This is a genomic window from Brucella sp. HL-2 (genome assembly GCF_025846885.2).
In the GTDB taxonomy this organism is placed as follows: domain Bacteria; phylum Pseudomonadota; class Alphaproteobacteria; order Rhizobiales; family Rhizobiaceae; genus Brucella; species Brucella quorumnocens.
The window spans coordinates 1-57,671 of the sequence record NZ_JAOYTK010000021.1; the positions used below are offsets into that span (position 1 = coordinate 1).

The following is a 57,671-nucleotide window of genomic DNA, read 5'->3' on the forward strand; positions in this document are numbered from 1 at the left end:
TGGAGGAGGGTCGCGACACGATATGACAAGCTCATGCTGAACTTTACAGCCACATGCTATATCGCTGCCATCGTCACATGGTGGCTCAATTGAGTCTGGACCCTAGAGCGCCGTGCGCCCTCTTGGGCGCACAAAGGTCGCTCTAACACTCTATATTTACAGCATAATTTTACGTTAAACTGATTCAAGTTGAAGGAATTATGCTGTAGTGGCCTCGTAATTCAAAACTCTCAAAAAGAAAACGCCGCTTCCGGAAACCGGAAACGGCGTTTTTGAAATCCATCTTTCAGCTGCAATGCAGCTTCAGACTTTATTCCTTAGCTTCGAGGACCTGACGGCCGCGATACATACCGCTCTTAAGATCGATATGATGCGGACGACGAAGTTCGCCCGAGTTCTTGTCCTCGACGTAAGTCGGGGCCTTGAGAGCGTCTGCCGAACGGCGCATGCCGCGCTTCGACGGAGACGTTTTGCGTTTTGGTACTGCCATGGATCCAGCTCCACTGATCGATAAACAAACGTCCGGCACGGCCCCGAGGAGCCTGTCACATCGGACAAAATTCCGGAAAGTCACGTGCCTATACACGCTCTTGCGGCATTTGACCAGTCGGAGTCTTATCTTTTTTCCGGTCCAGGCGTTTATCGCACACACGTCACATAAGGACCAGCTCGTGAAGCGCGACCGGCAACAATGCGCGAGATGCGCTGCATGTTTCGGGTGGGTTTAGTCGGATTGCGAAGAGCAGGATTGGGAAGCGTTACGGCAAGCAGTGCTGCTTGCTGAGGTGTGAGGCGAGATGCGGGGCGCTTGAAATAATGTTGAGCTGCAGCCTCGATTCCATAGATACCCGGCCCCCATTCGGCGATATTCAAATAAATCTCCATGATACGCCGTTTCGAAAGCACCGCATCGGCAGCAATTGCCAGAGGAAATTCAAGCCCTTTACGCACATAGGAACGCCCGTTCCAGAGAAACAGGTTCTTCACCGTCTGCATGGTGATGGTAGAGGCCCCACGGCTCGGGCCACCCTCGCCCGAGTTATCAAGCACCAGACTGAGCTGATGCCAATCCACGCCACCATGGCTGCAGAACTGTCCGTCCTCTGCCATCATGACTGAATTCACCAGAACGGGTGCCACATCTTCTATGCTAACCCACTGCCGGTCGACATCCCGTAAGAGGACATAATCCTTGACCATCAAAGTCGAAATCGGGCGCACAAAGGGAACCGAATAGATCAGGATCAGAAAAAGCGGAAGAATAGCAAGTGCCACCAAAATCTTGAGCATAAGGGCAATTCTGCCACCCCAAACGGGATCAGCCAAGTAATTGCGCCCATCTTTGCTCTTGAGAATGATTTTTGCCACTTCCACCGCCCGTTAATCCCTTTCAAGCGACATAAACTATTCCTTAACAATAATGAACCCGATTCCATAAGCCGGTGGCGGTATTCGAACACCAAATTCAACCAGTCCTTGCTACAAACTTGCCGTTTGATGACCGCTTGATGAAAAAGCCTGTGCTGATCGTTGTGCCCAGTTGACCAATTCAGCGCTTTCGTCCATCCCCTTCTGCATGGAAAACGTGTCTGTCGATTTTGCTCAATCCCTGAACCTGCGTGCGCTCGAAGTCGAGACAATGCTGGTCGGGCTTCTGGATCTTCGTTTGCGCACTGGAGAAGTGGCTCGCCCGGAGCGACTGCTTGCAGCCATGCGCCACGGCGTGCTGAACGGCGGAAAAAGGCTGCGCCCTTTCCTCGTCGTCGAGAGTGCGGCCCTGTTCGGCAAACACGGCGATGCGGTCCTGCGCGTTGCATCGGCGCTTGAATGCATTCACTGCTATTCGCTTGTCCATGATGATCTCCCGGCGATGGATGATGACGACATTCGGCGCGGCCAGCCAACCGTACACAAAGCTTATGATGAAGCTGCAGCCATACTCGCGGGCGATAGCCTGCTGACCTATGCGTTCGACATTGTGGCTTCAGACGAAACCGATCTGCCTGCCGATATTCGCATCCAGCTTGTATCGGCGCTCGCACGTGCATCCGGCGTTGGTGGCATGGCTGGCGGTCAGGCGCTTGATCTGATGGCGGAAGATAACAAGCCAGATGAAGCAGGCATTATAACCCTGCAGGCGATGAAAACCGGAGCACTGATCCGCTTTGCCTGTGAAGCGGGCGCAATCATTGCAGGCGCATCACGCGAGGACCGTGAGCGTATGGCCGAATTCGGCTCGGCAATCGGCCTTGCTTTCCAACTCGCCGACGATCTTCTCGACGTGACCGCAGATGCGGCGGCTATGGGCAAGGCAACCGGCAAAGACGCCGCCGCTGGCAAAGCCACACTCGTGGCGCTTCATGGCATTGACTGGACCCGCAAGCAGCTATCCGGCCTTGTCGCTCAGGCCGAGAGCCTACTCGAGCCTTTTGCCGACGACGCGACTATTCTCAAGCAGGCTGCCCGCTTCATCGCAGAACGCCAGAGCTAAACCATCTCGCGCTCAAATGGCGTCATTTAGCGGTCGCGAACATGCGTTAGTTAAAAGAAACTAGAGCGCATCCCGAAAAGTGGGAACCAGTTTTCGGACAAGATGCGTGTCAAAAACAAAGTTTTATATGTCCTCTTCGCGCACCTTGATGATGGCAACGTCATCGACCGAGAGCGGGCGACCATCAAGTGCGCGAACTTGCAGCTGCGCGACACCTTTACCATTTGCCGTATCGACCAGCTTTGAATGCGGCTCATCAGGCGAGAAAAGATAGTTCTCTCCCCATTGCCGCAAGGCGACGACGACTGGCAACAGATCACGCCCCTTGGCTGTGAGCCTGTATTCCTGATGCGCGCCACCTTTGGGATCGGGCACTGATTCCAGAATCCCTTCACCGGTCAGTTTACGTAGCCGCTCGGCGAGTATGTTGCGCGCTATACCCAAGTTCTTCTGGAAAGCGCTGAAGCGCGTTACGCCGTCAAATGCTTCACGTACGATCAGCAGCGACCACCAATCCCCGATCACATCAAGCGCGCGCGCACTTGGGCAATAGTCACCTTTCAGGCTCTTCTTGCGAACCATGTTTACTCCATGCATTGCAACTTGGTTGCAATATAAAACCAATCGAGCTAAAAGCAAAATGGTTTCATTTTAAAACCATTTATAGGAGCCAATCATGACGTCCTCCGTTGACGCAGCAGCACCGTCTGCTGTGAATGACCTCGCACGCCCTGCGCTTTCTAAAGCGACACTTTTGCTATTCGCCATCGCCAGCGGCCTAGCAGTGGCCAATGTTTATTTCGCGCATCCGCTTCTTGATGTGATGGCAGATGATATGGGACTGAAGCGTTCGACCGCAGGCCTAATCGTCGCCGCCAGCCAGATTGGCTATGCAATCGGCCTCATTTTTTTAGTGCCTCTTGGCGATCTTTTCGACCGACGCAAGCTGATTATCGCTCATTTCCTGCTATCAGCTTTATCGCTGCTCGCCATTGGCTTCGCAGGAAGTGCGGGCATACTTCTCCTGGCAATGGCCGTGACGGGCCTTCTGGCTGTCGTTACTCAGGCGCTTGTAGCCTATGCGGCAAGTCTCGCAGATCCCGCACGGCGTGGTCATGTGGTGGGTATTGTCACAAGCGGCATCGTGCTCGGTATACTGCTGGCGCGCGCCATAGCCGGAGCGCTTACCGACATTGGCGGCTGGCGCAGCGTCTATCTCAGTTCTGCAGCACTGACCTTGCTGATCTCGCTTCTTCTCTGGCGCAGCCTGCCGCAACAGCATCGCCAGGCGGCGAGCGTCTCCTACCCAACCCTTATCCTTTCACTGATAACGCTCTTCCGAGCAGAGCCAGTACTGCGCATTCGTGCAATCATCGCGATGCTGATCTTTGCGGACATCACCACGCTGCTTGCACCACTTGTCATGCCCCTGAGCGCGCCGCCATTCGAACTGAGCCATGCGCAAATCGGCTTGTTTGGTCTTGCAGGGGCTGCAGGCGCGCTTGCTGCTTCACGTGCAGGAAGCGCCGCCGACCGCGGGCACGGCCAACGTATGACTGGCGTAGCGCTTACACTCATGCTGGTTTCATGGCTGCCGATTGCTCTGCTTGGGCATTCGTTACTCTGGCTGATTATAGGCGTACTGGTAATTGATTTCGGGCTTCAGGCCGTACATGTCACCAATCAGGCAATGATCTATCGCGTGCGTCCAGACGCGCAAAATCGACTGACTGCTGCCTATATGGTTTTTTATTCCATCGGCAGCGCCAGTGGTTCGGCAATTTCAACTTGGATCTATGCCTATGCAGGCTGGAACGGCGTTTCTCTGCTTGGTGCAAGCATCAGCCTATTCACGCTCATATTCTGGGCAGCAACCCGCAAATCAATGCCGGAGGTCGCAACGCGCCCAGTATCAAACTGAAATCAGTTCTGACCAGCAGCGATCTTCCGATCAAGCCCAAAACGGTTTTCGATATATTCGGCAACCATCTTCTGGAAATCAGCGGCAATCTCAGGTCCGCGTAGCGTCGTAACCTTCTTGCCATCGACAAAGACCGGTGCGGACGGCGTTTCGCCCGTTCCGGGAAGCGAAATGCCGATATCGGCATGTTTCGATTCGCCCGGACCATTGACAATGCAGCCCATGACGGCCACCGAAAGCGATTCCACACCCGGATATTTCTCGCGCCAGACAGGCATACTGCGACGAATATCGTCCTGAATATTCTGCGCCAGTTCCTGAAACACGGTTGAGGTCGTGCGTCCGCAACCCGGACACGCGGCAACAATCGGAATGAACTGACGGAAGCCCATGGTCTGCAGCAGTTCCTGTGCCACCTGCACTTCACGCGTGCGGTCGCCGCCCGGCTCTGGCGTCAGCGAGATACGGATCGTATCGCCAATGCCCTGCTGAAGCAGAATACCCATGGCAGCAGACGATGCGACGACCCCCTTGGTACCCATGCCCGCTTCGGTGAGACCGAGATGCAGTGCATGATCGGAGCGCTGTGCAAGCATTGTGTAAACGGCGATCAGATCCTGCACTTGACTGACCTTGGCCGACAGGATGATCTTGTCGCGGCTAAGACCGATTTCTTCTGCAAGATTTGCCGAAATCAGTGCCGACTGAACAATGGCTTCACGCATGACTTCCTGCGCGCTCAAAGGCGCACCCTCAGCCTGATTGCGATCCATCAGCGTGGTCAGCAATTCCTGATCAAGCGAACCCCAGTTAACGCCGATACGGACAGGCTTGTCGTAGCGGATTGCCATTTCGACGATATCGGCGAACTGCTTGTCCTTCTTGTCCTTGAAGCCGACATTGCCCGGATTGATGCGATATTTTGCGAGCGCTTCCGCACAGGCCGGATGATCGGCGAGTAGCTTGTGGCCGATATAATGGAAGTCTCCGACCAGCGGCACATTCATGCCGAGGCGTTCAAGACGTTCACGAATTTTTGGAACGGCAGCAGCGGATTCATCACGATCCACCGTGATGCGCACAATCTCGGAACCCGCGCGATGCAAGGCTGCAACCTGCGCTACTGTGCCATCGATATCAGCCGTATCGGTATTGGTCATCGACTGGACAACAACCGGTTCGCTGCCGCCAACGATAACTCCGCCAACGCTCACGCCAACGGATTGGCGACGGGGAAATGGATGCGAAAAATAGCTGACGGTCTCGGAAGACATTGTGCTCTGTTCTTTTGTCCTGCCGCAATTGCCGATGGAAACCATATTTCACGCATCGGGAACTGCTCTTGGTACGGGCCTGCTTTCAGGTGGCGTAGCAAGGCGCAATTGTCAACGCCTGACCGCCTCGCTTTGTTGTTATATAATCACTTGCCGACGCCTTGTCGCCTCCTCATTATACGAAGAATTCAAAGTGCATCCTGAAAAGTGTAAAGCGGTTTTCGGATGAGTTGCACGTCAAATGGGAGGAATTGAAACATGCCAAATGCGAATGCCCGCAAAACCGCGATTATCACCGGTTCCAATTCAGGCATCGGGCTTGGCATTGCCCACGCGCTCGCAGGCTCTGGGCACAATGTTGTGATCAACTCGTTCACGGACCGCAGCGAAGACCACGATTTAGCAAGAACAATCGCCGCAGAACATGGCGTAAGCGTGATCTATGTCAGCGCCGACATGTCCAAAGCTGATGACTGCCGCACGCTGATTGAAAAGAGCGTGGAAGCCTTGGGCAGTGCCGATATCCTCGTCAACAATGCCGGCATCCAGCATGTGGCACCGGTCGAAGAGTTTCCGACCGAGCAATGGGACCGGATCATTGCGATCAACCTGACCTCGGCGTTCCACACGTCAGCGGCTGCAATTCCTCATATGAAGAAAGCTGGCTGGGGCCGGATCATCAACATCGCATCGGCCCATGGACTTGTCGCCTCGCCATTCAAGTCGGCCTATGTGGCAGCAAAGCACGGCATTGTCGGCTTCACAAAAACGCTGGCACTTGAGCTTGCCCTTGACAGAATCACGGCCAATTCCATCTGCCCCGGCTATGTGCTGACCCCGCTTGTCGAAGCGCAAATCCCCGATCAGATGAAAGCCCATAACATGGATCGGGAAACAGTAATCCGCGAAGTCATGCTGGATAAACAGCCGACGAAGGAATTTGTGACCACCGCCCAGATCGGCGCGCTTGCAGCCTTCCTTGCAACGGACGCAGCAGCACAGATCAACGGTGCCGCCCTGCCAGTCGAGGGCGGCTGGACCGCTGAATAACATCGAGCAATAACCGCTCGATGCATTTTTTCCATCGCATTATCCTGCGTAAAACCGCTTCGCACTTTTGTGGGAAATGCTTTTAGTGTGAACTATCCGCATACTTCGCCAGTCCTGAAAACGCGAGAACGACCAGCAACAGAACAGGCAGTGCCAAAAACACAATACTGAAACCGCTATGCTTGGCGACAAAGCCGATCAGCGAAGGCGCAACCAGCATACCGGAATAGCCCATGGTGGTGGCAATCGACAGGCCAACACTTGGATTGATGCCCGGCAGATTGCCGCCAATCGAGAAGGCTATCGGCACCATGTTGGAAATGCCGATACCGCAAATGGCAAAGCCAAAGATCACCGCGTAAGGGTGGCTCGACAGTCCGACGATCACCATGCCGACAATCGCAATCGAGGTGCAGAAGCGTAGCGTGTTGATCGCGCCGAAACGGTCACGGACGATATCGCCTGCAAAGCGCATGATCGCCATAGTCATGGAGAAGGCTGCGAAGCCGAAACCAGCGACCGTCACTGACGCACCCATTTCATCGCGCAGATAATATGCACCCCAATCAAGTATCGCGCCCTCCGGGATCATCGAGAACAAAGCGATAATGCCGACCAGCCATGGCAGCGCATTGCGTGGCAGCACCAGCTTCTGCTTCTCGCCGCTTGGATGATGAAACTTGTCCGCGACAATCGAAGACCATGCAAAAATCAGCAATCCTGCTGCCACAACGGTCGCAATCAGCGCATGAATAGTCGAGCCGACATGCGCGATGAGAAAGCCGCCCGTTGCTGCCCCAATCAGACCACCAAGACTCCAGAATGCATGGCAGGACGACATGATGGCCCGGCGCATGTTCTTCTCAACGGCGACTGCATTGGCGTTCATTGCGACATCCATCGCACCGATCATGCCGCCAAAATAGAACATGACAATCACAGCTGTGACGATATTCGGCACAAGCGCAATAATCAGCAAAGCGGGGATAAGTCCGATTGCAAATAGCTTGACGACCGCGCCCGAACCGCGATGCGCAGACAGTGCACCGGCCACCGGCATCATCGACAGAGAGCCAACACCGAAGACGAGAATCATCAATCCCATACCACTGGTATCGAGCCCGAGACGCCCTGCAAATTCGGGAATTTTCGGTGCCCAGCCGCCAAAGATATAGCCATTCATCAAAAAGAGCAGCGCCACAGCGATACGCTCTCTGGTCACGATAGGCGCACGGTCATTCAGCACATCATTTCGTCCGGCAGTCTGTTCCATTTGGTCCTCAGTTACGGCCCTGTGCCGCGCATACTATGTTCAGGCCTAACGCCGTATAAGGCGCAAGCACATCTTCATCCACATCGTCTTCGACAACCATGACACTCACATCATCAAGTGAGACGACATCGTGAGCAGCAACCGTACCAAGCTTTTCTGTCGTGATAGCGAGGGCAACTTTACGGCTGCGACCTGCAATCACCCGCTTGAATTCTGCATCTTCGAGATGAAGCGCCGTTACACCTATTTCTGCAGCGATACCGCAGGCACCCAGCACGCAAAGATCAGGCCGCACCAGTTCTGCATCGCGCAGAGCACGGGCGCCAACAGCTGCACTGACGCGGCGATCGATAGAACCGCCTATCATGACCACATCAATGTTTTCTGATTGCAGAAGGATAGCAGCGATGGACGGCGTGTTGGTGACAATAGTCAGCGGATCGCCGCGATCCACCAGCAAACGGGCGAGGGCAAGGTTGGCTGACGACGAATCCAGAAACACTGTTGTATCCGGTTCGATCAATCCGGCCAAAGCCGTAGCAAGCGCTGCTTTCGCCTCTGGCCTTTCGCCATCGCGCTCAACAAGCGGCGCGTAAGAAGGTGCTGCCTTCAGCGCACCACCATAAACACGCTTGCAAAGACCTGCAGCCGCCATCTCGCGCAGATCGCGGCGGATCGTGTCTTCCGATACGCCAAAAGACTCAGCCAACTCACTCGCCAGCACACGCCCTGACTGGTCGAGCAGCGCCTGAATGTGCGCCTGTCTTTCATGCAATAAAAGCTCGGTCATAATCGCCTTCCTATTAACATGCATAAACACGCATGAATCGGTACAAACGTGCATACCAGATTTTTGTGATGACGCAAACCAAAACCAAAACGCCGCGCCCTTTGCAGGACGCGGCGTTGTTCGATCAGTAAAATAAGCGAGCTTAGTCGTTATAAACGATGAGCAAATCCTTCGCATCAATCTGCTCACCGGGGCGGACCAGAACTTCGGCAATTGCACCATCGCGTTCGGCACGAAGAGCCGTTTCCATCTTCATGGCTTCAATAGAAAGCAGCACATCGCCTGCCTTCACACTCTGCCCTTGCGAGATAGCAACAGTAGACACAACACCCGGCATCGGCGCGCCGACCTGTTTGTCATTGCCCAGTTCTGCCTTGCGCTTGACGCCACCTGACGCACCCTTGGCGCGGTTTGGCACCTTTACGCGGCGCGGCTGACCATTGAGCTCGAAGAACACGGTCACCATGCCCTTCTCATCCGTCTCGCTCATCGCCTGATTGACGATAACAAGCGTCTTGCCACGTTCCAGATCAACGAAGACTTCTTCTTCTGGCTTCAGGCCATAGAAGTAAACCGGCGTTGGCAGAACACTGGTCGGGCCATAATTTTCCTGTGCCGCAGCATAGTCCGTGAAGACCTTTGGGTACATCAGCGCGGAAGCAAATTCCTGATCGCTGATTTCACGGCCAACAGTCTCTTCAACCGACTTGCGTTCTGCATCAAGATCAGCAACCGGAAGCAGCGAGCCCGGGCGCACAGTGAACGGCTTTTCGTCTTTCAGGATCTTCTTCTGAAGTGCCTTTGGCCAACCCGAAGGCGGCTGACCGAGATCACCGCGCATCATCGAAACAACCGAATCCGGGAAAGCAATGTCCTTGTCCGGGTTTTCGACATCTGCCGTGGTCAAGTCCTGAGAGACCATCATCAGCGCCATGTCTCCCACCACCTTGGAGGATGGTGTGACCTTGACGATATCGCCAAACATGCGGTTCACATTGGCGTAGGCCTGGGCCACTTCATGCCAGCGGGTTTCAAGGCCAAGCGAACGCGCCTGTTCTTTGAGGTTGGTGAACTGACCACCCGGCATTTCATGAAGATAAACTTCCGAAGCAGGTCCCTTGAGATCACTTTCAAAGGCCGCATACTGATTGCGCACTGCTTCCCAATAAAATGAAATGCGGCGGATCGTTTCCGTATCAAGACCCGGATCACGCTCCGTTCCATGCAGTGCTTCAACAATTGATCCCAAGCACGGCTGTGAGGTATTGCCGGAGAAGGCATCCATCGCCGCATCAACTGCATCGACACCTGCATCAACCGCTGCAAGCACCGTTGCCGCCGAAATACCCGACGTATCATGGGTGTGGAAATGGATCGGCAGATCGGTTTCTTCACGCAGCGCCTTGAAAAGCACACGTGCAGCCGCGGGCTTCAACAACCCCGCCATATCCTTCAGTGCAATGATATGCGCGCCGGCCTTTTCAACCTGCTTGGCCAGATCGACGTAATATTTAAGATCGTATTTGGCGCGGTCCGGATTGAGAATATCGCCTGTATAGCAGATGGCTGCTTCGCAGAGCTTATCCTCTTCCAGAATAGCATCCATCGACACGCGCATGTTTTCAACCCAGTTGAGGCTGTCGAACACGCGGAAGATATCCATGCCGCCACGTGCAGCTTCACGCACGAAATACTTCACCACATTGTCCGGGTAAGACTTGTAGCCAACGCCATTGGCGCCGCGCAGCAGCATTTGCAGCAAGATATTCGGCGCACCTTCGCGCACCATTGCCAGACGCTCCCACGGATCTTCCGTCAAGAAGCGCATCGACACGTCAAAGGTCGCACCACCCCAGCACTCAAGCGAGAAGAGGTTCGGCAGTGCTTGTGCATAGGCATTTGCCACACGCGCAATGTCATAGGTACGCACGCGGGTAGCTAGCAAAGACTGATGGCCATCACGCATCGTCGTGTCGGTCATGAGAACGCGCTTTTCATTACGCATCCATTCGGCAAACTTTTTCGGCCCAAGCTTGTCGAGCAACTGCTTGGTGCCATCCACTACCGGACGATCACCAAACCACGGCAATACCGGCGTTGCGGCATCTTTCGACGGCTCGGCGCGACCCTTGGTTTCCGGGTGACCATTGACGGTCACATCAGCCACATAGGTCAAAAGCTTGGTCGCACGATCCTGACGCTTCATATGGGTGAAAAGTTCAGGCGTCGTGTCGATAAAGCGCGTTGTATAGTCATTCGCCAGGAAGCTTGGGTGATTGATAATCGCTTCCACGAAAGTAAGGTTCGTCGCAACGCCGCGAATGCGGAACTCGCGCAGCGCGCGATCCATACGGCGGATCGCTTCAAGCGGTGTCGAACCAGAAGCTGTCACCTTCACCAGCAGCGGATCATAATAGCGGGTAATGACCGCACCCGAATAAGCCGTGCCGCCGTCAAGGCGAATGCCGAAACCCGATGCCGAGCGATAGGCCTGAATGCGACCATAGTCAGGAATGAAGTTGTGCTCAGGGTCTTCAGTCGTAATACGGCACTGCAGCGCATGACCGTTGAGACGAATATCTTTCTGCTCAGGCACACCCGATTCTGGCGTACCAATCGCAAAACCTTCCAGAATATGGATCTGCGCCTTGACGATATCGATGCCCGTCACTTCTTCCGTAACGGTATGTTCGACCTGAATACGCGGGTTCACTTCGATGAAGTAGAACTTGCCCGTATCGGCATCCATCAGGAATTCGACCGTGCCAGCACCGATGTAATCGGTTGCGTGCGCAATCTTGAGCGCATGTCCGGCCAGTTCCTGACGCTGCGCATCGTTGAGATAAGGCGCAGGCGCACGCTCCACCACTTTCTGATTACGGCGCTGGATCGAACAATCACGCTCATAAAGATGAACCGCATTGCCATGCGTATCACCCAAAATCTGCACTTCGACGTGACGCGCACGTTCGACGAGCTTTTCGAGATAGACTTCATCCTTGCCGAACGCTGCCTTGGCTTCGCGCTTGGCTTCCGTCACTTCACGCGCCAGATCTTCCTCGGCACGGATCGCACGCATACCGCGACCACCACCGCCCCATGACGCTTTCAGCATCAAAGGATAACCGATCTTGGCCGCAAGCTTCTTTACTTCTGCTATATCGTCTGGCAGCGGATCAGTTGCAGGTACAACCGGAACGCCAATCTCGATCGCGAGATTGCGCGCGGCCACCTTGTTGCCAAGACGACGCATGGTTTCAGGCTTCGGGCCAATGAAGATAATACCGTTTTCAGCACAAGCATCGGCAAACTCAGGGCTTTCCGACAACAAGCCATAGCCCGGATGAATGGCATCCGCGCCCGAAATCTTGGCTACGCGGATCACTTCATCAATCGACAGATAGCTTTCGATTGGCCCAAGATCGCGCTCCAGATGCGGTCCGCGACCGACCTGATAGCTCTCATCCGCTTTAAAACGATGCAGCGAAAGTTTGTCTTCCTCAGCCCATATCGCAACCGTTTTTATGCCAAGCTCGTTGGCTGCACGGAACACGCGGATGGCAATCTCTGAACGATTGGCGACCAGTATTTTACGTATGGACAAGGCAGGTCTCCCAGGCTGCAATGAAAAATGTGCCTTTGCTTAACCCGCAAAATGGGCCAGCGCAAACAAACTGTGCAATCAGGAGATAAAAACAAAATGCCCGACCAAAAGTCGGGCAATCTGCTGAAATTTGAAGCAAAATATGCTAATATATGAGGCAATCTGCACAATGTTACTGAATAAATAATACATTCAGCAAGCTGAACACTGTTCAGCACCCCATTGGCAGTTGAGTCTGCCTCAATCAGCCTTATTTCTTCTGGAAGTAATTATACTTGCCGTCATCTCCCTTGCGCCACTCAAACATGACATAAGGAGAAAGGCTTGGATCACCCTTTGCATCATAGGATACATCGCCCAGCACGGTCTTGAACGGACCTTTGCTCTTCATGGCTTCGGCAACTGACTGCGGGTCATTGTTTCCGGCCGCATTGGCCGCATCCACCAGCGATTGAACACCCGCATATGCATAGAAGGTGTAGGCCTCAGGCTCAAACCCCTTGTCGCGGAACGCCTTGATCAGATCGGCATTCGCTGCGTCGTCACGCGGATCTGGACCAAATGTGTTCAGAACACCCGACACTGCATCACCAGCGATAGAGGCCAGTTCGTTCGACACGATGCCATCACCCGAAATGAACTGAGCCTTCAGGCCCTGATCGGCCATCTGGCGGATAATCAGGCCTGCTTCCGGATGCATGCCGCCCCAATAAACGGCAGTGATGCCTGAGGCCTTCATCTTGGAGATCAGAGCCGAGAAATCCTTGTCACCCTGATTGATGCCTTCGTAGAGCGTCTCTTCCTTGCCATTGGCATTAAGTGACTTCTTCGTTTCATCGGCAAGACCCTGACCATAAGGCGTCTTGTCGTGCAGAATTGCGACTTTGCCGTCCTTGTAATTGTCGGCAATGTACTTGCCCGCAACGATGCCCTGCTGGTCGTCGCGACGGCAGGTGCGGAAAGTGTTCCACAATTCCCGCTCGGTGAAGGTCGGATTGGTGGTGCCTGGCGCAATCATCAGTACGCCGTTTTCAGCATAAATATCCGATGTCGGAATGCTGACACCAGAATTAAAATGACCAATTACGAATTGCACGCCATCGCCGACGAACTTATTTGCAACCGAAATACCCTGACGTGGGTCGGCAGCATCGTCGCCATAAACGATGGTGATCTGCTCTCCATTCATGCCGCCCTTAGCATTTGCTTCTGCGACAGCCGCTTCAACGCCACGCTTGATCTGGTCGCCGTAGGCAGCCTGACCGCCGGTCAAGGGCGCACCAACGCCCAGCTGCACATCAGCGAAAGACGCTCCGCCCATCGCAACAAGAGCAGAAAAGCACACGCCACAGAATAAGGACTTCTTCATTTCAATTACTCCCATTAGAGCGCCCCCGAAAACAGTGAAACGGCTTTCGGAAAAGATGCGCGTAAACTCAAAATGTCAGAGCGTTGCGCTGTCTTAATCAGATCGCGACATGCCCTCACCCCTCCTCCAGGGAACAAATTGCTCACCGTGATTTACACCGAACAATATCGTTGTGATAGGTAGAATGGCTTATGTTGCGCTTGTCTACCCACATTATTATCTAATTATGATGCTTTTTTCGCATGACTTCATGCGACTATAGATTTTATGAAATAAAAATGCCCGGCACATGTCCGGGCATTCTTTAGCTTAACGCAACAATTCTGAATGAATATTACTGCTGGATGTAATTATATTTCCCGTCAGCACCCTTTTCCCACTTATACATTACGTAACCTGGGAGTTTGGGATCACCCTTCTCATCATAAGCAAGATCGCCCAGAACGGTTGGGAATGGACCCTTTTCTCGCAGAGCCTTGGCAATTTCCTGTGGGTCATTGCTGCCAGCAGCCTTAGCTGCGCCTGCCAGAGATTGCACCGCTGCATAGGAGTAGAGCGTATAGGCTTCTGGTTCAAAGCCAGCATCGCGGAACTTCTTGACGAGTTCAGCATTGGCTGGGGCGTTACGTGGGTCCGGACCAAACGTGTTCAGCGTACCTTCAACAGCAGGACCTGCGATCGAAGCCAGTTCGTTCGACACGATACCGTCGCCCGAGATGAACTGGGCTTTCAGACCCTGATCAGCGAGCTGGCGGATGATGAGACCAGCTTCTGGGTGGAGACCACCCCAGTAAACAACCGTCACACCAGCCTGCTTCATCTTGGCGATAAGAGCGGAGAAGTCTTTTTCACCGACGTTTACGCCTTCATAAAGTGCTTCTTTTGCGCCAAGTTCGTTAAGCTTCTTCTTGGTTTCGTCGGCAAGACCCTGACCATAAGGTGTCTTGTCATGGATCACAGCAATCTTGGCATCTTTGAAGTTGTCGAAGATATACTGACCGGCAACGATGCCCTGCTGATCGTCACGGCCGCAGGTACGGAACGTGTTCCACAGACCGCGTTCTGTATAGACCGGGTTGGTTGCTGCCGGTGAAATTTCGAGAATGCCGTTTTCAGCATAGACTTCAGATGCCGGAATCGAAACACCGGAGTTGAAGTGGCCGATAACGTATTTTACGCCGTCAGCAGCGAACTTGTTGGCAACCGAAATGCCCTGCTTCGGATCCGAAACGTCATCACCGAGCGAGATCGCGATCTTTTCGCCATTGATGCCGCCGGCATCGTTGATTTCCTTGACTGCCGCTTCAGCACCCTTTTGAATCTGAGCACCATAAACAGCATTTGGACCGGTCAGCGGTGCGCCGATGCCCAACAGTACATCTGCCCAAGCCGAGCCACTGAAAGCCATCACCGCTGCAAGAGCAACGCCTGAGAAAAGCGATTTCTTCATTACTTGAACTCCCGATTATAGTTACCCCGAAACGATGTTTTTGCATCGCCTTATTATCTTGCTGATTAGCCAGCAATATCTACGCTGAACCTGTTTTTCAGCGTGATCTTTTTAAAAAAGCTCCGCCGCGTAACGGCGAAGCTTTGAATTATTTTGCCTTCCAGCTGAGAGGCGAAGCTTTTTCATAAAGCCAGTTATACTGGCGCACCATTTGCTTGGTGCGGGTATAACGAAACCCGACCGTGCCGATGATCATCAGCACAATCACATCAACCAGATAATAGTGCAGCGAAAGCAGCGTGCCTTCAAACAAGGCATAATGGATGAACCGGACCGCTGCACCCAAAGGGATGAGATAGAGCAGCAGCTGCGGATAAGTCCGCCAGGTCTGCGCACAGGCACGACCGGTCATCCAGGCCGCCCAACCGCCCAGAAGACAGGTGATGAGAAAAAACAACCAGAATGACGGTTCTTCGTAGAGAATTCCCTGCATGATTTTTCTCCTTAATGCCTTCCGCCTTCGAGATAGGCAGCACGCACTTCCGGGTCAGCCAGCAGTTCGCGGCCCGCGCCGCTCATCGTGATTGATCCATTGACCATAACATAGCCGCGATCCGCAAGCTTCAGCGCACCAAAGGCATTCTGTTCGACGAGAAACACGGTCAAGCCCTGCGTACGGTTAAGCTCCTTGATCGCCTCAAAGATCTGCTTGACGATCAGGGGAGCAAGGCCCAGCGACGGTTCATCAAGAAGCAGAAGCTTCGGACGCGCCATCAGTGCACGCGCAATTGCCAGCATCTGCTGCTCGCCACCTGAAAGAGTCCCGCCACGCTGTGTGATACGCTCTTTCAGACGCGGAAATAGATCGAACATCAGCGCAACATCTTCTTCGAAATATTGCTGGTGATCGAGGCTGGCGCCCATCTGAAGGTTTTCAAGAACAGTCATGCGCGGGAAGATACGGCGACCTTCCGGCGACTGCGCGATCCGGAGCTTTGCGATCTCATGTGGCGGCATCGACGTGATGTCTTTGCCTCCGAAGAGAATACGGCCTGTGCGCGCACGCGGGGAACCGAAGATGGTCATCATCAGCGTGGACTTGCCAGCACCGTTGGCGCCAATAAGCGCTACGATTTCACCTTCGTTGACAGTCAGGTCGATACCCTTGAGCGCACGGATGTTGCCGTAATAGGTCTCGACCTTTTCGACGGCCAGAAGCGGTTGCTTTATTTGCATGGTTTCAGCCGTCATTATTCAGCTCCCTTCTTGGGCTTTGCCGGAGCTTTGGCGCTCTTTGTGCCTTTAGGGGTTCTGGCTACCTTTGCGGGAGCAGTCTTATGGCTCGTTGGAACATCACCGGCTTCAACACGCGCTGAAAACTCGGTTGCCTGACCAGAAGCAAGCTGGGTTGCCTGCCCCACCCAGTCTTCGCGGGCAATGCGACCGTCGAACTCGAGATAGGTTTCAGCCTGAACGATGTCGGCTTCAGTCCAGGCAGCAATCTGATCGAAATGATAGATGCCGTGCTCGTTGAGTTTCTTCTCGTTGACTTCACCGATGCCCTTGATGAGCGTCAGATTGTCAGGCTTCCCGTCACGCGCGGCTGCCAATCCGCCTGCAAAACGAACGGCTTCCTCAGCTTTTTCTTCCTCAATTGCCTCTACAGCAAGCTGAGTTGCGATAAAGTCTGCAGGATCGCCGGTACCCGGCTTGTCAGCTTCTTCGATCAGCTCGGCAATCTCATCATCATCGACACCAAGATAAGCTGCAATAACGCGTGGATCGTTACGCACTTTTTCCGGCGAACCGTCAGAAATCTTTGTGCCATATTCAAGTACGATCACGTGATCGGAAATTTCCATAACCACCGACATATCGTGTTCGATCAACAGGATCGACGTACCCGTTTCCTTACGGATATCGAGCAGCAGCTTGTTGAGTTCAGCTGATTCTCGCGGATTAAGACCAGCCGCAGGCTCATCAAGGCATAAGATTTCGGGTTCGGTGCACATGGCACGGGCGATTTCCAAGCGACGCTGATCGCCGTAAGGCAGATCACCGGCCGGATCGTCCGCACGATCAATGAGGTTGATCTTTTCGAGCCAGTAACGGGCTTTTTCAACCGCTTGCTTGGCAGCCTTCTTGTAGCCCGGCAGCCCAAGAAGTCCGAGGATCGTATAGCCCGAGGAGCGCATCAGCGTGTTGTGCTGTGCGACAAGGAGGTTTTCCAGAACTGTCAGACCTGAGAACAGGCGGATGTTCTGGAATGTACGGGCGACACGTGCCACTTGCGTGATCTTGAAATCAGGCAAGCGTTCTAGAAGGAACTTCTCGCCGGTATTACGGTTCATCGTCAGCATACCGCCGGTCGGCTTGTAGAAGCCGGTGATGCAGTTGAAGACAGTCGTCTTGCCCGCACCGTTCGGACCGATGATCGCCGTGATGTCCCCGCGCTTCACATCGAAGCTCAGATCATTGATTGCGACGAGACCGCCAAAGCGCATCGACAGATGCTCAACTGTAAGAATGGTGTCTTTCGAACCATTGCCAGCCATATTTTTTGTCTCCGCCATCAGCCATGCCCTTCCTTGGTAAAGGCACCCGACACCATCTTCTTCTCGTTAAGGAACGCGCTTGGTTCTCGGCTTCCGACAAATCCGCGTGGTTTCCAGACCATGACAACCACCATGGCAAGGCCGAAGATCAGCATGCGGTAGAGTTCAGGCGTGAAATTTGGACCGAAGATGGCCTTAAGGAAGCCCATCTCGCGCAGGATTTCCGTGCCACCGATCATCGCAATCGCAGCAATGGCGATACCGACAAGCGACCCCATGCCACCCAGAACGACGATGGCGAGAATGACAGCGGACTCAAGGAACACGAATGATTCAGGGCTTACGAAGCCCTGACGGGCAGCAAAGAAGGAACCGGCGAAACCACCGAACATCGCACCCGTCGCAAAGGCAGTGAGTTTGGTCGTGGTGGTGTTGATCCCGAGCGAACGGCAGGCGATTTCATCTTCACGCAGTGCTTCCCATGCACGACCCACAGGCATGCGGCGAAGACGGATCGTGACCAGAGCTGTGATCAGGGCGAGAATGAGGATCACATAGTAAAGGAAGAACTTGTAGTGGGCGGCCGAGAAGGTCAGACCGAAATATGCTGCGAAGCCATCCTTGCTGGCATTGAAAGGCAGACCAAAAAAGGTTGCCTTGGCAATGCCGGAAATACCGAACGTTCCTTTGGTCAGATCCGTCCAGTTTATCAACACAAGCCGGATGATTTCACCGAATGCCAGCGTCACGATAGCCAGATAGTCTCCGCGCAGACGCAAGACCGGGAAACCGAGGATAACGCCCCACGTTGCAGCCAGAATGCCTGCAATCGGCAACAGCATCCAGAAGGACAGGCCGAAATAAGAAGAAAGCAGCGCGTAGGAATAAGCACCCACCGCGTAAAAAGCGACGTACCCCAGATCAAGTAGGCCAGCGAGGCCAACCACGATATTCAAGCCCCATGCTAGCATCACATAGATAAGGATCTGAACGCCAAAGTTATCGACCCACTTAAGCGATCCCTGCCAACCAAGCATGCCGACGATCAGGATCGGGTAAACGAAGAGAAACACGACGCCGAACTGCGAAAAATGCCTGCGGAAGAAAGACGGGCTTCCGGCTGCAACCGTCGGGCGGCTCGCTTTCGCAAACTTTCGTGCTTCAAGCCAGGGCTGCAGGAAGGCGATAAAGCCAAAGCGCCCGAAAGCAGCCATCGCAACGAGGATCGCGAGCGCTCCCCAACGCTGCTGCAGCACCAGCTCATTGTTGATATTCTGTTCGGTTTTAAAACCGACGATCAGAATGAAAAGCCCCAATGCCACAAGACCGGCAATGAACCCTTCACGAATAGCCCGGGCAAAAAGGGAATCCGGGCGTGAACCTGTTTGTACGGCCATGATTACACCTTTTCGACTTCAGGACGGCCAAGAATGCCGGACGGCATGAAGATGAGAACGATTGCGAGGATCGAGAACGCAGCAACATCCTTGTAATCGATCGAGAAATAAGCCGACCACAATGCCTCAATGAGACCGATCAGCAGACCACCGACAACAGCACCCGGCAGTGAGCCAATCCCACCCAGAACAGCAGCAGTGAACGCCTTGACGCCGGGGATGAACCCGTCAGCAAACGAAATCACGCCGTAGAAGGAGAGATAAAGCGTACCGGCGACAGCAGCCAACATCGCACCCATAACGAAGGTCAGCGAAATCACGCGGTCGACATTGATGCCGAGAAGTGCCGCCATCTTACGATCTTGTTCACAGGCACGCTGCGCACGCCCAAGCGATGTACGGTTGACGATATACCAGAAGATCGTCAGCAGAACCGCCGTCACCACAATGACCACAATCTGCTTAAGCGAGATCGTCACATCGGTTCCAAAGATACTGTAGGAGCCGTTGAGCAACTGTGGCACCGGCTTGTTGCGCGGTCCCTGCGTCACTTGAACGAAGTTGGACAATGCAATGGACATACCGATTGCTGTAATCAACGGCGCCAAGCGAAACGACCCACGCAGAGGCCGGTAGGCCGCCCGTTCGATCGTCCAACTCCAGAGCCCCGTCAGCACCATTGCGACAACCATCATAAGAAGCAGCATGAGCGCGATCGGCAGCGCTCCTATGAATGTTGTGATGATTAGAAAAACAATCAGCGCCATAAAGGCGCCGAGCATAAAGACATCGCCATGCGCAAAGTTGATCATGCCGATAATGCCGTAGACCATCGTATAGCCGATGGCGATCAGGCCATAGATCGACCCGAGCGCGAGCCCGTTGATCACCTGCTGGAAGAAATATTCCATCTAGAAGCCACCCATTTTACTCTACCCGGTTTTATTGCCGCATCATTATTTCGTGCGACTTCATTTTTTCCCGGATAATTACACCTAACGGCTGTATAAAGGAATGCAAGCCCCTTTTGTCTCAGACAAAAGACTAATGACTTCCTTCCTCCACAAACTAGTTATGTCCCCTAAGAAGGGCCCTGTATATATATTTTTCTCCTACCCAGGGCCGTTTATTCCATAGTTTCCCCACTGCGTCACAGACAAAAAATAGGGAGTTTCCCCCTATTTTTGCCTACCGTACCGGTTTTACGCAACAGTAAATCCGTGCGCAAACGGATCGCGGTCATCAATGAAGATGGTATTGTAGCCTGTCATGCGTGCCCAACCAGCAATGGACGGGATGATTCCGCTGCCTCCAGCCACTTCCACAGCACGCTCCACCCGACCGTGAAACAGCGATCCAATGATGGATTCATGCACGAAATCATCATCTGGTTTCAGCTTTCCTTTGGCCGCAAGCTGCGCCATTCGGGCCGAAGTGCCGGTGCCGCAAGGCGAACGATCAATCGCTTTGTCACCATAGAAAACTGCGTTGCGTGCGTGAGCTTCAGGGTGCGTCGGCTTTCCCGTCCAGAGAATATGTGTCAGACGATTGATGTCCAGAAGCTCAGGGTGCTGGAAATTATATTTCTCGTTCAAACGCTCGCGCAGCACCGGACTCCAGGCAATGAACTGCAACGCGGAATAATCTTGCATGTCCGTGTAATTTTCTTGCGGCTCAACAATTGCGTAGAAGTTTCCGCCATATGCGACATCTACTTTGAGAGGCCCCAGATCGGGGCATTCCACTTCCAGCCCTTCCGCATAAAGGAAGGCCGGAACATTGGTGAGACGGACGCGGTCCACATATTGACCGTTCTGCTCATATTCAATGGACACAAGCCCCGCAGGCGTATCTAGATTGAGCTTTCCCGGCGTCTTGGGCGTCACAAGCCCCTGTTCGATCGCCATGGTCACGGTGCCGATGGTACCATGGCCACACATCGGCAAGCAGCCCGACGTTTCAATAAACAACACTGCCACATCGCAATCCGGACGTGTCGGTGGATAGAGGATGGAGCCAGACATCATGTCATGTCCGCGTGGCTCGAACATGAGACCGGTGCGGATCCAATCATACTCGCGCAAGAAATGTGCGCGCTTTTCCATCATGTTGGAACCTTCAAGGTTCGGGCCACCGCCAGCCACCAGACGTACTGGGTTACCGCATGTGTGTCCGTCGATGCAAAAGAAAGAATGTCTTGCCATGGTGGTCAGTTCCGAAAACGTTGTGGCTTGAATGGTTCAATATTGATGACAGGCGCAAAACCTGTGATGAGATCACAGATAATTCTCCCTGTCGCTGCCGATTGTGTGAGACCCAGATGACCATGGCCGAAACCATAGTAAATATTGCCACCTGAGGATGCGCGGCCGATAACTGGCATGGAATCGGGCAGCGAAGGACGATAGCCCATCCACTGTCGCCCGCCCTCTGTCTTCAGTCCCGGCAAAAACATCGAGGCTTTTTTCAGCATCGCAGCTGAGCGCGCAAAGTTTGGCGGCAATTGAAGGCCTCCAAATTCGACAGCACCACCCACGCGCAAACCCGTTGCCATTGGCGTGATGACGAAGCCATGACCGGGAAAAGTCAGCTGCCGCTTCACATCGAAACTGCCAACCGGCAGTGTCGTATTATAGCCGCGCTCCGTATCGAGAGGCACCGCATCGCCAAACCCTTGGGCGATATCCTTCGACCACGCACCCGCCATAAGCACAAGGTGCGATGCGTTGATTTCCATACCATCATCAAGGCGAACAGCCGCACCATCATTGCGCTTTTGTGCATTTACCACCTTCGCCTGCAGGAAGCGCGCACCTTTACTCTCCGCATAGGCCCAGATGGCCTGACCGAACAGTTTTGGATCGCTGACATTCTTCCAGCCGGGAACAAAGGTGCCAGCCACAAATCGCGCATCAAGACCCGGCTGCAATTCCTTCAATCGGCTCGCGCGCACATGTTCATAAGCAATACCGGCCTTCTCACGCACATCCCATCCGGGTTGCGACGCAGCAAGCTCTGTTTCGCTTTCATAAAGTTCAAGATTTCCGTCTTCTCGCAGACAATCGCGCAGACCAGCACGATCAATCAGCCCGAGCATCTCGCTCTCGGCAAGGCGCATCATATTGCCCTGAGCGACTGTCGTCTTTTCAAGTGCTTCCACACTGCTCGCACGCCAGAAACGGTAAAGCCAAGGGATCATTTTCGGGAAGTAGGAAGGCCGGATCGAAAACGGCCCAAGAGGATCCATCAGCCAACCGGGAACCTTGCGCATGACGCCTTTGGATGCCATTGGTAGAATATCGGAAAATGCAAGGGCGGCGGCATTGCCGGAACTTGTTTCCTCGCAGATGCCGCTGCGGTCGATCACAAGAACATCGCGACCTTTTTCGGCCAGTAATGCAGCGGTGGCCACACCCACGATCCCGCCTCCAACGATGACGATGACGATGTCGTGTTGCCCCTTTGGATCAGAATTCATAAATGCACGGCTCCCGACCGGTCTGCTAATATTCGCCTCAGCTTACAACTCTGATCTATTTTCGCGCAATTCGCACCGGTTCTGTCCATCCATTTTTTGGAATGACACCATGCCAAAAGCTCGCTATCGATGATAATCGCTCAGTATCGGTATTCTTGCTATTTTTGCGACGGCATACGCTCTTCATTGATATATCACAGATATATCTGTAAGGTTCAAACCTGTCAATTGCTATCATTATAAGGCTTAGATCTGCATGGAACATGCAAGCATCCACAACAAGACAGCGAGAACTACCGCGACTCTTATTGATAGCTGGGGCAGCGAGAGCCTCGCAGAACAGGCCTATCGCGTTCTGGAGCGCTCGATTGTGACGCTTGAGCTGGAACCTGGTGCTATCGTCAACGAACGATCCTTGATCGAGTTAACCGGAATGGGCCGAACCCCTATTCGCGAAGCGATCCAGCGTTTGGCTTGGGAAGGACTGGTTGAGGTGCGTCCGCGTTCTGGCATTGCTATCGCGCAAATTGATCCCACGGACTTCACCAAGGTTCTGGATGCGCGCGAAGGTGTCGAGCGGGTACTAGCGCGTGATGCTGCGCGTTTTGGCAGCGCGCGCGATTACGAGCGACTCAAGGCTGCCGCGGACGCCATGCGTCAGGCCATACCTTCCGAAGATGTTTCACTATTTCTGGATGCGGATAAAGCATTCGATATCGTGCTTGGCACAGCAGCCAGCAATCCCTACGCGGCACGTCTGGCAGCGCCTTTACAAACGCATAGCCGCAGATTCTGGTTTAGACTGCGCCCCTCGACCGGCATAACCGGTTCTGCCAATGCCCACGCCACCCTGATCGAAGCTATCGTATCTCGTGAGCCGGAGCGCGCCAGCGACACGGCCAGTGAATTGATGGCTTATCTGCGGACGCTTGCACCATAAGATCGAACGCGCATCCAGCAAAATTCAAAACGGCTTGGGACTTGAATTAACAGTACAATAAAGCGCCGATGGATCAGGCTGCGCTTAACGAATTACGCACTTGTGCTAGGGCATTAACGCCAACGGCCGTCGTTGATCTCGTATCGAAAATAAGGCCATCGTCAGTGCCTATGTCATTGACCGCATTTGCATACAAATGCCGTGTTCCATGCCCCATATCCATCGTCTGAACCGAAGCGATGGAAAGAATGGCCAGAAGACCAAATACAGTCTGCGACGAGTAACGCATCTCCAACGCTCCGCCATGAACTTTAATGAGATGAAATTAAGCGGTCGCTGATGTCAAAAAAATGGCAGATGTGGATCGAAGGCAGGGCGACGGTTCACGAAACCGCGATCCGATCTACAGTGGTTTGTTCATGGAGTCAGACATTTTACGCATCACATGAAGTGCTGTGCTCAGATCTTCGTCACTAATGCCTTCAAGCAAATCAGCACGAACATCACCAGCAAGTTTGACGACTTCCTCAGCGAGCTGTTTGCCTTGTTCGGTCATCATAATGCGCTTTGCGCGACGATCACCTTCCACTGCTTGCCGCTCGACAAAAGCCTGACGCTCCAAGCCGTCGATCAAACGAACCATGGTGGCGTTTTCGATCTCAAGCACCTCTGCCAGTTCCTTCTGGTAAAGGCCTTCTTGTTCGATCAGCGTCAGCAGAGTACGCGCACGCGCCAGCGTAAGGCCTCGCTCCTTGACGCGAGCATCAAACAATGTGCGAAGCCTGCGATTGACCTTCGCCATTGCGTCGATCATCTCCGCACTGAGATCTGCTCTGCTCATCGTGAAAGCCTTATATTAGGGACCTAACAATTAATTAATGAGATAAATGGCCAGCACACGGTTTTCAAGCGATCATACCAAACTCACGCAAGCGTGATGGTACAACCAACGCATAGTGCCGGTTCGGCCGAAAAATCCCCGGCAGTAAGAGCGTGAAAAAACGAAAGCGGGCCAAGGCCCGCTTTCAAAGAATTGTTGGTATAGGAAGCCGAAGCCTAACCTTTTCAGGCCGGCAATACGGTTCCCTGCAGTGTCATCAGCTGATGCAGGAAAATCTCTGCCTTCGTGCGATGTTCGTTCGTCGAAGCATCTTCAAGATGCTTGCGAGCGATTTCGATACGCTTCTGAATGTCGGCGGGATCAACATCGTCGACATGTGTTGCCGATTCGGCCAGAACAGTGCAGCCCTGTGGGGTAATGTCGGCAAAGCCGCCAAAAACCACATAGGAATCGGACTTGCCGTCGCTCAGCTTAACCGAAACAACACCCGGCATGATCGTCGTCATCAACGGCGAATGTCCGGCAAGAGCCGTCAAATAGCCTTCACTGCCCGGAATGACGACTTCCGTCACCTGCGCGGATAGCAGAAGGCGTTCAGGCGACACGAGTTCGAATTGGAAAGCTTGAGCCATGGTTCTCACTTAAATTTCCAGAGCTTGATCCCGAAAGTGGAAACCGATTTTCGGAAAAGATCATGCTCAAACAAATGAACAGGCATTTGCGGCGGGCATGAAAGCCCGCCGAAAACTCAATTCATTACGCGGCTTCAGCAGCCAACTTCTTCGCCTTTTCGATCGCTTCTTCAATCGAGCCAACCATGTAGAAGGCTGGTTCTGGAAGATGATCGTATTCACCTGCGCAAAGGCCCTTGAAGCCCTTGATGGTGTCGGCGAGATCAACCAGCTTACCCGGCGAACCGGTGAACACTTCAGCAACAAAGAACGGCTGCGACAGGAAGCGTTCGATCTTACGAGCGCGCGCAACAGTCAGCTTATCTTCTTCCGACAGTTCGTCCATGCCGAGGATGGCGATGATGTCCTGAAGCGACTTGTAGCGCTGAAGGATCGACTGAACCTGACGTGCAACTGCGTAGTGTTCTTCACCAACAATCATCGGATCGAGCATACGCGACGTGGATTCAAGTGGATCCACAGCCGGGTAAATACCCTTTTCAGCGATCGAACGGTTAAGCGTCGTGGTCGCATCCAAGTGAGCGAACGACGTTGCCGGTGCAGGATCGGTCAAATCGTCGGCAGGAACGTAAATTGCCTGAACCGAGGTAATCGAACCCTTGGTCGTCGTGGTGATGCGTTCCTGCATCTGGCCCATGTCGGTTGCCAGCGTTGGCTGATAACCCACTGCGGAAGGAATACGGCCCAGAAGTGCCGAGAGTTCCGAACCAGCCTGCGTAAAGCGGAAGATGTTGTCCACGAAGAACAGAACGTCCTGGCCCTTGTCACGGAAGTTTTCAGCGACCGTGAGGCCCGACAGGGCAACGCGAGCGCGCGCACCCGGAGGCTCGTTCATCTGACCGTAAACGAGTGCGGCCTTGGAGCCTTCACCGCCACCGAGCTTGTTAACGCCCGATTCGATCATTTCGTGGTAAAGGTCGTTACCTTCACGGGTACGTTCACCAACGCCTGCGAATACGGAGTAACCGCCGTGCGCTTTAGCAACGTTGTTGATCAGTTCCATGATCAGAACGGTCTTGCCAACGCCTGCGCCGCCGAACAGACCGATCTTACCACCCTTTGCGTAAGGAGCGAGAAGGTCAACAACCTTAATGCCCGTTACGAGGATTTCAGCTTCGGTCGACTGTTCGATATACTCAGGAGCTTCCTGGTGAATCGCGCGACGTGCAGTCGTCTTGATCGGACCAGCTTCGTCAACCGGCTCACCGATAACGTTCATGATACGGCCGAGCGTTTCTTCGCCAACCGGAACCATGATCGGGTTGCCCGTGTCGCGCACTTCGTGGCCGCGAACCAGACCTTCGGTCGAGTCCATAGCAATCGTGCGAACAGTGTTTTCGCCCAGATGCTGTGCAACTTCAAGAACCAGACGGCTGCCCAGGTTGTCGGTTTCCAGAGCGTTGAGGATCAGCGGGAGCTGACCTTCTTCGAACTGTACGTCGACAACAGCGCCGATGACCTGAGTGATCTTGCCCACTGCACCGGTCGTAGCTGCCTTAGGAGCGGCAGCTGCCTTAGCTGGAGCAGTCTTGGCTGGAGCCTTTTTGGCTGGAGCTTTGGCCGCTGCTGGCTTCGCTTCGGCCGCGGCGGTAGTTTTCGGGGTCGCTGCTTTTGCCATCGATCCTTTACCTTCCGTTAGCATGATCCCGAAAAGTTGCAGACTTTTCGGGGAAGATCATGCGATGAACCTTAACTCTAAAGCGCTTCCGCGCCCGAAATGATTTCGATCAGTTCCTTGGTGATCTGAGCCTGACGCTGACGGTTATACGTGATCGACAACTTGTTGATCATGTCACCGGCATTACGCGTCGCATTGTCCATTGCGCTCATCTTCGCGCCCATTTCGCCCGCCACATTTTCCAGCAGAGCGCGGAAAATCTGGACCGAAATATTGCGCGGGATCAGCGTGCTCAGGATCGCCGCAGGATCAGGTTCGTACTCATAAATCGCATCGCCTGCAGTATCCGCCTGCGCAACATCACCAGCCGAAGCTGGAATGAGCTGCTGCGCGGTCGGAATCTGTGCGATTACCGACTTGAACTCGGAATAGAACAGCGTGCAGACATCAAATGCGCCCTGTTCAAACAGCTCAATCACCTTGTGGCCGATCTGGTCGGCATGCACGAAAGCAAGCTGTTTGACTTCACGCAAATTGACATGGTCGATGATCAGCGAGGCAAATTCACGACGCAGAATGTCTGCGCCCTTTTTGCCAACGGTGAGAATCTTGACCGTCTTGCCTTCAGCGAGGAGCTTACGAGCATGATCACGCGCAAGACGCGCAATCTGGCTGTTGAAACCGCCGCAAAGGCCACGTTCTGCAGTCGCGACGACGAGCAAATGCACGTCGTCCTTGCCCGTACCAGCCATCAATGCCGGTGCGTCTTCGCCGCTCACGTTTTGCGCGATATTAGCGAGGACGGCACCCATGCGCTGCGAGTAAGGCCGTGCAGCCTCCGCAGCTTCCTGGGCACGGCGCAGCTTCGCCGCGGCGACCATCTGCATCGCCTTGGTGATTTTCTGCGTCGCCTTGACCGAGGCGATACGGTTTCTCAGATCCTTTAGTGAAGGCATCCGTTCATCCCGTCACAAAATTCAAGCAAAAGACTTGGCGAACGCGTCGACCGCTGCCTTGAGCTTTGCTTTGATGTTGTCGGTGAGTGCCTTTTCATCGCGGATCGCATCCAGCACATCCTTGTGCTCGGTGCGCAGCGAAGAAAGAAGACCTGCTTCGAACTTGCCAACCTGGTTGACGGCGATCTTATCAAGATAGCCATTCACGCCAGCGTAAATCACGGCAACCTGTTCTTCCGTCTTGAGCGGCGAGAACTGTGGCTGCTTGAGAAGTTCGGTCAGGCGAGCACCGCGGTTAAGCAGACGCTGCGTCGAAGCATCAAGATCCGAGCCGAACTGAGCAAATGCTGCCATTTCACGATACTGGGCGAGTTCACCCTTAATCGAGCCTGCAACCTGCTTCATGGCCTTGATCTGAGCCGACGAACCAACGCGGGAAACCGACAGACCGACGTTAACAGCCGGACGGATACCCTGATAGAACAGGTTGGTTTCGAGGAAGATCTGGCCGTCGGTGATCGAGATCACGTTGGTCGGAATGAACGCGGAAACGTCGTTGCCCTGCGTTTCGATGACCGGCAGAGCCGTCAGCGAGCCAGCACCGTTTTCGTCGTTGAGCTTTGCAGCGCGTTCAAGAAGACGCGAATGCAGATAGAAAACGTCGCCTGGGTAAGCTTCACGGCCCGGAGGACGACGAAGCAGAAGCGACATCTGACGGTAAGCAACAGCCTGCTTGGAAAGATCGTCATAGCCGATCAGAGCGTGCTGGCCATTGTCACGGAAATATTCACCGATCGCGCAGCCTGCAAATGGCGCAAGGTACTGCATCGGAGCCGGATCAGAAGCAGTAGCTGCGATCACGACGGAATATTCGAGAGCGCCGCGTTCTTCGAGGACCTTAACGAACTGGGCAACTGTCGAACGCTTCTGGCCGATAGCGACATAGACGCAATAAAGCTTTTCTTTGTCTGGGCCGTTGTCGTGGATTGGCTTCTGATTAAGGAAGGTATCGAGAATGATCGCGGTCTTGCCGGTCTGACGGTCACCGATGACCAGCTCGCGCTGACCACGACCAACCGGGATCAGAGCGTCAACAGCCTTGAGGCCGGTCGACATTGGCTCGTGAACCGACTTACGCGGAATGATGCCCGGTGCCTTGACGTCGACGCGGCGACGTTCAGTAGCAACGATAGGGCCTTTGCCGTCGATTGGGTTGCCGAGAGCATCGACAACACGGCCGAGCAGGCCTGGACCGACTGGAACGTCGACGATCGCGCCGGTACGCTTGACGACGTCGCCTTCCTTGATGTCACGGTCAGCACCAAAAATAACCACACCGACATTGTCGGTTTCAAGGTTAAGCGCCATGCCGCGAATACCACCAGGGAATTCGACCATTTCGCCAGCCTGAACATTGTCCAGACCGTAAACGCGGGCGATACCGTCGCCGACGGACAGAACCTGACCGACTTCGGAGACCTCAGCCTCCTTGCCGAAGTTCTTGATTTGCTCTTTCAGGATAGCGGAAATTTCCGCGGCGCGGATGTCCATCAGCCGACCTCTTTCAGTGCAAGCTTGAGAGAAGAAAGTTTAGTGCGAAGGGACGTGTCGATCTGACGCGAACCCATTTTGACGATAAGACCGCCGAGGATCGACGGATCGACGGTGACATTGATCGTCACGTCCTTGCCGGCGACGCCCTTCAGCGTTGCCTTCAATTCGTTCTGCTGCGCGGCAGTCAATGCGTGCGCAGAAATAACATCAGCGGAAATCTCACCACGATGTTCAGCTGCAATCTCACGGAAAGCGGCAATAATGCCCGGCAGCACAAAAAGGCGACGGTTTTGCGCGACGACGCGCAGAAAATTGCCGACCAGACCCTTGATGCCAGCCTTGTCAGCAATCGCGCTAATAGCGTGAAGCTGGTCTTCAGCAGAGAAGACCGGGCTGGAAATCAGGCGCTTCAGGTCTTCGCTTCCGCTCAGAAGCGCCTCGAAACGACCAAGATCTTTTTCCACAGCAGCAACGGATTTAGCGTCGAGCGCAAGCTCAAACAACGATCCGGCGTAGCGCTGTGCGACACCTGAAATGAGCGAAGACGTTTCTGCCACGAAAAACCTGCTCTCTACGTTGAAACCATCTTTTTGGGAATTCGGCAGGACCGAAAGGCCAAGCAGATGATTTTATTGAATGTTTCCGGGTAACCCCTGACGCGCGAGCGCGACAACACCGAAATGTGATTGCCGTCTAGCATAGACGAACCAGACTCGCAACACGCGAATCCCGCACTTTTGCGTAAGTTTTGCCGCAATTTTAGGTTAGAAAAGTACTAACCAAGCCCACTAATACAGCAAGGTGCTCTTTAGCGCATCAATCCGACTTCAGCGGATAAAGCCAAAAGCATAAAGCAAAGGTCCGGCAGCCAGCGCAAACTCGATAACGGCAGCGACAACATTATAGAAAGTTGCCCCCTTATCCGACATCATCGAAATGAAACGTCCGAACAGCGCAAATCCCCACGCAGCGCCAAGAACGACCCACAAAAATGGCTGTGCAAAAATGAGGCAGCCAAGCCCTATCCCCAGATAAGGACCAGCCAGCACGGCACGAATGGAGCTATAAGCTTCCGGGCGCGCATTGATCGGTTGAAGCCGCATCAGTTTCATGGTGATGCCCGGTGCGAAAAGCATAACGATGCCAGCAAAAGCGGTTACAACCGCCGCACTCCATGCGAGCCATTCGCCGGTTGTGGCGGGAAGATAAAATTCCATTGCGTTTCACCCTCAATCTGAACTGCTTGGCTATAACCCAGTTTTGCGCGACCGAAAACCGATCAGGTCGATCACTACGCAGTATATTAACCGGCAACGACACAGCAGTCAGACCGAACCGCAGACGTTCAGTGCTTATTGGAGCTGCGTAATTTGGCGATGCGCCCTGCTATTAACGGAATGAAGAGAATAATCGCCGCGCCAATCACCCATATGATCCAAAGCGCCGGTGCAAGCAAACCACGCAGAATAGCGACACCAGAACCAGCCAGTTGATCAAGCTTGAAAATACCGATCAAGGCACTCGCCTCATTACCGACCACCGTTGTTTCAATGGAGGTCAGAGCAGGCCCATTGCTTTCAATCCAGGCGATTACAGCATCAGAAAAAGAATAGGAAAGCCAGATCGCAAGCGACCAGATCATTAATCCAATCAGGGAGATAATCCAAAAGCGACTCCCGTTTCTCCCGCGTTGCTGTTGCGAAGTTCGGTCATATCTCATCATTTTTCAAAACCTTAAAAAGCGCGCGAGATAAAGGCTACATCCTCTAGTCACTAGAGATGCAAACCCTTTTTTCTGACCTCCGTTTTTGTAGGATACAGAACTAAAGGAAGCTCTGCGGATCGATATCCACCTGCACTCTGATAGAACCGCGTTCCTTGGGAGCGGCGGCGAGCAATGCGCGTATAAACCCTTGAATATCTGCTCTTTTTGTTCCGTGCACGAGGATGCGGAACCGGTGCCGGCCACGCACAAGGGCGAGTGGTGCTTCCGCAGGTCCAAGCACTGAAATCTCAGTCGACGCTGGCGCTGCACGGCGCAGTGCACGTGCGTGATTCTCGGCATCGGGTCGATTATCGGCCGAAATGATAAGCGCGGCGAGACGACCGAAGGGCGGCAAAACACTGCGTTCCCGCTCTTCGATTTCGCGGGCGTAGAATGCTTCCGAATCGCCACTAACGATGGCGCGCATCACGGGATGATCCGGCTGATAGGTTTGAAGAAGACCCAAGCTCTTGCGACCTGTACGCCCAGCGCGGCCCGTGACCTGATTGAGCAACTGGAACGTGCGCTCAGCAGCACGCGGATCACCATTCGCAAGCCCGAGATCGGCATCCACCACGCCCACCAGTGTCATGTTGGGGAAGTTATGCCCCTTGGCCACAAGCTGCGTGCCAATCACGATATCGGCCTCGCCTTTAGCAATGGCATCAAGTTCAAGCCGCAAACGCTTTACACCACCAGCCATATCAGACGAAAGCACTATGATTCGTGCATCAGGAAAGGTTGCGGCCACTTCTTCTGCAATACGTTCGACGCCAGGGCCACAAGCAACCAGATGATCAAGCGTACCGCATTCAGGACACGCTTCCGGCACTGGCTCATGATAGCCGCACTGGTGACACATGAGCTGACCGCGAAAACGATGTTCGACCAGCCAGCTTGAGCATTGCGGACACTGGAAGCGATGTCCGCACACCCTGCAAAGCGTTAGCGGCGCATAGCCACGGCGGTTGAGGAACAGCAGCGCCTGCTCGCCACGCTCCACCGTCTTTCCCACAGCTTCTGTGAGTGCCGGTGAAAGAAATCGTCCTGGCGGCGGCGGCGAGCGCCGCATATCGATGGTCTTGAGCGTCGGCAATGCCGCTTCCGCATATCGCCCATAAAGCTTGATTCGCTTGTAACGGCCCTGATCGGCATTCACCTGGCTCTCGATCGAAGGCGTAGCCGATGCCAATATGACCGGAAAATTACCGATATGTCCGCGCACCACCGCCATATCGCGCGCATTATAGAAAACGCGATCTTCCTGCTTGTAAGCCGGATCGTGCTCTTCATCGACAACGATCAGCCCAAGCTCTTTGAACGGCAAAAACAGCGCAGAACGTGCTCCCGCCACAACACGCACCGTGCCTTCGGCCACTTGTCGCCAGACACGCTCGCGCGTGCGCGGTGCAAGATCGGAATGCCATTCAGCGGGCTTTGCACCAAATCGATCATGAAAACGGTCGAGAAACTGCTGTGTGAGTGCGATTTCAGGCAAGAGAATCATTACCTGTTTGCCCTGATCGAGCGCTTTGGCTACCGCCTCGAAGTAAACCTCCGTTTTGCCCGAGCCCGTCACGCCATCAAGAAGCGAAACCGAAAAGCACTTTGCCACAACCGATTCGGCCAGCATTTCAGCGGCAGCCTGCTGGTCTTCTGAAAGCGCTGCTCGCGCATAATCAGTGTCAGGTGTTGCCACCACCGCAGGCGGAGGCAACATCACTTCTTCAAACACGCCCTGCGTTTTCAGGCCATCGACAACAGTCAGCGAGACACCTGCTGCATGGGCAAGGCCTGAGCGTGTCCAGGCGAGTCCATCGCGCGCCAATTCCATGACGCGGGCGCGAGCATCAGTCATACGCTCTGGCTCGCCGCCATTGTAGCGAAGACCCGGAACAGCGGGTTCTGGATCAAAGGCCGCAGGGGCCCGCAGCACCATGCGCGCCACCATTCCGGGTGGTGAAAGCGTGTAGTCAGCAGCCCAGCGCATAAAGCGAAGCATTTCGCTGTCCACGGGCGGACAATCAAAAACCTGTGAGATTGCGCGGAGCTTTTTGGCATCCACCGCATCGGTCACGCCATCGCAAACGATTCCTGCAACCTCACGCGGTCCCAACGGGACGCGCACGATCGAGCCGGGCTGGACACGCATTCCCTCCGGCACCATATAAGAATAAGGCCGCTCAGCGGGCATGGGTACAAGCACCGGCACCACACTCGGAGTGGGTTCCGCAAAGAGGCCCAAAATATCGTGCGAATCTTTCGACATGATTGCGTGACCTTGGCGTGGCTTTGCGCTAAAGAAAAGCCACCTTCCGGGAATTAAATGGATTTAGTTTCCCTCAACACCCGCGCTCACTATGGAGGAACGCTGTTATGAAGTTTTTCGTCGACACTGCGGACGTCAAGGAAATCCGCGAACTCAACGACCTGGGTCTGGTCGATGGCGTAACCACTAACCCATCCCTCATCCTGAAATCGGGCCGCGATATTCTTGAAGTAACCAAAGAAATCTGCTCCTTCGTCAAGGGCCCGGTTTCGGCTGAAGTTGCTGGAACAGAGTATGAGCAGATCATGAAGGAAGCGGCAGTCATTGCCAAGATCGCAGACAATATCTGCATTAAGCTTCCACTGACCCTTGATGGCCTCAAGGCATGTAAGGCTCTGACCTCGGACGGTCACAAGACCAACGTGACGCTCTGCTTCTCAGCCAATCAGGCTCTGCTCGCTGCCAAGGCCGGCGCGACCTTCGTTTCGCCATTCATCGGTCGTATCGATGACATGGGCGTCAACGGCATGGAACTGATTGCCGAAATCCGTACCATCTTCGACAATTACGATTTCCGCACCGAAATCCTTGCCGCTTCGGTTCGCACCGTAAACCACGTCAAGGAAGCTGCTCTCATCGGTGCCGATGTTGTTACTGCACCTCCGGCAACGCTCAAGGCACTCGTCAAGCATCCGCTGACCGACAAGGGCCTCGAAACCTTCCTCGCCGACTGGGCGAAGACTGGCCAGAAGATCGCTTAAGGCAGATCACTTAATCAAGCAAAACGGCGGATCAATGATCCGCCGTTTTTGTTTATCCCAATATCGTCTCGCCATCGTTCTTGGCAACACGGATGGGCCTGCTGCCACAATGCTCCGTAATTGCATCCGCAAGCCGAGCCGAATGCGTCACCACCCATATCTGACTGCGCTCCGAGGCTCGCGCGATCATCTTCGCAAGCGAAGGAATCATATCCGGGTGCAGACTTGCTTCTGGTTCGTTCAATGCAATCAGCGGCGGCAAACGATAAGATAAAAGCGCACCTGCCAGGGCCAGTAATCTGATCTGCCCATCCGATAATTCACCGGGTCTGAACACACGTGGTGGGAAAGCTGGAAAATTCAGACCGAATGTTGCTGTTTCTTCCGGAAACGGAATGATAAGCTTTGCGCCTTCCAAGGCATCGGCAATCAGACGGTCAAGATCGACTGTATCCTGACGAATATGGGCGAGTGTCGCAAACACCGATGCGAGATTGCTACCGTCCTCGTCCAGCATCGCAGCAGTTGCAGCAATGGATGGCTGCCGCACCGGCGCATCACGATCACTTCTGAAACCATGATAAAAGCGCCAGCCCCGCAATTGAGCAGATAAATCGCCAATTTCGGGATAGTGACCCGACTGCCCGAGGACTGCGAGGCCACTTTCGGAAGTAAGGAGCCGTGCCGGATGTTCCATCCGCCGCCCTTCTCCATCTCGTGCAAAGACGGCAGGTCCTTTTCGATCCATCAGATCAACGGGGCGGCGTCCGGTGTCGAGATTGAGCTGCTCTTCCTTTATCTGCGGCTCAAACGGAAAAGCACCCGATACCGGCGGCGGCAATCCCGCCTCAACCCGATAAGACAGACGCGATGCAAGTCGTTCGTCTTCAAACTCCGCTTCCAGAATGATTCGAGCCTGCTCATGCTTGCGTCGAATTCCACCCCACACGGCCGATTGCATGCCGCCTTCACGAACAATCTCATTCGAGAATGTACCTTCAGCCGCTGCCTTCACCAATTGAAGCGCGCGATAAAGATTGGACTTTCCCGCACCATTCTCACCGACAAAGACCGTAACCTGTCCAAGCTCAAACCGGACTGATCTAAGCGACCGATAGCCTTTTGCCGAGAACGAAACGAGACGCATGTTTTCTCTGCTCCATAAACAAAAGGCGGCACAAATTGCGCCGCCTTTTAAAACTCACAAAATCTAACCCGCTCAGAGCTTCGACATCTGCATCGCAAGTGAGAGGAATATCTGCTCTGCCAGTTCTTCCGCTGCACGCTTGGTCGCATCGCGTTGTGCGCGCAGGTTAGCAAATTCTTGACGTGGACGATCGAATGACGATCCCGCTGTGCGTGTGCCCGAGACAAGAGGCTTGCCGTCCTTGTCACGCAATACATAATTGGATGTCGCTTTGACGATACCAGCCGATGGACGACCGGTACGGTCAGTCTGATCGCCAATATCCACACTCACCGCGTTCAGCGTGTTGCTGCTTAAGCCCAGGCTGAGGCGATAGTTCGGAGCGGCAGGCTCACCTGCCCCACCGCTGAGCAAAAAGATCAGGCGGTTACGAACCTGCTGCTGAAACACATTGCCTGCCGGGTCGATTGAAATCGACGCAAGCTTGCTGCGCATATCCGGCGTGACGCTGCCACCGATTGTGCCGCCGGTACCACCCGACGAATAAAGCGGTTGCACGGTGCAGCCTGCGATCAGAACCGCTGCCCCTAGAGCAGCGATTGCGACGCGGAAAGCCTTGAATGTGGAAATGAGGCGATCAGGCAACGACATTGACGATCCTTTGCGGCACCACGATGATCTTCTTCGGCGAGCCCCCATCGAGCGCAGCCTTGACAAAGTCAAGTTCGAGCACCGCCTGCTGGATTGTAGCTTGATCAGCGTCGCGGGCGATTGTCAAATCCCCACGCTTCTTGCCGTTGATCTGTACCGGCAAAACGATCTCGTTTTCCACGATCATCGCGGCATCGAACGATGGCCATGCTGCTGTTGCAGCGAGCGTGTCCTTGCCGGTGATCTTGCCGCCGAGTTCAGTCAGGCACTGTTCAGCCAGATGCGGCATCATCGGTGCAACCATCAGAACCAGCATTTCGGTGGCCTCACGCAGAGCTCCCTTCAACTGATCGTCAGCCTTGCCCGAGGCAGCCAGTTGCAACGATGCTGCAAGCGCATTCACCAATTCATAAAGACGCGCAACCGCACGATTGAAAGCGAGCTTTTCAATATCGTCACCGACAGCCTGAACTGCTTTGTGAGCAGCTTTGGAAATAGCGAGAGCATCACCGTCGATGCCGGACTTGGGCGCAACATCTTTCAGAACAGGTGCCGCTTCCGATACCAGACGCCAGACGCGCTGCACGAAACGATGCGCGCCTTCTGCGCCCGCTTCTGTCCAGATAACGTCGCGCTCTGGCGGGCTGTCAGACAGCATGAACCAGCGCGCAGTGTCAGCACCGTAAGAAGAAATAATGTCATCGGGATCGACCACATTCTTCTTCGACTTCGACATCTTCTCAATTGAGCCAATGTCAACCGGAGCACCGCTATCAAGCATGGTAGCGGTGCGCTTGCCATCAATGTCTTCAATGCGAATATCGGCAGGTGCCACCCACTGGCCATCAGACTTATAGGTCTCGTGCACCACCATGCCTTGCGTGAACAGGCCCTTGAACGGCTCATCAATGCCGACATGACCAGCCACTTTCATGGCACGGGTGAAGAAGCGCGAGTAAAGCAGATGCAGGATCGCGTGTTCTACGCCGCCAATATACTGATCAACCGGCAACCAGTGATCGGCAATCGCGCGGTTTGTAGGCTCGTTTTCCCACGGGGCGGTAAAGCGTGCATAGTACCAGGACGAATCGACAAATGTATCCATCGTGTCGGTTTCGCGACGCGCTTCGCCACCGCATTTCGGGCAGTTCACATGACGCCATGTGGCATGACGATCAAGCGGATTTCCCGGACGGTCAAACTCGACATCATCCGGCAACTTGACCGGCAAATCAGCACGCGGCACCGGATTGACGCCACAGCTTTCGCAATGGATCATCGGGATTGGGCAACCCCAATAGCGCTGACGCGAAATACCCCAGTCGCGCAGACGGAACTGCACTTTGCGTTGGGCCTGCGCACGACCGTCAAGATCGGTCTTTTCAAGACGATTCGCGACATCGTTGAAAGCTGCTTCCGGCGTCATGCCATCGAGGAAGCGTGAGTTTACCATCACGCCATCATCGGTATAGGCTGTCTCGCCGATCACAAAATTCGCCGCATCCTCGTCCTTTGGCAGAACGACCGGCGTTACCTTCAAACCATATTTGTTGGCGAAATCCAGATCGCGCTGATCATGAGCAGGGCAACCGAAAATCGCGCCAGTGCCATATTCCATCAACACGAAGTTTGCGACATAAACCGGCAGTTCCCAGTTCTCATCGAACGGATGCTTAACCTTGACGCCTGTGTCGAAACCTTTTTTCTCAGCCGTTTCAAGCGCTGCAACGGAGGTTCCGGTGCGGCGGCATTCATCTGCAAACTCAGACAGATCGGCATTGGTTTCGGCAAGCTTCTTAGCCAGCGGATGATCAGCGGCGATCGCCACAAAAGATGCGCCAAACAGCGTATCTGGACGAGTCGTGTAGACTTCCACTTCCGAAAAATCTTGTGGCGCGGTCTTGCCGTCGAGCGCGAAGCGAACCTGCAAGCCTTCCGACTTGCCGATCCAGTTCTTCTGCATGACGCGAACTTTTTCCGGCCATTGGTCAAGCGTGTCGAGACCGGCCAGCAATTCCTCGCTGAAATCGGTGATCTTGAAGAACCATTGCGTCAGTTCGCGCTGTTCGACCAGCGCACCCGAACGCCAGCCGCGACCATCCACAACCTGCTCATTGGCAAGCACGGTGTTGTCGACCGGGTCCCAGTTAACCTTGGAGGTCTTGCGCGTCACCAGACCTTTTTCAAACAGATCGATGAACAGCATCTGCTGGCGCTGATAATATTCAACATCGCAGGTCGCAAACTCGCGCGACCAGTCGAGCGACAGACCCATCGATTTCAGCTGACGCTTCATCGTGGCGATGTTCTGATAGGTCCATTCTTTAGGATGCACGTTGTTTTGCATCGCCGCGTTTTCCGCAGGCATACCAAAGGCGTCCCATCCCATTGGATGAAGCACGTTGAAGCCCTTGGCGCGCTTGTAGCGAGCGACCACGTCACCCATCGCATAGTTGCGCACATGGCCCATGTGAATGCGCCCCGATGGATAGGGGAACATCTCGAGCACGTAATATTTTTCGCGGCTGTCGCTGTTGTCTGTCTCGAAAGTCTGGTTTTCTTCCCAGATTTTCTGCCAATGTGCTTCCGCCACGCGCGGATTATAACGTTCGGCTGCCATGAGCGTATTTACTCGTACGAAGGTGATGCAATAAGGAGAGTCGATATTTAATGGCGACCTTCACCACGTATTGGCGAAAGCGTCAACCTTTTGCGGATGAAAAGCCTGAAAGCGAGAGTTTCATGTCAGATATTGTAGCGAACCTGAACAAGGTCAAGGCGGTCATTGCCAATGCCGAAGAAGAAGCGCGCCGCGATAAGGGCTCTGTGATGCTCGTAGCCGTGTCCAAGACATTCGAGGCAGACGAAATCCGCCCGGTTCTTGATGCCGGTCAGCGCGTGTTTGGTGAGAACCGCGTGCAGGAAGCACAAGGCAAGTGGCCAGCACTTCGAGAAGCTTATTCTGGCGTCGAGCTGCACCTGATCGGCCCGCTGCAATCCAACAAAGCCGCCGATGCGGTGGCGCTGTTTGACGTTATCGAAACCGTCGATCGTGAGAAAATTGCGGTTGCTCTTTCTGCCGAGATCAAAAAGCAAGGTATAAGCCCGCAGCTTTATGTTCAGGTCAATACCGGGCTTGAAGAACAAAAGGCTGGTATTCCACCCAAAGAAGCAGTCGCCTTCGTCGAGCGTTGCCGCAACGAGCACGGCCTCGCCATTGAAGGGTTGATGTGCATTCCACCTGCGGGCGAAAATCCGGGGCCGCATTTCGCTTTGCTCGAAAAGCTGGCGCGCGAAGCCAATGTCGGTAAACTCTCCATGGGCATGTCGGGCGACTTTGAGACCGCCGTTGGCTTTGGTGCAACGTCAGTGCGTGTTGGTTCGGCGATCTTTGGCGGACGAAGCTATTCGCCTTCCGCGTGAGGTGGCAGTTGCTGCCTATGTGCTCGCACCCGCTCAATGAACTTGGTATAAATCCAGGCCAAAGCAATCGCTACCACGCAGCCGAGCGCGATTTCGATCAACCGCGATAGGGCAAGCAACAGCTCCTCGTTGCGTGTTTGAGCAAAGCGTCCCGCATCCATCACAATTACCACGGTTGCGGGTGCCAGTCGCCAATTGACTGGATATCGGTCGATCATCAGGATGACAAATACCGTTAGGGCTGCTCCGAACAAGCTCGCAACCGGCGAATATCCCACTAACCAGATGGTTATCATGCCAATGGCACATCCAACTGCGGTGTTGATCGCCCGTGCCTGCGAAAGAGCAAGCGTTGTGCGAACGTCGGGATCTGAAATGATTAGGACCGTGATCACCGCCCAAATCGGATGCTCAATCCCTGCCCATTGCAATGCAAACCAACAAATAAGACAGCCGAGCAACGTCTTTGAGGCGTAAAGCAGCGCCTTTTCTGGGTGGGAAAGATGCACAAACGCCATTTGGCCTTCCAGCAGCCTACATTGAAGCATTTCCAGCAAAAGTGCGTAGCGGTTTTGCGTCGGATAATGCGTAAAAACAAACAATGAGAGCGGTTCCAACGATTCAACCTCAACTGGAACCGCTCTCAAATCAGACCGTGGCACGCACCATAGATGAGCCGTTGTCAGTGTAAAAGAATTTCTCCTTGCACGTTCTTCCAGTCGGATGGACCAAGCAACCGATGATGCGCGTAGGCGACCGAATGCAGCGGCCCGTCGATCTTTTCCTTCCAGAATTCTATGAAATTATTGAGCACCGGAAATTCCGGCGCGAGATCATAGTCCTGCCATACAAAAAGTTGCAGCAAATGCGGGTGATCAGGCAGATGATAGAAGATTTTCGCCGTCGTCAGACCATAACCGGCGAGCTGCAATTCAAAGGCCGACTTTAAAACAAAAGCGGATGTCGTCATGGCGATTTCCCCTTTTCACAGGGAGCCCGTTATAGGTGTTCAGCGGCTCCGACAGGAATTATAATCGCCAAAAATAGTTTTTAAAGTGTAAAAACAGTATGTTAGCACCAACACGACGTGAGTGCTGCCGCTCCGTTCATATTTTTGTGCTGCGTCATTGTGGACCATAGTCGATCCCAATGTCTAATTTACGTTGGACGCGACGGAATGTAGATGAGTCTGGCGATGGCTTTGCCCCGATGCGGGCTGTCGATTCTGGCGGGAGGATCGCCGGACAGTTATGGAGGAACACATGTCGGAAAAGCTTTACCCCGTTCTGCCGGGGGCAAAGAAGAACACGCTCATTGACAACGAGACCTATCTCGACTGGTACAATGAAAGCGTAACCGACCCGGATGGCTTCTGGGCCAAGCACGGCCGACGCATTGACTGGTTCAAGCCCTTTACCAAAGTCAAGAACACTGATTTCAACGGCGACGTATCGATCAAGTGGTATGAAGATGGCGTGACCAACGTCTCCTACAACTGTATCGACCGCCACCTGAAAAGCCGTGGTGACAAGGTCGCCATCATCTGGGAAGGCGACAACCCTTACATAGATAAAAAGATCACCTACCGTGAACTTTACGAAAATGTCTGCCGTCTCTCCAATGTGCTGAAAAAGCATGGCGTCAAGAAAGGCGACCGCGTCACCATCTATCTGCCGATGATCCCGGAAGCGGCTTATGCCATGCTCGCCTGTGCCCGTATTGGCGCCGTGCATTCGGTCGTCTTTGCAGGTTTCTCGCCGGAAGCGCTCGCTGGCCGTATTGTCGACTGTGAATCCACTTTCGTCATCACCGCTGATGAAGGCGTACGTGGTGGAAAGCCGGTATCGCTCAAGGAAAATACCGACACGGCTATCGACATAGCTGCCAAGCAATATGTCATGGTCAACAAGGTTCTGGTCGTTCGCCGCACCGGTGGCAAGGTCAGCTGGGGCCCTGGCCGTGATCTCTGGTATCATCAGGAAGTGGCAAGCGTAGAGCCTACCTGCGAACCGGAACCCATGAATGCGGAAGACCCGCTATTCATCCTTTATACCTCCGGCTCGACAGGCAAGCCGAAGGGTGTGCTTCATACCACCGGCGGCTACCTCGTCTATGCTTCGATGACACATCAATATGTGTTCGATTATCATGACGGCGATGTCTATTGGTGTACTGCGGATGTGGGCTGGGTGACAGGCCATTCCTACATCGTCTACGGGCCGCTCGCCAATGGTGCTACCACGCTGATGTTTGAAGGTGTACCGAACTTCCCCGATCAGGGTCGTTTCTGGGAAGTCATCGACAAACACCACGTCAATATCTTCTATACCGCGCCAACCGCAATCCGCGCGCTGATGGGGGCGGGCGATGAATTTGTTACCCGTTCATCGCGCTCGACATTGCGCCTGCTTGGTTCGGTTGGCGAGCCGATCAACCCCGAAGCCTGGGAATGGTATTATAACGTCGTGGGTGATCAGCATTCACCGATTGTCGATACATGGTGGCAGACGGAAACCGGCGGTATTTTGATTACGCCGCTGCCCGGTGCAACCGACCTCAAGCCCGGTTCGGCAACGCGTCCTTTCTTCGGCGTGAAGCCGCAGCTGGTTGACGGCGAAGGTGCCGTTGTTGAAGGTGCAGTCGATGGCAATCTCTGCATCATCGACTCGTGGCCCGGCCAGATGCGTACGCTCTATGGCGATCACAAGCGCTTCATCGAAGCTTACTTCTCAACCTATAAAGGCAAGTATTTTACCGGTGACGGCTGCCGCCGCGATGACGACGGCTATTACTGGATTACCGGCCGCGTCGATGACGTGCTCAATATTTCCGGTCACCGTCTCGGCACGGCGGAAATCGAGTCGGCACTCGTCTCGCATCATTCCGTTTCGGAAGCTGCGGTCGTTGGCTACCCACATCCGATCAAGGGACAAGGCATCTATTGCTACGTCACTCTGATGACGGGCGCTGAAGCACAGGATGCCGATGCTTTGCGCAAAGAGCTGATCAGCCACGTGCGCAAGGAAATCGGGCCAATTGCGACACCAGACAAGATTCAGTTCTCGCCCGGCCTGCCGAAAACCCGGTCAGGCAAGATCATGCGCCGTATTCTGCGCAAGATCGCAGAGGACGAATTCGGCTCACTGGGCGATACCTCGACCCTCGCCGACCCGGGCGTCGTGGACGATCTGATCGAAAATCGCCAGAACAAGAAGTAACAAAAAGGCCGGGATTTCCCGGCCTTTTTAATATCGCTACACCCCTCATCCTGAGGAAGCGCGAAGCGCTGTCTCGAAGGATCAGGGAATCATATCCCTCGCCCATCGACACGGTGCTATCGCACCGGCTCAGGGTGAGGGTAACTGCGGGCCGCAAATGCGGAAGTATCGCAATTTAAAAATCTATTGTCCGCCCCTTGATCTCCCAGTCGCCAAAACGAGCGGGATCTTTGCCGCCCCGTCCGCCAATCTCACGCGGTAACTTTTCGACATTTTCGCTCGCGCGACGTGCTTCAGCTTCTTTGAGCGCGCGCTGTGCTGCAGCTGGCAGATCGTCCAGCTTACGCGGAGCTACATTGTCATTGATGTCGGTTTCGTTGAATTTATCGGTCATCCGCAGCAAATCCATTATTGAAGCCCCATTATTGAAGCTGGGGCCGTTCATACCCATCATATAGGTAAATCTGGCGGGTAAGCAAAACCCTGTTTGAGATAAACTTTCGCTGAACTGGAGACCCCTACGCATGAATATGACGAAAACTGCCATGCTGATCGCTCTCATGACAGTCATGTTTATGAGCATCGGTTACTTATTGGGCGGCGGCGGCGGCATGATGATCGCATTGGTAATCGCGGTTGCCATGAACCTGTTTGGCTATTGGAATTCCGACAAGATGGTACTGCGCATGTATAATGCGCAGGAAGTCGATGAGCGCTCGGCACCCGACTTCTACCGCATGGTCAGTGGCCTTGCCGCCAATGCAGGTCTACCGATGCCAAAAGTCTATATCATCAATGAGGATCAGCCCAACGCGTTTGCCACGGGCCGTAATCCGGAAAATGCAGCGGTCGCAGCCACAACTGGCCTTCTTCAGCGCCTGACACCGGAAGAAGTCGCAGGCGTCATGGCACATGAACTAGCCCATGTTCAAAACCGCGATACCCTGACCATGACAATCGTCGCCACCCTCGCGGGTGCAATCTCCATGCTTGGTAATTTCGCTTTCTTCCTAGGTGGTAACCGCGAAAACGGCAATGGCATCATGGGCGTGATCGGCACGATCCTTGCGATGATCGTTGCGCCATTTGCCGCTATGATTGTGCAGATGGCCGTAAGCCGTACCCGCGAATATGCCGCTGACCGGCGCGGTGCAGAAATCTGTGGCAATCCACTTTGGCTTTCCTCGGCGCTCGGCAAGATTGCGCGTGGCGCAAAAACCGTGGTGAATGAGGAAGCCGAGCATAACCCGGCGACAGCCCATATGTTCATCATCAATCCACTGAGCGGACGTGGTGCGGACAATCTGTTCTCGACGCATCCGGACACAGACAACCGCATCTCAGCACTCGAACAAATAGCTGCCGAAATGGGTATTCGTTCGGCTGGAATGGCGCAACGCACCTCGACGCCATCACAAAGCAGTGGCCCATGGGGACAAAGTAGTGGTAATGCAGGCGATAACAACAGTGGCGGTTCCGGCTATCGGGGCCCTTGGTCGTAAAAGCGCGTCCCGAAAGCAGGATGTGCGTTAGATAAAGTAGAACAGCGTGAACGATAAGAAACCTGCGCCAAAGCGTGGAAATAACAAGCCGCAGACACACAATTACGCCGCAGACCGCGCCGAACAACGGCCGGGCCTTGCGGCGCGTTTGTGCGCGGCACGCCTGCTTGGTGCGGTGATCGAAAAGAACACATCGCTCGACGGCCTCACTGATAACAGCCATGGCCATCCGCAATATCTGGCGCTGGAACCGCGCGACCGCTCGCTGGTTCGCGCCATTCTCGGTTCGGCTCTGCGTAATCGCGGCAGCATTGAACGCGCAATCAACAAGCGCCTCGACCGTCCATTGCCGGAAAATGCACATGCGCTCAAACATTTGCTGCATGTGGCCATCGCGCAGATTTTCTACCTCAACCTGCCCGATCATTCGGCAGTCGATCTCGCGGTCGAAGCGGCCAATGCCGATCCGCGCAATCGCAAATATGCAGGTCTGGTAAACGCTCTTCTGCGCCGTCTATCGCGCAACAAAGAGCGGGCACTCGAACACACATTGCAGCCTGAAAAAAATGTGCCGGAATGGTTTTCAAAGAGCCTTACCGATTCCTATGGCCCGAAAAAAGCCGAAGCCATTTTGACCATGCATGGTTATGAGCCGCCAATCGATTTCACCGTGAAAGGTGATCCGAAGGAATGGGCTGAAAAGCTCGGCGGCGTAGCCTTGCCTAACGGTTCTGTGCGTCTTGAGACAGTCGAGGGCAACCTCACCGACCTGCCCGGTTTTGCCGAGGGTGACTGGTGGGTGCAGGATGCCGCCGCAAGCCTACCTGCGCGCCTGATGGGCGACATTAAAGGCAAGCGCGTGGCCGATCTTTGTGCAGCCCCAGGTGGAAAGACTGCACAGCTTGTGATTCAGGGCGCTGATGTGACAGCCCTTGATATGTCCGAAAACCGCCTCAAGCGGCTTGAAGGCAATTTGGAACGTCTGAGCCTTAAAGCCCGCACGGTTTCAAGCAATATGATGGACTTTAAGCCAGATGCATTGTTCGATGCCGTGCTGCTCGATGCGCCCTGCTCATCCACTGGAACTGTCCGCCGTCACCCGGATGTGCCGTGGACCAAGACACCGCAGGATATCAAGAAGCTTGCGACCCTTCAGGCCAAAATGCTTGATCAGGCCATCACGCTTGTGAAACCCGGTGGCACAGTGCTGTTCTCCAATTGCTCGCTACATCCGCAGGAAGGCGAGGACGTGGCCCGCAATGCACTCAAAAACCCGGTCATTGAAGCCTATCCGATCACCCTCGAAGATTGCCCCGGCCTTGAAAGCTTGATCACCAAAGAAGGCTTCCTGCGCTCAACACCTGCCGATTTGCCCGCCGAACACTTCGGTGGAAATCCGCATATGGCCGGAATGGATGGCTTCTTTGCCGCGCGTTTCAAGCGCAAGGCCTGATCACGCGGCTTTAGACCATCAAAATCGATGAAATTGCCATAGCGGGTGCTCTGCGTCCGTTATGGTTAACACTCGGTTCACCATTATATACGATTCTATTAATGCATGATTCCGCGATGCAGAAACAGCATTCGAATGAATCATGCCATGAAAGGGCGGACCTGCCTTATCGGGTCCAGTGAGAATGAACTTTAATACGGAGAACGAGAGGGTGGCAGTCGCGTTGAGCGAAACCCCGCATCTTTGGGGACTGGCTGTTGCACAGGCTTGGCGCAGGTTCAGCCGTCGCCTGCGCATGGGCCCGCTTTATCGCTGGCGTTTCACCGGCTTCACGCCGGAACGCATCCTCATCGCCCCGCCCGATCTTCGCGTCGCTGACCCCCAGCTCGCGCAGGAATTCTATCACGGCCGCTTTGCGCTTGCCGGTCGCCTTGTCGAAACGGGCGGGCTTTCGCCTTTTGCCGTTGAGCCACCAACGCCTGAATGGGAGGCGGCACTCCACAGCTTCAGCTGGCTGCGTCACCTCAAAAGCGCCAACAGCGAGCTTGCCACTGCCAATGCACGTGCTTTGCTCGATGACTGGATGCGCCTTTATGGAAGACGCATTGGCGGACTGGCATGGTCACCGGAAGTCACAGCGCAACGCATCATCGCATGGCTGCAGCATTCCAATCTGATTCTTTCGGGCGCTGAACTGCCCGCTTACCGCAAATTCATGCGCTCTCTCGCCATGCAGGTGCGCTATCTGCGCACGGTGGCTTCGGCCATGGATGACGGCGAAGAACGCCTTCGCGCCCGCATCGCACTGGCTTTTGCAGCCCTCGCGCTCCCGGTTTCACCACCGACTGCGCGTGCGGCACGCCGCAATCTCGAATATGAACTGAAGCGCCAGATCCTGCCTGACGGCGGCCATGTTTCGCGCAACCCTTTGACTATTCTCGAACTGCTGGCTGACCTTCTGCCGCTGCGCCAGACCTACGCCAATGGCACGGAATCACCGCCCAAAGCATTGATCGAAGCCGTCGAGCGTATGTTGCCAGCACTTCGTTTCTTCCGTCATCAGGACGGCAGCCTTGCACTGTTCAACGGCGTCGGCCCGACCATGTCGGAACGCATCATCTCGGTTCTGCGCCATGATGAAACCGCAGGCTCACCGTTGACCCATGCGCCCTATTCCGGTTATGAACGCCTGTCGATGGGTTCCACCACGATCATTGCAGATACGGGTTTGCCGCCACCGGTTACCTCTTCGCGCGATGCCCATGCAGGCTGTCTCGCCTTTGAAATGTCCTCCGGACGTCAGCGCTATATCGTCAATTCCGGCGTCGACCGCTTTGGTCCACCGGAATTTCGTCCATTGGGACGCTCGACCGCCGCACACTCGACCGCAACCATCAACGACACATCATCCTGCCGTTTCAGCTTGAATGCAGGCCTTTCCAACATGATCGGCACACCGATCATTGCGGGACCGACCAAAGTGCAGCGTGATCGTGTGGAAGACATGGGCCGACAAGGGTTTGTGGCAAGCCATGACGGTTATGTTCGGCTTTTTGGAATTTTCCACGAGCGCCGCGCAGTGCTCTCGCACAATGGCAGTGTCATTCAGGGTGCCGACCGTTTCTATCGTGGCGATGCCAAGGCTTTGAAAGCCAACGGGCGCGATAACATCGCCGTGCGTTTTCATATCCACCCTTCTGTCGATATCTCATTTGATGAAAATGGTCTGATTATCTTGAGTGCGCCCCATGACGACACATGGGCTTTTTCCTGCTTCGAAGTGGCGCCACAGCTGGAAGACAGTATCTTCTTCGCCGGCTTCCGCGGGCCTGTGACATCAAAGCAAATTGTGTTGTCCTTCCCGGCCTCTGACCTGCCGGAAGTGAACTGGCAATTCAGCCGTGTCGCCATCGGAAGCTATGCTTAACTGGCTTCACGCCCCCACGGATTTATGAACAATCTCTTGCACTCCCCGGCCTTCGAGAGTCGACAAGAGATTGGCTTAAGCACAGAAACCCACATCTCTGCAGTTTTCGGGTGTTTTGAGGTATGATTCGTTCCTCTCCTGTGCTAACTCGCAGCCGTCCACCCTTCCTGAACGCTTATGTTTCAGCAACGAAGAGACCAACTCCCTATGGCTGTCAGCTCCAAGCATATTCCCGCTCCCGATCTTCATCGGGTGCGCCGCGCCCTCCTTTCCGTGTCCGACAAGACCGGCCTCATTGATTTCGCCAAAGCACTTCACGCAAACGGCGTTGAAATCCTTTCGACAGGCGGCACCGCCAAGTCGATTGCCGCAGAAGGCATTCCTGTAAAGGACGTTTCGGAAGTCACCGGCTTTCCGGAAATCATGGATGGACGCGTGAAGACGCTGCACCCATCAGTGCACGGCGGCCTGCTTGCAGTACGCAACGATCCTGAACATATCGCAGCCATGGAAGCACACGGCATTGGCGGTATCGATCTTGCCGTCATCAATCTTTATCCGTTTGAAGAAGTCCGCTTCAAGGGCGGCGACTACGACACTACTGTTGAAAATATCGACATTGGTGGGCCGGCCATGATCCGCGCTTCGGCAAAGAACCATGCCTATGTGGCAACCGTTGTCGATCCGGCTGACTATGCGGACGTTGTAGCCGAGCTCGAAAAGAACGAAGGATCGCTCCCGATTTCTTTCCGTAAAAAGCTCGCAGCCAAGGCATTCTCGCGCACTGCCGCTTATGATGCAGCCATTTCCAACTGGTTTGCCGAAGCAATCAATGAAGAGACTCCGACCCACCGTTCGGTTGCTGGCAAGCTGCACTCTGTCATGCGCTATGGTGAAAACCCACATCAGACTGCTGGCTTTTACCTGACTGGCGAACAGCGCCCTGGTGTTGCCACAGCAACGCAGCTTCAGGGCAAGCAGCTTTCCTATAACAACATCAATGACACCGATGCGGCTTTCGAACTCGTTGCCGAGTTTGACCCGGCCCGCACCGCAGCCGTTGCCATCATCAAGCACGCCAATCCTTGCGGCGTAGCAGAAGCTGCAACCATCACCGAAGCCTATCTCAAGGCACTGGCCTGCGATCCGGTTTCAGCCTTCGGCGGTATTGTTGCGCTTAATAAAACACTTGATGAGGCTGCAGCCGAAGAAATCGTCAAGATTTTCACCGAAGTCATCATCGCACCAGACGCGACCGAAGGCGCACAGGCTATCGTTGCGGCCAAGAAGAACCTGCGTCTTCTGGTAACAGGTGGACTGCCTGACCCGCGCGCCAAAGGCATTGCGGCCAAGACAGTTGCTGGCGGCCTGCTGGTTCAGTCGCGCGACAATGGCGTCGTTGACGATCTTGATCTGAAAGTCGTGACCAAGCGCTCCCCAAGCGAAGCCGAACTCAACGACATGAAGTTTGCTTTCCGCGTTGGCAAGCACGTGAAGTCGAATGCTATCGTTTACGTTAAGAACGGCGCAACGGTCGGCATCGGCGCAGGCCAGATGAGCCGTGTAGATTCAGCTCGTATCGCTGCCCGCAAGGCTGAAGATGCAGCCGAAGCAGCTGGTCTTGCAGAGCCGCTGACCAAGGGCTGTGTTGTCGCTTCCGACGCGTTCTTCCCGTTTGCCGATGGTCTGCTGTCTGCTGTCCAGGCAGGCGCCACGGCGGTGATCCAGCCGGGCGGCTCGATGCGTGACGATGAAGTCATTGCTGCGGCTGACGAACATGGCATTGCCATGGTGATGACCGGTATGCGTCACTTCCGTCACTAATACAGCAATCTATATTGAGCGCAAAAGCCCCGGCAACACTATCTTGCCGGGGCTTTTTCTTTGAGTTCTTGGTAAGCTGGGTACATTTTCGCAAACGAAAGTGCATCCTATTAATTAGCCTGCAAATCTTATCAAAGAGGCGGGACAATCGCTCTAAAATACCCCTATTGCTTTCGTTTGATATTCATATTATTTCGATTAAGTTCATTTAACGTATAAATGAAATAAGGGATGTCAGTAAAAAAGCATTGGGAGTGCTGCAATACGGGCCTGAATTATGTTGAAGTGGCCACCTGCTCAAAAAGAGCACAGTGGCTTTTGGAGAGACGCATATATTCATTCGAAATTAGCGAAAATGGGTTGTAACGGACATACATATTCGCATCCTGACAAGATCTCTGCCATTCGAGCGGGAGGAGCATAGTAAATGACACAGTTCGTCGGTTCCATCGATCAGGGAACCACCAGTTCACGTTTTATCATTTTTGACCGGAACGGCGACATTATCGCCATGGACCAGCGAGAACACGAGCAGATTTACCCGAAGGCTGGCTGGGTGGAACACAGCGCCAATGAAATCTGGCGCAACACGCAGCATGCCATCGCCGCGACCTTGAAGAAAGCCAACCTCAAAGCTTCCGATATCGCATCGGTCGGCATCACCAACCAGCGCGAAACCACGCTTTTGTGGGACAGGAAAACCGGCGCACCGCTTTACAATGCCATTGTCTGGATGGACACACGCACAGACGAGCTGGTCGATCATTTTGTGAAAGATGGCGGCGCGGATCGTCTCCGCGATAAGACCGGACTGCCGATCTCGACTTATTTCTCAGGCCTTAAACTGCGCTGGATACTCGATAATGTTCCCGGTGCGCGCGAGAAGGCAGAAGCAGGCGATGCGCTGTTCGGCACGATGGATAGCTGGCTTGTCTGGAACCTCACCGGCGGCGCAGAAGGCGGCATTCACATCACCGACGTAACCAATGCGTCACGCACGCAGTTGATGGACTTGTCTACGCTCGAATGGGACGAGGAAATCCTGCGGCTATTCGATATTCCCGCAGCTTGCCTGCCGGAAATTCGTTCTTCCAGTGAAATCTATGGCGAGATTACCCTACCCGCGCTTGTCAATGTCAAGCTTGCAGGCATTCTAGGCGATCAGCAGGCAGCCCTTTTCGGTCAGGCCTGCCTTGAGCCAGGCGAAGCCAAGAACACCTATGGCACCGGCTGCTTCATGCTGATGAATACCGGCGAGAAACTGGTTCCATCCACCTACGGGCTTCTAACAACTATTGCCTATCAGCTTGGTGACCAAAAGCCGGTCTATGCGCTGGAAGGCTCCATCGCGATCACCGGCGCACTGGTGCAATGGATGCGTGATAATCTCGGCATCATCAAAACCAGTGGCGACATTGAAACACTGGCGCGCACCGTCGAAGACAATGGCGATGTCTATTTTGTTCCTGCCTTCTCCGGCCTTTACGCACCGCGCTGGGAAGATTCCGCGCGTGGCATCATTGCCGGTCTGACCCGCTTTGCAAACAAGGGCCATATTGCCCGCGCGGCACTCGAAGCAAGCTGCTATCAGGTCCGCGAAGTGCTGGAAGCCATGGTGAAGGACTCTGGTGTCGAAATCACCGAATTACGCGCCGATGGCGGCATGACCATCAACGAGCTTCTCATGCAGTTCCAGTCCGACATCCTGAATGTACCTGTCGTGCGTCCCAAGATCATCGAAACCACAGCACTTGGAGCAGCCTATGCAGCTGGTCTTGCCGTTGGCTACTGGAGATCGACAAACGACATTATCGAAAACTGGCAAGTCGGTCAGCGCTGGCATCCCAAGATGACATCAAAGGAACGAACCCGCCTGTTTACCTCGTGGGAAAAGGCCGTTCAGCGCTCGCTCAACTGGGTCGATTGAGGTTTATGAAACCGGCCGGATCAATCGGCCGTCGCATGATAGCAAAATATATTTTTAGACAGCCGGTGAGCGTTGCTGCCCACCGGACAGCTTTTCAGCATCAAATTATTCTCGGAGCAGATAATGAGTCATGGCTTTATCGGAGAGTTTCTCGGCACAATGGTGCTTATCCTACTGGGCGACGGCGTCGTCGCCAATGTGCTTCTCGCTAAATCCAAAGGTCAGAACTCTGGCTGGATTGTGATTACGGCAGGCTGGGGCTTTGCTGTTCTGTGTGGTGTCATGGTTGCGGTTTCAGCAGGTGCCGCAGGCCATCTCAATCCCGCTGTAACATTGGCCTTATATGCCGCAGGTACGTTTCCCGCTGTTGATGTACTGCCTTACATAGCCGCACAAATGCTTGGTGCTTTCGCAGGAGCGGTACTCGTTTATCTTGCCTATTTACCCCATTGGAAACCCACTGAAGACAAGGGTATCAAGCTTGCTGTTTTCAGCACAGGCCCGGCCATCCGCAACATCCCGGCCAATTTCATCACTGAAATCATAGGCAGCTTCGTGCTTGTATTCGTGGTCATTGCCATTGGTGCAAAGGCTGTTGGTGCAACAGGCGTACTGGGTCCGCTGATGGTCGGCCTGCTTGTCTGGGCGCTTGGCGTTTCGCTGGGCGGCCCCACCGGCTATGCAATTAATCCAGCGCGCGACCTCGGGCCACGCATTGCGCATGCTCTCTTGCCCATTCCGGGTAAAGGCGGTTCGGATTGGTCCTATGCCTGGGTGCCCGTTGCAGCACCCGTAGTTGGCGGGCTTGTCGCCATTGCCTGTGCCAAAGCCGCAGGCATGATGTGAGCGTTTAAAAGCAGCGCGCTTGGCGCGCTGCGTTCCTTATCTGTCCGCAGGATATGGGGTTCTCGCAGTCAGCACCAAACCAACGGCAAAAAACAATACCAATACCGACATACCCAATGCCGCTGAATGCGTGAGTGCCGTAACACTTGCCACCAGGAACGGGCCGAGGAAGCTGGTCGCTCTTCCGGCCAACGCATAGATGCCAAAATATCGACCCGACTCTTCCGGCTTGATACTGCGTGCGAACCACGAGCGGGATGACGCCTGCACCGGGCCAAAGGCCGCCCCCATCATGATGCCGTAAATCAGATAGGCATGCTCGGCAGCGGTCGCGAACAATCCCTGAGCGGCCGTATACTCCAGTGCCACCATGCCAAACAGCATGTAATCCTTTCCAGTCGAAACAATGCCGATGGAGGCGAGAAACAGCAATACGAGTGAAATCATCACGATCACTTTGGAGCCAAAACGCGCATCCATGCGGCTCGCAACAAGGCAACTGAAAATCGCCATGACATTGGTTATCATGCCGAAAAGACCGATCTCCGTGATCGACCAATGGAACATTGATGCGGCATAGCCTGCACCCAAGGCAATGATGGCATTGACGCCATCCTGATAAATCATGCGGGCAATCAGAAACCGTGCAACGCCTGGACGCTTGCGTACTTCGCCCAATGTCGCCTTTAACTCCGACAGACCTTTGCCAAGCGCCTGTCGCAGAGGCTTTCCACGCGCCTGATCGGGTGTGAACAAAAACATCGGCAGAACGAAAATCAGATACCAGATGGCGGAAATCGGCCCCGTGATACGGGCATCTTCTCCCTGGACCGGGTCCAGCCCAAAGAGGGGTTTCATACCGATGATCGTTTTGCCTGTTTCAGGTGAAGCCGCAAGACAAAAGACGACGAAGATCAAAACAATCATGCCGCCCAGATAACCAAGTCCCCAAGCGAGATTGGAAACTCTGCCTATATCCTCACGCGGCACGAGACGTGGCATCATGGAATCGTTGAAGACAATAGAAAATTCCGCAGAAACCATCGCTATGCTGAAGGCAAGTAATACCCAGAACAGATTGGCTCCGGGTACTGCAAACCAAAGCGTCATCAGACTGACGATCTTGAGAACCGCAAAGAACGCGATCCAAGGCTTTCGCGCACCGGTCTGGTCGGCAATAGAACCCAGAATGGGTGATAGAATTGCGATGGCAAAGCCTGCCGCAGCAAAGCCATAGCCCCAGGCAATCTGCCCCGCCTCAGGCGTTTCAGCCATGCGTGAAATGAAATAAGGGCCGAAGATAAAAGTGATGACAACTGTAAAAAAGGGCTGTGCCGCCCAGTCGAAAAATATCCAGCCCCATACGCCGCGTCGAGAAGCATAGCCTCTCGCGCTCACAGATTGATCGCTCAATGAATTGCTCCTTGCCCCCGATGCTTGAAGCTGCTCCTTCATAATTAAGCTGGACCTTATACTGCGCTGCTAAAGCCCACAATAAACAAAAAGGGGCGACCGAAGCCGCCCCTTTAACCCAGAGTTGTCGTGGCTTACTGAGTTAAATCAGACATAAGCCCCGCAGCAACGGCCAGCCGAGACACGGTCAGATCACCGCCCTCGGTCAAAGCGACCATACGGTTCTTGACCTGATCGATGCGTGCTGCATCTTCAGCGAACCATGTTGCCGCCGGATCCTTATCCTTCCCGTGCTTCTTGAGCGCTGCAATCGTGATACCACGTGCCGCTTGCGTGATCGTATCGCTCGCACGCGACAATGCCAGACCGTCATAATAATCTGTGACGGGGATGGTACGTGCCGCTTCCTCAATACGACCGATGCGGAAGGCTTCCGAAACACCAAAATAGGTCTTGGCGGTCGCCACCAGATCAGCAGACGCAAGATGCGCAATCAAAGCAATATCTGGCATGATGCCTGCAAGCTGCAGATTGGCCAGACGCTGAGCAAGCTTCTCAGGCGCGCCCTTCTCGACGAAGGCTGCCTTGTCTGCCTGTACGGCCTCGATGAGGTAGTCTGGCATCAGGCCATCGAAGCGTGGCTCAAGAGCTGCACGTGCCGTCGTGATCGTGTTCACTAGTTCTGTGAGATTGGCTCGCGTTGTATCGTTGCGGAGCACCCAAGCGGTGGTCGACAGCAGCATTTCACCAACCAGATGATAGAACTGGTTCTGCACATCGCCCGTCACCTTGTTATCAAGCGCATCGATGGCATCATAAATCGCATTGATCTCGAAGCCATCACGCACTGCCACATAAGCCCGCACGATATCGGCAGCCGACTTGCCCGTCGTATCAGCCAGACGGCTGATGAAGGTGATGCCCCCACGATTGATGACATCATTAGCCAGCAAAGTAGCAACAATTTCCCGCTTCAGACGGTGGTTGGAAATTTCCTCGGCATAGTTTTTGACCATGCGCTTGGGGAAATAACCGAATAGCAGCTGATCAAAATAAGGCTCGTCCGGAAGCCTGCTTGCTACCAGATCATCCGATAACGACAGTTTGGCATAGGCAAGCAACACAGCAAGTTCTGGACGTGTCAGCGGTTGACCAGATTTCTGGCGTTCATTCAGAAGCGCATCCGAAGGCAGATACTCAACCTTGCGGTCAAGCAGCTTTCGGGTTTCCAGCTCGGCCATGAAGCGTGCCTGATAAGGCAGCTCTGTAAGGCCCTGACGTTCGCTCAAGGAAAGCGCGAGCGGCTGCAGATAATTGTTACGCAGCACCAGCTCCGAAACCTCATCTGTCATGCTTACCAGCAGCTTGTCGCGTGCAGGACGCTTCAACTTACCCGAACGCATTGCCGCGGCCAGTGCGATCTTGATGTTGACCTCGACGTCCGAGCAATTCACGCCTGCTGAATTGTCGATAGCGTCGGTATTGCTGCGGCCGCCAGTAAGCGCATATTCGATACGGCCGCGCTGCGTGACGCCAAGATTTGCACCTTCGCCAATCACCCGCGCCCGCACTTCAGAACCCGTGATACGAATTGCATCATTGGCTCGGTCACCAACCTGAGCATCCGTTTCCGCCGTCGAACGGATATAGGTACCAATGCCGCCGAACCACAGAAGATCGACCTGCGCCTTCAGGATCGTCGTCATAATCTCCTGAGGCGATGCTGTGGTTTTGCTAAGGCCGATAGCTTTTGCAGCTTCTGCCGACAGCGTAATCGTCTTCTGGCTGCGACTATAGACGCCACCACCAGCCGAAAGCTTCGAACGATCATAATCCTGCCAGCTTGAACGCGGCAGATCGAACAGACGCTTGCGCTCTGCAAAACCGTCTGCAGGAACCGGATCGGGATCGATGAAGATGTCGCGATGATCAAATGCGGCAACAAGCCTGATCTGCTCCGACAACAACATACCATTACCGAACACGTCGCCCGACATATCGCCCACACCCGCAACCGTGAACGGCTCGGTCTGAATATCCTTGTCGAACTCACGGAAATGCCGCTTCACGGCTTCCCATGCTCCACGCGCGGTAATCGCCATGCCCTTGTGGTCGTAACCGGCAGAGCCGCCCGATGCGAAAGCATCGTCCAGCCAGAAATCGTGCGCCTGACTGATCGCGTTAGCCGTATCCGAGAAGGTAGCTGTGCCTTTGTCGGCAGCAACAACAAAATAAGGATCGTCATTGTCATGACGCACGACTTCCGCAGGCGGCACAACATCATTGTCATGGATGTTATCGGTGACCGACAGAAGCGTAGAGATGAAAACCTTATAGGCATCACGACCGGCTTCGAACACCGCATTGCGATCACCACCAACCGGCAGACGCTTCGGATAGAAGCCGCCCTTGGCACCCACTGGCACAATCACCGCATTCTTGACCTGCTGGGCCTTCACAAGGCCCAGGACTTCTGTGCGGTAATCCTGTGCTCGGTCTGACCAGCGTAGGCCACCGCGCGCAACAGCGCCAAAGCGAAGGTGAACGCCTTCCACTTCAGGACCATAAACAAAGATTTCGCGATATGGACGCGGATCAGGCAGCCCTTCCACAAGCCGTGGATTGAGCTTGAACGCAAAGGTCACGCGTGGCTTGCCTTCGCCATCCGGCTGATAGGCATTGGTACGTAACGTGGCTTCGATCAGATTACGGAAACGACGCAGTATCTGGTCGTCATCAATGCTCGGTACTCCGAGCAGTGCCGTTTCGATACCATCAACCAGCTTCTTTTCTGCAGATTCGCGACGCTTGGCCGGTGGGTTAAAGCGCAAGTCAAACAGCGAATAAAGGTCGCTGGCGATTTCTGGATAGCGGTTTAATGCGGCTGCGATAAAGCCCTGCGAATAGGCGATACCTGCCTGTTGCAGATAACGGCCATAAGAGCGCAGGATCATGATCTGGCGCGCGGTCAGACGTGCTGTCTGCACCAGTGCGTTATAGCCGTCATTATCCGCCAGCCCATCCCAGACATTGCGGAACACATCTTCCAGCATCTCGCCATCGTCAGACAGATCGACCGGAGCACCATAGGCGTTCACAAGCTGCATATCATGGACATAGACCGGAGCGCTGTCTTTGCCTGCTTGCGGCAAATCAATGGTCTGCTCACTGACGACACGGAAGCCCATGTTTTCCAGAAGCGGCACCCGCTGCGACAACACAACCGGCGCACCATGATGATAAAGCTTCAGCGAAACCGCATCCGGCCCATCGGTGCGATAGCGATAGAAGTCCACGAAAAGCGGTGCCTCGGCACTGAGGCCAGCTATGCGCTCTGCGTCAATCAGGGCTTCAGATGCAGTGAAGATTTCTCGATAAGATTGCGGGAAGCTTGCAGCTAATGCGACAGTCTTCGCATCCGCACTATCCGAGCTTTCGCGCACCGCGTCTTCCCAAGTGCGCACGATGGCACGCACTTCCGCCTCCAGTTCTTCGCGATCCACATGTGGCGTCGAGCGCTCATGACGGCGGATGACGAACTGCACACGGGTCAGGCCGTTTTGCAGAAAAACCGGATGGAATTCGAAGCTGTCACCACTGTAAATCTCGACGAGATAACGACCGATCTTCTCACGCACGACCGAGTCATAACGGTCACGCGGGATGTAGACCAGCACAGTTGCGAAGCGGCCAAAGCGATCAAGGCGCGGAACGGCGCGCACACGCGGACGCTCACCCAATGCCAGGATCAATTCGGCATTGGCCGTCAGGCTTTCCGTATCGATCTGGAAAAGCTCATCGCGTGGATACTCTTCAAGTACATTGATAAGTGCCTTGCCCGAATGGTCTTCGCGGTTAAAGCCGAGATGCTTGATAACTGCGTCGGCTTTGGAGCGAATGAAAGGAATACCCGCGACCGAGCTCGTGTAGGCAACGGAGGTGAACAGTCCGACGAGACGAAGTTCGCCGATGGCTTCACCTTTCGGACCAAAAATCTTCACGCCGACATAATCAAGATAAGACCGGCGATGGACCAGCGAAAGCGAATTTGCCTTGGTCACGATCAGCGGTTCATTGCTGTCGAGGAAGTCAGTGATTTCGCGTGGTGTCACCGTGTCGTCGTCATCCTTGCGGAGGATACGCACTTCGCTGTCGTTCAGGATACCCAGTGTTTCCTTGACAGGAACCAGTTCGCGGTTGTCACCCTTGCCCTTGAAGGTCAGCTCACGCATGCCGAGGAAGATGAAACGATCATCGCGCAGCCATTCGAGAAAGGCGATTGCTTCCGGCAT

At 54.4% G+C, this 57,671-nt stretch carries 47 protein-coding genes (1 of these 47 running past the window's edge); 13 read left to right on the forward strand and 34 right to left on the reverse strand.

Annotated elements, in window-relative coordinates; all coding sequences use genetic code 11:
* Nucleotides 1-310 precede the first annotated feature (310 nt).
* The gene (gene rpmF, locus OIV19_RS17950; RefSeq protein ID WP_006467787.1) at nt 311-490 is read right to left on the reverse strand and encodes a 50S ribosomal protein L32; all 180 of its coding nucleotides are present in this window, start codon (nt 488-490) and stop codon (nt 311-313) included.
* Nucleotides 491-639: 149 nt separating this feature from the next.
* Nucleotides 640-1,368 carry a monofunctional biosynthetic peptidoglycan transglycosylase gene (mtgA, locus tag OIV19_RS17955; RefSeq protein ID WP_264232600.1) on the reverse strand — a complete coding sequence of 243 codons (729 nt, stop codon included), beginning with the start codon at nt 1,366-1,368 and terminating at the stop codon, nt 640-642.
* Nucleotides 1,369-1,576: 208 nt separating this feature from the next.
* Here mtgA and OIV19_RS17960 point away from each other — a divergent pair, with 208 nt between their 5' ends.
* Nucleotides 1,577-2,491, forward strand: a complete 915-nt coding sequence (locus tag OIV19_RS17960) for a polyprenyl synthetase family protein (protein WP_095447977.1) — start codon at nt 1,577-1,579, stop codon at nt 2,489-2,491.
* Between the two features lie 123 nt (nt 2,492-2,614).
* Here OIV19_RS17960 and OIV19_RS17965 read toward each other — a convergent pair whose 3' ends face one another.
* A complete protein-coding gene (locus OIV19_RS17965) occupies nt 2,615-3,073 on the reverse strand; it encodes a winged helix-turn-helix transcriptional regulator (protein WP_264232602.1) in 459 nt (152 codons plus the stop codon).
* Nucleotides 3,074-3,167: 94 nt separating this feature from the next.
* Here OIV19_RS17965 and OIV19_RS17970 point away from each other — a divergent pair, with 94 nt between their 5' ends.
* Nucleotides 3,168-4,412, forward strand: a complete 1,245-nt coding sequence (locus OIV19_RS17970; RefSeq protein ID WP_264232604.1) for an MFS transporter — start codon at nt 3,168-3,170, stop codon at nt 4,410-4,412.
* A 2-nt stretch (nt 4,413-4,414) separates the two neighbouring features.
* On the opposite strand, the gene ispG is transcribed toward OIV19_RS17970, so the two are convergent.
* On the reverse strand, nt 4,415-5,686 hold the full coding sequence (gene ispG / locus OIV19_RS17975) for a flavodoxin-dependent (E)-4-hydroxy-3-methylbut-2-enyl-diphosphate synthase (RefSeq protein WP_064322460.1): 1,272 nt from the start codon (nt 5,684-5,686) through the stop codon (nt 4,415-4,417).
* A 258-nt stretch (nt 5,687-5,944) separates the two neighbouring features.
* On the opposite strand from ispG, the gene OIV19_RS17980 reads away from it, so the two are divergent.
* A complete protein-coding gene (locus OIV19_RS17980) occupies nt 5,945-6,736 on the forward strand; it encodes a 3-hydroxybutyrate dehydrogenase (protein ID WP_264232610.1) in 792 nt (263 codons plus the stop codon).
* Between the two features lie 82 nt (nt 6,737-6,818).
* On the opposite strand, the gene OIV19_RS17985 is transcribed toward OIV19_RS17980, so the two are convergent.
* From OIV19_RS17985 to OIV19_RS18040, 12 genes are all read right to left on the reverse strand, one after another.
* The gene (locus OIV19_RS17985) at nt 6,819-8,009 is read right to left on the reverse strand and encodes an MFS transporter (RefSeq protein ID WP_095447382.1); all 1,191 of its coding nucleotides are present in this window, start codon (nt 8,007-8,009) and stop codon (nt 6,819-6,821) included.
* Nucleotides 8,010-8,016: 7 nt separating this feature from the next.
* Nucleotides 8,017-8,823: a DeoR/GlpR family DNA-binding transcription regulator gene (locus tag OIV19_RS17990; protein ID WP_498831062.1), complete on the reverse strand. Its 807-nt coding sequence runs from the start codon at nt 8,821-8,823 to the stop codon at nt 8,017-8,019.
* A 118-nt stretch (nt 8,824-8,941) separates the two neighbouring features.
* Complete coding sequence (gene pyc / locus OIV19_RS17995; RefSeq protein WP_264232614.1) at nt 8,942-12,403, reverse strand: pyruvate carboxylase; 3,462 nt, start codon at nt 12,401-12,403, stop codon at nt 8,942-8,944.
* Nucleotides 12,404-12,653: 250 nt separating this feature from the next.
* Nucleotides 12,654-13,772 (reverse strand): branched-chain amino acid ABC transporter substrate-binding protein, encoded by a 1,119-nt coding sequence (locus tag OIV19_RS18000; RefSeq protein ID WP_095447384.1) that lies wholly within the window; start codon nt 13,770-13,772, stop codon nt 12,654-12,656.
* A 334-nt stretch (nt 13,773-14,106) separates the two neighbouring features.
* Nucleotides 14,107-15,222, reverse strand: a complete 1,116-nt coding sequence (locus tag OIV19_RS18005) for a branched-chain amino acid ABC transporter substrate-binding protein (protein WP_095447385.1) — start codon at nt 15,220-15,222, stop codon at nt 14,107-14,109.
* 148 nt (nt 15,223-15,370) lie between these two features.
* Nucleotides 15,371-15,715 carry a DUF6867 family protein gene (locus tag OIV19_RS18010; RefSeq protein WP_024895786.1) on the reverse strand — a complete coding sequence of 115 codons (345 nt, stop codon included), beginning with the start codon at nt 15,713-15,715 and terminating at the stop codon, nt 15,371-15,373.
* 11 nt (nt 15,716-15,726) lie between these two features.
* A complete protein-coding gene (locus tag OIV19_RS18015) occupies nt 15,727-16,473 on the reverse strand; it encodes an ABC transporter ATP-binding protein (protein ID WP_095447386.1) in 747 nt (248 codons plus the stop codon).
* Entirely contained in the window at nt 16,473-17,777 is a 1,305-nt protein-coding gene (locus OIV19_RS18020; RefSeq protein ID WP_264232659.1) for an ATP-binding cassette domain-containing protein, read from the reverse strand. The genes OIV19_RS18015 and OIV19_RS18020 overlap by 1 nt, the downstream gene beginning before the upstream one ends.
* Nucleotides 17,778-17,794: 17 nt before the next feature.
* Nucleotides 17,795-19,174: a high-affinity branched-chain amino acid ABC transporter permease LivM gene (livM, locus tag OIV19_RS18025; RefSeq protein WP_095447387.1), complete on the reverse strand. Its 1,380-nt coding sequence runs from the start codon at nt 19,172-19,174 to the stop codon at nt 17,795-17,797.
* A gap of 2 nt (nt 19,175-19,176) precedes the next feature.
* Complete coding sequence (locus OIV19_RS18030) at nt 19,177-20,085, reverse strand: branched-chain amino acid ABC transporter permease (RefSeq protein WP_094505617.1); 909 nt, start codon at nt 20,083-20,085, stop codon at nt 19,177-19,179.
* Between the two features lie 291 nt (nt 20,086-20,376).
* The gene (locus OIV19_RS18035) at nt 20,377-21,378 is read right to left on the reverse strand and encodes a 4-hydroxyproline epimerase (protein ID WP_264232621.1); all 1,002 of its coding nucleotides are present in this window, start codon (nt 21,376-21,378) and stop codon (nt 20,377-20,379) included.
* Between the two features lie 5 nt (nt 21,379-21,383).
* Complete coding sequence (locus tag OIV19_RS18040; protein ID WP_264232623.1) at nt 21,384-22,652, reverse strand: NAD(P)/FAD-dependent oxidoreductase; 1,269 nt, start codon at nt 22,650-22,652, stop codon at nt 21,384-21,386.
* Between the two features lie 256 nt (nt 22,653-22,908).
* On the opposite strand from OIV19_RS18040, the gene OIV19_RS18045 reads away from it, so the two are divergent.
* Entirely contained in the window at nt 22,909-23,592 is a 684-nt protein-coding gene (locus OIV19_RS18045; RefSeq protein WP_264232625.1) for a GntR family transcriptional regulator, read from the forward strand.
* A gap of 73 nt (nt 23,593-23,665) precedes the next feature.
* On the opposite strand, the gene OIV19_RS18050 is transcribed toward OIV19_RS18045, so the two are convergent.
* The 10 genes from OIV19_RS18050 to OIV19_RS18095 form a co-directional block, all read right to left on the reverse strand.
* A complete protein-coding gene (locus OIV19_RS18050) occupies nt 23,666-23,881 on the reverse strand; it encodes a hypothetical protein (RefSeq protein ID WP_191793437.1) in 216 nt (71 codons plus the stop codon).
* Between the two features lie 114 nt (nt 23,882-23,995).
* A complete protein-coding gene (locus OIV19_RS18055) occupies nt 23,996-24,433 on the reverse strand; it encodes a MarR family winged helix-turn-helix transcriptional regulator (protein WP_095447392.1) in 438 nt (145 codons plus the stop codon).
* 224 nt (nt 24,434-24,657) lie between these two features.
* Nucleotides 24,658-25,065 carry a F0F1 ATP synthase subunit epsilon gene (locus OIV19_RS18060; RefSeq protein ID WP_095447393.1) on the reverse strand — a complete coding sequence of 136 codons (408 nt, stop codon included), beginning with the start codon at nt 25,063-25,065 and terminating at the stop codon, nt 24,658-24,660.
* Nucleotides 25,066-25,189: 124 nt separating this feature from the next.
* Nucleotides 25,190-26,743, reverse strand: coding sequence for a F0F1 ATP synthase subunit beta (gene atpD, locus OIV19_RS18065; RefSeq protein ID WP_095447394.1), 1,554 nt, complete (start codon nt 26,741-26,743; stop codon nt 25,190-25,192).
* A 77-nt stretch (nt 26,744-26,820) separates the two neighbouring features.
* On the reverse strand, nt 26,821-27,699 hold the full coding sequence (locus OIV19_RS18070; RefSeq protein ID WP_095447395.1) for a F0F1 ATP synthase subunit gamma: 879 nt from the start codon (nt 27,697-27,699) through the stop codon (nt 26,821-26,823).
* 21 nt (nt 27,700-27,720) lie between these two features.
* On the reverse strand, nt 27,721-29,250 hold the full coding sequence (gene atpA / locus OIV19_RS18075) for a F0F1 ATP synthase subunit alpha (RefSeq protein WP_024895799.1): 1,530 nt from the start codon (nt 29,248-29,250) through the stop codon (nt 27,721-27,723).
* Nucleotides 29,250-29,810, reverse strand: coding sequence for a F0F1 ATP synthase subunit delta (locus OIV19_RS18080; protein WP_095447396.1), 561 nt, complete (start codon nt 29,808-29,810; stop codon nt 29,250-29,252). Before OIV19_RS18080 ends, atpA begins: the two co-directional genes overlap by 1 nt.
* Nucleotides 29,811-30,080: 270 nt before the next feature.
* Entirely contained in the window at nt 30,081-30,470 is a 390-nt protein-coding gene (locus tag OIV19_RS18085) for an AGROH133_08824 family phage infection protein (protein ID WP_264232629.1), read from the reverse strand.
* 128 nt (nt 30,471-30,598) lie between these two features.
* Entirely contained in the window at nt 30,599-30,895 is a 297-nt protein-coding gene (locus tag OIV19_RS18090) for a hypothetical protein (RefSeq protein ID WP_264232631.1), read from the reverse strand.
* A 181-nt stretch (nt 30,896-31,076) separates the two neighbouring features.
* Complete coding sequence (locus OIV19_RS18095; protein ID WP_095447399.1) at nt 31,077-33,287, reverse strand: primosomal protein N'; 2,211 nt, start codon at nt 33,285-33,287, stop codon at nt 31,077-31,079.
* A gap of 107 nt (nt 33,288-33,394) precedes the next feature.
* On the opposite strand from OIV19_RS18095, the gene fsa reads away from it, so the two are divergent.
* Nucleotides 33,395-34,048, forward strand: a complete 654-nt coding sequence (gene fsa / locus OIV19_RS18100) for a fructose-6-phosphate aldolase (RefSeq protein ID WP_007876832.1) — start codon at nt 33,395-33,397, stop codon at nt 34,046-34,048.
* Nucleotides 34,049-34,100: 52 nt separating this feature from the next.
* On the opposite strand, the gene OIV19_RS18105 is transcribed toward fsa, so the two are convergent.
* From OIV19_RS18105 to leuS, 3 genes are all read right to left on the reverse strand, one after another.
* A complete protein-coding gene (locus OIV19_RS18105) occupies nt 34,101-35,195 on the reverse strand; it encodes an AAA family ATPase (RefSeq protein WP_264232633.1) in 1,095 nt (364 codons plus the stop codon).
* A 72-nt stretch (nt 35,196-35,267) separates the two neighbouring features.
* Nucleotides 35,268-35,846 (reverse strand): LPS assembly lipoprotein LptE, encoded by a 579-nt coding sequence (gene lptE / locus OIV19_RS18110; RefSeq protein ID WP_264232636.1) that lies wholly within the window; start codon nt 35,844-35,846, stop codon nt 35,268-35,270.
* Entirely contained in the window at nt 35,833-38,466 is a 2,634-nt protein-coding gene (leuS, locus tag OIV19_RS18115) for a leucine--tRNA ligase (protein ID WP_095447403.1), read from the reverse strand. The genes lptE and leuS overlap by 14 nt, the downstream gene beginning before the upstream one ends.
* 122 nt (nt 38,467-38,588) lie before the next feature.
* Here leuS and OIV19_RS18120 point away from each other — a divergent pair, with 122 nt between their 5' ends.
* A complete protein-coding gene (locus OIV19_RS18120; RefSeq protein WP_095447980.1) occupies nt 38,589-39,269 on the forward strand; it encodes a YggS family pyridoxal phosphate-dependent enzyme in 681 nt (226 codons plus the stop codon).
* Here the strand turns inward: OIV19_RS18120 and OIV19_RS18125 are convergent.
* Together OIV19_RS18125 and OIV19_RS18130 are read right to left on the reverse strand one after the other, a co-directional pair.
* Complete coding sequence (locus OIV19_RS18125; protein ID WP_095447981.1) at nt 39,251-39,787, reverse strand: FUSC family protein; 537 nt, start codon at nt 39,785-39,787, stop codon at nt 39,251-39,253. The two genes, OIV19_RS18120 and OIV19_RS18125, sit on opposite strands and share 19 nt — an antisense overlap.
* Before the next feature lie 164 nt (nt 39,788-39,951).
* On the reverse strand, nt 39,952-40,239 hold the full coding sequence (locus OIV19_RS18130; RefSeq protein WP_264232640.1) for an usg protein: 288 nt from the start codon (nt 40,237-40,239) through the stop codon (nt 39,952-39,954).
* Nucleotides 40,240-40,531: 292 nt separating this feature from the next.
* On the opposite strand from OIV19_RS18130, the gene acs reads away from it, so the two are divergent.
* On the forward strand, nt 40,532-42,487 hold the full coding sequence (acs, locus tag OIV19_RS18135; RefSeq protein ID WP_264232642.1) for an acetate--CoA ligase: 1,956 nt from the start codon (nt 40,532-40,534) through the stop codon (nt 42,485-42,487).
* Nucleotides 42,488-42,662: 175 nt separating this feature from the next.
* On the opposite strand, the gene OIV19_RS18140 is transcribed toward acs, so the two are convergent.
* Nucleotides 42,663-42,881 carry a DUF1674 domain-containing protein gene (locus tag OIV19_RS18140; RefSeq protein WP_095447982.1) on the reverse strand — a complete coding sequence of 73 codons (219 nt, stop codon included), beginning with the start codon at nt 42,879-42,881 and terminating at the stop codon, nt 42,663-42,665.
* Between the two features lie 130 nt (nt 42,882-43,011).
* Here OIV19_RS18140 and htpX point away from each other — a divergent pair, with 130 nt between their 5' ends.
* From htpX to OIV19_RS18170, 6 genes are all read left to right on the forward strand, one after another.
* A complete protein-coding gene (gene htpX / locus OIV19_RS18145; RefSeq protein WP_264232644.1) occupies nt 43,012-43,989 on the forward strand; it encodes a zinc metalloprotease HtpX in 978 nt (325 codons plus the stop codon).
* Nucleotides 43,990-44,035: 46 nt separating this feature from the next.
* Nucleotides 44,036-45,442 carry an RsmB/NOP family class I SAM-dependent RNA methyltransferase gene (locus OIV19_RS18150; RefSeq protein WP_191793436.1) on the forward strand — a complete coding sequence of 469 codons (1,407 nt, stop codon included), beginning with the start codon at nt 44,036-44,038 and terminating at the stop codon, nt 45,440-45,442.
* A gap of 184 nt (nt 45,443-45,626) precedes the next feature.
* Nucleotides 45,627-47,369: a heparinase II/III family protein gene (locus OIV19_RS18155; RefSeq protein ID WP_151095047.1), complete on the forward strand. Its 1,743-nt coding sequence runs from the start codon at nt 45,627-45,629 to the stop codon at nt 47,367-47,369.
* Nucleotides 47,370-47,576: 207 nt separating this feature from the next.
* Complete coding sequence (gene purH, locus OIV19_RS18160; protein ID WP_095447409.1) at nt 47,577-49,193, forward strand: bifunctional phosphoribosylaminoimidazolecarboxamide formyltransferase/IMP cyclohydrolase; 1,617 nt, start codon at nt 47,577-47,579, stop codon at nt 49,191-49,193.
* 427 nt (nt 49,194-49,620) lie between these two features.
* Nucleotides 49,621-51,120, forward strand: a complete 1,500-nt coding sequence (gene glpK, locus OIV19_RS18165; RefSeq protein WP_264232647.1) for a glycerol kinase GlpK — start codon at nt 49,621-49,623, stop codon at nt 51,118-51,120.
* A gap of 123 nt (nt 51,121-51,243) precedes the next feature.
* The gene (locus OIV19_RS18170; RefSeq protein ID WP_264232649.1) at nt 51,244-51,966 is read left to right on the forward strand and encodes an MIP/aquaporin family protein; all 723 of its coding nucleotides are present in this window, start codon (nt 51,244-51,246) and stop codon (nt 51,964-51,966) included.
* A 36-nt stretch (nt 51,967-52,002) separates the two neighbouring features.
* Here the strand turns inward: OIV19_RS18170 and OIV19_RS18175 are convergent, their stop codons facing one another.
* A complete protein-coding gene (locus OIV19_RS18175; RefSeq protein WP_404901574.1) occupies nt 52,003-53,379 on the reverse strand; it encodes an MFS transporter in 1,377 nt (458 codons plus the stop codon).
* A 134-nt stretch (nt 53,380-53,513) separates the two neighbouring features.
* Nucleotides 53,514-57,671 carry the 3' portion of an NAD-glutamate dehydrogenase gene (locus OIV19_RS18180; RefSeq protein ID WP_264232662.1) on the reverse strand. Its footprint extends 633 nt past the window's final position, so only the last 4,158 of its 4,791 coding nucleotides appear in the window; its start codon lies beyond the right edge, outside the window; it ends in the stop codon at nt 53,514-53,516.

Coding starts and splice junctions, on each gene's coding strand:
- rpmF (WP_006467787.1), bottom strand. CDS start 490: ATGGCAGTACCAAAACGCAAAACGTCTCCGTCGAAGCGCGGCATGCGC.
- OIV19_RS17960 (WP_095447977.1), top strand. CDS start 1,577: ATGGAAAACGTGTCTGTCGATTTTGCTCAATCCCTGAACCTGCGTGCG.
- OIV19_RS17965 (WP_264232602.1), bottom strand. CDS start 3,073: ATGGTTCGCAAGAAGAGCCTGAAAGGTGACTATTGCCCAAGTGCGCGC.
- OIV19_RS17970 (WP_264232604.1), top strand. CDS start 3,168: ATGACGTCCTCCGTTGACGCAGCAGCACCGTCTGCTGTGAATGACCTC.
- ispG (WP_064322460.1), bottom strand. CDS start 5,686: ATGTCTTCCGAGACCGTCAGCTATTTTTCGCATCCATTTCCCCGTCGC.
- OIV19_RS17980 (WP_264232610.1), top strand. CDS start 5,945: ATGCCAAATGCGAATGCCCGCAAAACCGCGATTATCACCGGTTCCAAT.
- OIV19_RS17985 (WP_095447382.1), bottom strand. CDS start 8,009: ATGGAACAGACTGCCGGACGAAATGATGTGCTGAATGACCGTGCGCCT.
- OIV19_RS17990 (WP_498831062.1), bottom strand. CDS start 8,823: ATGCATGTTAATAGGAAGGCGATTATGACCGAGCTTTTATTGCATGAA.
- OIV19_RS18000 (WP_095447384.1), bottom strand. CDS start 13,772: ATGAAGAAGTCCTTATTCTGTGGCGTGTGCTTTTCTGCTCTTGTTGCG.
- OIV19_RS18005 (WP_095447385.1), bottom strand. CDS start 15,222: ATGAAGAAATCGCTTTTCTCAGGCGTTGCTCTTGCAGCGGTGATGGCT.
- OIV19_RS18010 (WP_024895786.1), bottom strand. CDS start 15,715: ATGCAGGGAATTCTCTACGAAGAACCGTCATTCTGGTTGTTTTTTCTC.
- OIV19_RS18015 (WP_095447386.1), bottom strand. CDS start 16,473: ATGACGGCTGAAACCATGCAAATAAAGCAACCGCTTCTGGCCGTCGAA.
- OIV19_RS18020 (WP_264232659.1), bottom strand. CDS start 17,777: ATGGCTGGCAATGGTTCGAAAGACACCATTCTTACAGTTGAGCATCTG.
- livM (WP_095447387.1), bottom strand. CDS start 19,174: ATGGCCGTACAAACAGGTTCACGCCCGGATTCCCTTTTTGCCCGGGCT.
- OIV19_RS18030 (WP_094505617.1), bottom strand. CDS start 20,085: ATGGAATATTTCTTCCAGCAGGTGATCAACGGGCTCGCGCTCGGGTCG.
- OIV19_RS18035 (WP_264232621.1), bottom strand. CDS start 21,378: ATGGCAAGACATTCTTTCTTTTGCATCGACGGACACACATGCGGTAAC.
- OIV19_RS18040 (WP_264232623.1), bottom strand. CDS start 22,652: ATGAATTCTGATCCAAAGGGGCAACACGACATCGTCATCGTCATCGTT.
- OIV19_RS18045 (WP_264232625.1), top strand. CDS start 22,909: ATGGAACATGCAAGCATCCACAACAAGACAGCGAGAACTACCGCGACT.
- OIV19_RS18050 (WP_191793437.1), bottom strand. CDS start 23,881: ATGCGTTACTCGTCGCAGACTGTATTTGGTCTTCTGGCCATTCTTTCC.
- OIV19_RS18055 (WP_095447392.1), bottom strand. CDS start 24,433: ATGAGCAGAGCAGATCTCAGTGCGGAGATGATCGACGCAATGGCGAAG.
- OIV19_RS18060 (WP_095447393.1), bottom strand. CDS start 25,065: ATGGCTCAAGCTTTCCAATTCGAACTCGTGTCGCCTGAACGCCTTCTG.
- atpD (WP_095447394.1), bottom strand. CDS start 26,743: ATGGCAAAAGCAGCGACCCCGAAAACTACCGCCGCGGCCGAAGCGAAG.
- OIV19_RS18070 (WP_095447395.1), bottom strand. CDS start 27,699: ATGCCTTCACTAAAGGATCTGAGAAACCGTATCGCCTCGGTCAAGGCG.
- atpA (WP_024895799.1), bottom strand. CDS start 29,250: ATGGACATCCGCGCCGCGGAAATTTCCGCTATCCTGAAAGAGCAAATC.
- OIV19_RS18085 (WP_264232629.1), bottom strand. CDS start 30,470: ATGGAATTTTATCTTCCCGCCACAACCGGCGAATGGCTCGCATGGAGT.
- OIV19_RS18090 (WP_264232631.1), bottom strand. CDS start 30,895: ATGATCTGGTCGCTTGCGATCTGGCTTTCCTATTCTTTTTCTGATGCT.
- OIV19_RS18095 (WP_095447399.1), bottom strand. CDS start 33,287: ATGTCGAAAGATTCGCACGATATTTTGGGCCTCTTTGCGGAACCCACT.
- fsa (WP_007876832.1), top strand. CDS start 33,395: ATGAAGTTTTTCGTCGACACTGCGGACGTCAAGGAAATCCGCGAACTC.
- OIV19_RS18105 (WP_264232633.1), bottom strand. CDS start 35,195: ATGCGTCTCGTTTCGTTCTCGGCAAAAGGCTATCGGTCGCTTAGATCA.
- lptE (WP_264232636.1), bottom strand. CDS start 35,846: ATGTCGTTGCCTGATCGCCTCATTTCCACATTCAAGGCTTTCCGCGTC.
- leuS (WP_095447403.1), bottom strand. CDS start 38,466: ATGGCAGCCGAACGTTATAATCCGCGCGTGGCGGAAGCACATTGGCAG.
- OIV19_RS18120 (WP_095447980.1), top strand. CDS start 38,589: ATGTCAGATATTGTAGCGAACCTGAACAAGGTCAAGGCGGTCATTGCC.
- OIV19_RS18125 (WP_095447981.1), bottom strand. CDS start 39,787: ATGGCGTTTGTGCATCTTTCCCACCCAGAAAAGGCGCTGCTTTACGCC.
- OIV19_RS18130 (WP_264232640.1), bottom strand. CDS start 40,239: ATGACGACATCCGCTTTTGTTTTAAAGTCGGCCTTTGAATTGCAGCTC.
- acs (WP_264232642.1), top strand. CDS start 40,532: ATGTCGGAAAAGCTTTACCCCGTTCTGCCGGGGGCAAAGAAGAACACG.
- OIV19_RS18140 (WP_095447982.1), bottom strand. CDS start 42,881: ATGACCGATAAATTCAACGAAACCGACATCAATGACAATGTAGCTCCG.
- htpX (WP_264232644.1), top strand. CDS start 43,012: ATGAATATGACGAAAACTGCCATGCTGATCGCTCTCATGACAGTCATG.
- OIV19_RS18155 (WP_151095047.1), top strand. CDS start 45,627: ATGAACTTTAATACGGAGAACGAGAGGGTGGCAGTCGCGTTGAGCGAA.
- purH (WP_095447409.1), top strand. CDS start 47,577: ATGGCTGTCAGCTCCAAGCATATTCCCGCTCCCGATCTTCATCGGGTG.
- glpK (WP_264232647.1), top strand. CDS start 49,621: ATGACACAGTTCGTCGGTTCCATCGATCAGGGAACCACCAGTTCACGT.
- OIV19_RS18170 (WP_264232649.1), top strand. CDS start 51,244: ATGAGTCATGGCTTTATCGGAGAGTTTCTCGGCACAATGGTGCTTATC.